Annotated in this window: 52 protein-coding genes, 2 pseudogenes and 1 CRISPR repeat array; of the genes and pseudogenes, 34 read left to right on the forward strand and 20 right to left on the reverse strand. The window is 69.0% G+C overall.

What is annotated here, in order from left to right; all coding sequences use genetic code 11:
* The first annotated feature begins 289 nt into the window (after positions 1-289).
* A CRISPR array of direct repeats spans positions 290-623; the repeat unit is 29 nt; unit sequence GGGCTCATCTCCGCGTGCGCGGGGCCGAC.
* Positions 624-868: 245 nt separating this feature from the next.
* The 3 genes and pseudogenes from HMPREF0321_RS17375 to HMPREF0321_RS06040 form a co-directional block, all read right to left on the reverse strand.
* A pseudogene (locus HMPREF0321_RS17375) lies at positions 869-2,212 on the reverse strand (RNA-guided endonuclease InsQ/TnpB family protein); the annotation flags it as partial.
* A gap of 564 nt (positions 2,213-2,776) precedes the next feature.
* Positions 2,777-3,583 carry a hypothetical protein gene (locus HMPREF0321_RS06035; protein ID WP_006945138.1) on the reverse strand — a complete coding sequence of 269 codons (807 nt, stop codon included), beginning with the start codon at positions 3,581-3,583 and terminating at the stop codon, positions 2,777-2,779.
* A gap of 11 nt (positions 3,584-3,594) precedes the next feature.
* Complete coding sequence (locus HMPREF0321_RS06040) at positions 3,595-3,909, reverse strand: hypothetical protein (protein WP_006945045.1); 315 nt, start codon at positions 3,907-3,909, stop codon at positions 3,595-3,597.
* Between the two features lie 174 nt (positions 3,910-4,083).
* On the opposite strand from HMPREF0321_RS06040, the gene HMPREF0321_RS06045 reads away from it, so the two are divergent.
* The 3 genes from HMPREF0321_RS06045 (at position 4,084) to HMPREF0321_RS06055 (ending at position 7,764) form a co-directional block, all read left to right on the forward strand.
* A complete protein-coding gene (locus HMPREF0321_RS06045; protein WP_040014582.1) occupies positions 4,084-4,434 on the forward strand; it encodes a hypothetical protein in 351 nt (116 codons plus the stop codon).
* Between the two features lie 175 nt (positions 4,435-4,609).
* A complete protein-coding gene (locus tag HMPREF0321_RS06050; protein ID WP_040014583.1) occupies positions 4,610-5,209 on the forward strand; it encodes a hypothetical protein in 600 nt (199 codons plus the stop codon).
* A 131-nt stretch (positions 5,210-5,340) separates the two neighbouring features.
* Positions 5,341-7,764, forward strand: coding sequence for an HAD-IC family P-type ATPase (locus HMPREF0321_RS06055; protein WP_006945097.1), 2,424 nt, complete (start codon positions 5,341-5,343; stop codon positions 7,762-7,764).
* 73 nt (positions 7,765-7,837) lie between these two features.
* On the opposite strand, the gene HMPREF0321_RS06060 is transcribed toward HMPREF0321_RS06055, so the two are convergent.
* Positions 7,838-8,497 carry a hypothetical protein gene (locus tag HMPREF0321_RS06060; protein WP_006945081.1) on the reverse strand — a complete coding sequence of 220 codons (660 nt, stop codon included), beginning with the start codon at positions 8,495-8,497 and terminating at the stop codon, positions 7,838-7,840.
* Here HMPREF0321_RS06060 and HMPREF0321_RS06065 point away from each other — a divergent pair.
* Both HMPREF0321_RS06065 and HMPREF0321_RS06070 read left to right on the forward strand, forming a co-directional pair.
* A complete protein-coding gene (locus HMPREF0321_RS06065; RefSeq protein ID WP_006945048.1) occupies positions 8,496-8,981 on the forward strand; it encodes a hypothetical protein in 486 nt (161 codons plus the stop codon). The genes HMPREF0321_RS06060 and HMPREF0321_RS06065 overlap by 2 nt on opposite strands.
* A 100-nt stretch (positions 8,982-9,081) precedes the next feature.
* A complete protein-coding gene (locus HMPREF0321_RS06070) occupies positions 9,082-10,371 on the forward strand; it encodes a hypothetical protein (RefSeq protein WP_006945171.1) in 1,290 nt (429 codons plus the stop codon).
* A gap of 123 nt (positions 10,372-10,494) precedes the next feature.
* Here the strand turns inward: HMPREF0321_RS06070 and HMPREF0321_RS06075 are convergent, their stop codons facing one another.
* Positions 10,495-11,136 carry a hypothetical protein gene (locus tag HMPREF0321_RS06075; protein ID WP_006945172.1) on the reverse strand — a complete coding sequence of 214 codons (642 nt, stop codon included), beginning with the start codon at positions 11,134-11,136 and terminating at the stop codon, positions 10,495-10,497.
* Positions 11,137-11,377: 241 nt separating this feature from the next.
* Between HMPREF0321_RS06075 and HMPREF0321_RS06080 the strand changes: the two genes are divergently transcribed.
* The 6 genes from HMPREF0321_RS06080 to HMPREF0321_RS06100 all read left to right on the forward strand — a co-directional run bounded on the left by HMPREF0321_RS06080 (position 11,378) and on the right by HMPREF0321_RS06100 (position 18,229).
* Positions 11,378-12,778, forward strand: a complete 1,401-nt coding sequence (locus HMPREF0321_RS06080; protein ID WP_006945191.1) for an LssY C-terminal domain-containing protein — start codon at positions 11,378-11,380, stop codon at positions 12,776-12,778.
* Between the two features lie 419 nt (positions 12,779-13,197).
* Complete coding sequence (locus HMPREF0321_RS06085; RefSeq protein ID WP_040014584.1) at positions 13,198-13,779, forward strand: PadR family transcriptional regulator; 582 nt, start codon at positions 13,198-13,200, stop codon at positions 13,777-13,779.
* Complete coding sequence (locus HMPREF0321_RS06090) at positions 13,761-15,407, forward strand: DHA2 family efflux MFS transporter permease subunit (protein WP_006945093.1); 1,647 nt, start codon at positions 13,761-13,763, stop codon at positions 15,405-15,407. The genes HMPREF0321_RS06085 and HMPREF0321_RS06090 overlap by 19 nt, the downstream gene beginning before the upstream one ends.
* A 203-nt stretch (positions 15,408-15,610) precedes the next feature.
* Positions 15,611-16,042: a universal stress protein gene (locus HMPREF0321_RS06095; protein WP_006945137.1), complete on the forward strand. Its 432-nt coding sequence runs from the start codon at positions 15,611-15,613 to the stop codon at positions 16,040-16,042.
* 124 nt (positions 16,043-16,166) lie between these two features.
* On the forward strand, positions 16,167-16,337 hold the full coding sequence (locus HMPREF0321_RS16420) for a hypothetical protein (protein WP_006945135.1): 171 nt from the start codon (positions 16,167-16,169) through the stop codon (positions 16,335-16,337).
* A gap of 206 nt (positions 16,338-16,543) precedes the next feature.
* The gene (locus tag HMPREF0321_RS06100) at positions 16,544-18,229 is read left to right on the forward strand and encodes an alpha/beta-hydrolase family protein (protein ID WP_006945014.1); all 1,686 of its coding nucleotides are present in this window, start codon (positions 16,544-16,546) and stop codon (positions 18,227-18,229) included.
* 76 nt (positions 18,230-18,305) lie between these two features.
* Here HMPREF0321_RS06100 and HMPREF0321_RS06105 read toward each other — a convergent pair whose 3' ends face one another.
* Together HMPREF0321_RS06105 and HMPREF0321_RS06110 are read right to left on the reverse strand one after the other, a co-directional pair.
* A complete protein-coding gene (locus HMPREF0321_RS06105) occupies positions 18,306-19,103 on the reverse strand; it encodes a hypothetical protein (RefSeq protein ID WP_006945005.1) in 798 nt (265 codons plus the stop codon).
* 144 nt (positions 19,104-19,247) lie between these two features.
* Entirely contained in the window at positions 19,248-20,024 is a 777-nt protein-coding gene (locus HMPREF0321_RS06110; RefSeq protein WP_006945132.1) for a GTPase domain-containing protein, read from the reverse strand.
* Positions 20,025-20,212: 188 nt separating this feature from the next.
* On the opposite strand from HMPREF0321_RS06110, the gene HMPREF0321_RS06115 reads away from it, so the two are divergent.
* The 4 genes from HMPREF0321_RS06115 (at position 20,213) to HMPREF0321_RS06130 (ending at position 23,122) form a co-directional block, all read left to right on the forward strand.
* Positions 20,213-20,404, forward strand: coding sequence for a hypothetical protein (locus tag HMPREF0321_RS06115; RefSeq protein WP_040014585.1), 192 nt, complete (start codon positions 20,213-20,215; stop codon positions 20,402-20,404).
* A gap of 200 nt (positions 20,405-20,604) precedes the next feature.
* On the forward strand, positions 20,605-20,949 hold the full coding sequence (locus HMPREF0321_RS06120) for a DUF3072 domain-containing protein (protein ID WP_253184123.1): 345 nt from the start codon (positions 20,605-20,607) through the stop codon (positions 20,947-20,949).
* 205 nt (positions 20,950-21,154) lie between these two features.
* Positions 21,155-22,546, forward strand: coding sequence for a deoxyribodipyrimidine photo-lyase (locus tag HMPREF0321_RS06125; protein ID WP_006945161.1), 1,392 nt, complete (start codon positions 21,155-21,157; stop codon positions 22,544-22,546).
* A 21-nt stretch (positions 22,547-22,567) separates the two neighbouring features.
* The gene (locus HMPREF0321_RS06130) at positions 22,568-23,122 is read left to right on the forward strand and encodes a hypothetical protein (RefSeq protein ID WP_006945179.1); all 555 of its coding nucleotides are present in this window, start codon (positions 22,568-22,570) and stop codon (positions 23,120-23,122) included.
* 113 nt (positions 23,123-23,235) lie between these two features.
* Here HMPREF0321_RS06130 and HMPREF0321_RS06135 read toward each other — a convergent pair whose 3' ends face one another.
* The 4 genes from HMPREF0321_RS06135 to HMPREF0321_RS06150 all read right to left on the reverse strand — a co-directional run bounded on the left by HMPREF0321_RS06135 (position 23,236) and on the right by HMPREF0321_RS06150 (position 29,625).
* Complete coding sequence (locus HMPREF0321_RS06135) at positions 23,236-26,205, reverse strand: DUF4132 domain-containing protein (protein ID WP_006945031.1); 2,970 nt, start codon at positions 26,203-26,205, stop codon at positions 23,236-23,238.
* Positions 26,206-26,275: 70 nt separating this feature from the next.
* Positions 26,276-26,911 carry an FMN-binding negative transcriptional regulator gene (locus tag HMPREF0321_RS06140; protein ID WP_006945077.1) on the reverse strand — a complete coding sequence of 212 codons (636 nt, stop codon included), beginning with the start codon at positions 26,909-26,911 and terminating at the stop codon, positions 26,276-26,278.
* 187 nt (positions 26,912-27,098) lie between these two features.
* Entirely contained in the window at positions 27,099-28,586 is a 1,488-nt protein-coding gene (locus HMPREF0321_RS06145) for an MFS transporter (RefSeq protein WP_050786498.1), read from the reverse strand.
* Positions 28,587-28,941: 355 nt separating this feature from the next.
* Positions 28,942-29,625 carry a B12-binding domain-containing protein gene (locus tag HMPREF0321_RS06150; RefSeq protein ID WP_006945184.1) on the reverse strand — a complete coding sequence of 228 codons (684 nt, stop codon included), beginning with the start codon at positions 29,623-29,625 and terminating at the stop codon, positions 28,942-28,944.
* Positions 29,626-29,773: 148 nt separating this feature from the next.
* On the opposite strand from HMPREF0321_RS06150, the gene HMPREF0321_RS06155 reads away from it, so the two are divergent.
* A complete protein-coding gene (locus HMPREF0321_RS06155) occupies positions 29,774-30,580 on the forward strand; it encodes an alpha/beta fold hydrolase (protein ID WP_006945105.1) in 807 nt (268 codons plus the stop codon).
* 65 nt (positions 30,581-30,645) lie between these two features.
* Here the strand turns inward: HMPREF0321_RS06155 and HMPREF0321_RS06160 are convergent, their stop codons facing one another.
* On the reverse strand, positions 30,646-31,503 hold the full coding sequence (locus HMPREF0321_RS06160) for an FkbM family methyltransferase (RefSeq protein ID WP_040014586.1): 858 nt from the start codon (positions 31,501-31,503) through the stop codon (positions 30,646-30,648).
* Positions 31,504-31,672: 169 nt separating this feature from the next.
* On the opposite strand from HMPREF0321_RS06160, the gene HMPREF0321_RS06165 reads away from it, so the two are divergent.
* Positions 31,673-32,275: a DUF1648 domain-containing protein gene (locus HMPREF0321_RS06165; protein WP_051806327.1), complete on the forward strand. Its 603-nt coding sequence runs from the start codon at positions 31,673-31,675 to the stop codon at positions 32,273-32,275.
* Positions 32,276-32,398: 123 nt separating this feature from the next.
* Here HMPREF0321_RS06165 and HMPREF0321_RS06170 read toward each other — a convergent pair whose 3' ends face one another.
* Complete coding sequence (locus tag HMPREF0321_RS06170) at positions 32,399-32,848, reverse strand: GNAT family N-acetyltransferase (RefSeq protein ID WP_006945047.1); 450 nt, start codon at positions 32,846-32,848, stop codon at positions 32,399-32,401.
* A gap of 308 nt (positions 32,849-33,156) precedes the next feature.
* A complete protein-coding gene (locus HMPREF0321_RS16425; RefSeq protein WP_006945050.1) occupies positions 33,157-34,170 on the reverse strand; it encodes a DUF2797 domain-containing protein in 1,014 nt (337 codons plus the stop codon).
* 280 nt (positions 34,171-34,450) lie between these two features.
* On the opposite strand from HMPREF0321_RS16425, the gene HMPREF0321_RS06180 reads away from it, so the two are divergent.
* Positions 34,451-35,032, forward strand: a complete 582-nt coding sequence (locus tag HMPREF0321_RS06180) for a hypothetical protein (protein WP_217490519.1) — start codon at positions 34,451-34,453, stop codon at positions 35,030-35,032.
* 118 nt (positions 35,033-35,150) lie between these two features.
* Positions 35,151-35,843, forward strand: a complete 693-nt coding sequence (locus HMPREF0321_RS06185) for a Pr6Pr family membrane protein (protein ID WP_006945106.1) — start codon at positions 35,151-35,153, stop codon at positions 35,841-35,843.
* A gap of 89 nt (positions 35,844-35,932) precedes the next feature.
* Here HMPREF0321_RS06185 and HMPREF0321_RS06190 read toward each other — a convergent pair whose 3' ends face one another.
* Complete coding sequence (locus tag HMPREF0321_RS06190) at positions 35,933-37,327, reverse strand: cytosine permease (protein WP_006945036.1); 1,395 nt, start codon at positions 37,325-37,327, stop codon at positions 35,933-35,935.
* Between the two features lie 147 nt (positions 37,328-37,474).
* Between HMPREF0321_RS06190 and HMPREF0321_RS06195 the strand changes: the two genes are divergently transcribed.
* Positions 37,475-38,491, forward strand: coding sequence for a CaiB/BaiF CoA-transferase family protein (locus HMPREF0321_RS06195; RefSeq protein WP_006945026.1), 1,017 nt, complete (start codon positions 37,475-37,477; stop codon positions 38,489-38,491).
* A 79-nt stretch (positions 38,492-38,570) separates the two neighbouring features.
* Here the strand turns inward: HMPREF0321_RS06195 and HMPREF0321_RS06200 are convergent, their stop codons facing one another.
* Positions 38,571-39,215, reverse strand: a complete 645-nt coding sequence (locus HMPREF0321_RS06200; protein ID WP_006945044.1) for a hypothetical protein — start codon at positions 39,213-39,215, stop codon at positions 38,571-38,573.
* A gap of 117 nt (positions 39,216-39,332) precedes the next feature.
* Here HMPREF0321_RS06200 and HMPREF0321_RS06205 point away from each other — a divergent pair, with 117 nt between their 5' ends.
* Together HMPREF0321_RS06205 and HMPREF0321_RS06210 are read left to right on the forward strand one after the other, a co-directional pair.
* On the forward strand, positions 39,333-40,415 hold the full coding sequence (locus tag HMPREF0321_RS06205; RefSeq protein WP_175282464.1) for an FAD-dependent monooxygenase: 1,083 nt from the start codon (positions 39,333-39,335) through the stop codon (positions 40,413-40,415).
* A 140-nt stretch (positions 40,416-40,555) separates the two neighbouring features.
* On the forward strand, positions 40,556-41,434 hold the full coding sequence (locus HMPREF0321_RS06210) for an NAD-dependent epimerase/dehydratase family protein (protein WP_006945162.1): 879 nt from the start codon (positions 40,556-40,558) through the stop codon (positions 41,432-41,434).
* Positions 41,435-41,532: 98 nt separating this feature from the next.
* Here the strand turns inward: HMPREF0321_RS06210 and HMPREF0321_RS06215 are convergent, their stop codons facing one another.
* From HMPREF0321_RS06215 to HMPREF0321_RS17005, 3 genes are all read right to left on the reverse strand, one after another.
* On the reverse strand, positions 41,533-41,859 hold the full coding sequence (locus HMPREF0321_RS06215) for a hypothetical protein (protein ID WP_040014587.1): 327 nt from the start codon (positions 41,857-41,859) through the stop codon (positions 41,533-41,535).
* A 264-nt stretch (positions 41,860-42,123) separates the two neighbouring features.
* Entirely contained in the window at positions 42,124-42,438 is a 315-nt protein-coding gene (locus HMPREF0321_RS17000; RefSeq protein WP_006945046.1) for a hypothetical protein, read from the reverse strand.
* Positions 42,435-42,611 (reverse strand): hypothetical protein, encoded by a 177-nt coding sequence (locus tag HMPREF0321_RS17005; RefSeq protein WP_006945134.1) that lies wholly within the window; start codon positions 42,609-42,611, stop codon positions 42,435-42,437. Before HMPREF0321_RS17005 ends, HMPREF0321_RS17000 begins: the two co-directional genes overlap by 4 nt.
* Positions 42,612-43,025: 414 nt before the next feature.
* Between HMPREF0321_RS17005 and HMPREF0321_RS06225 the strand changes: the two genes are divergently transcribed.
* From HMPREF0321_RS06225 to HMPREF0321_RS06240, 4 genes are all read left to right on the forward strand, one after another.
* Positions 43,026-43,205, forward strand: a complete 180-nt coding sequence (locus tag HMPREF0321_RS06225) for a hypothetical protein (protein WP_040014588.1) — start codon at positions 43,026-43,028, stop codon at positions 43,203-43,205.
* Position 43,206: 1 nt separating this feature from the next.
* Positions 43,207-43,776: a type 1 glutamine amidotransferase domain-containing protein gene (locus HMPREF0321_RS06230; protein ID WP_006945107.1), complete on the forward strand. Its 570-nt coding sequence runs from the start codon at positions 43,207-43,209 to the stop codon at positions 43,774-43,776.
* On the forward strand, positions 43,773-44,075 hold the full coding sequence (locus HMPREF0321_RS06235; RefSeq protein ID WP_006945020.1) for a putative quinol monooxygenase: 303 nt from the start codon (positions 43,773-43,775) through the stop codon (positions 44,073-44,075). The genes HMPREF0321_RS06230 and HMPREF0321_RS06235 overlap by 4 nt, the downstream gene beginning before the upstream one ends.
* Before the next feature lie 141 nt (positions 44,076-44,216).
* On the forward strand, positions 44,217-45,347 hold the full coding sequence (locus HMPREF0321_RS06240) for an FAD-binding oxidoreductase (RefSeq protein WP_006945073.1): 1,131 nt from the start codon (positions 44,217-44,219) through the stop codon (positions 45,345-45,347).
* Between the two features lie 165 nt (positions 45,348-45,512).
* Here HMPREF0321_RS06240 and HMPREF0321_RS06245 read toward each other — a convergent pair.
* Positions 45,513-45,737, reverse strand: a pseudogene (locus HMPREF0321_RS06245) (ethanolamine utilization protein); the annotation flags it as partial.
* Between the two features lie 120 nt (positions 45,738-45,857).
* On the opposite strand from HMPREF0321_RS06245, the gene HMPREF0321_RS06250 reads away from it, so the two are divergent.
* The 8 genes from HMPREF0321_RS06250 to HMPREF0321_RS06285 all read left to right on the forward strand — a co-directional run bounded on the left by HMPREF0321_RS06250 (position 45,858) and on the right by HMPREF0321_RS06285 (position 54,889).
* Entirely contained in the window at positions 45,858-46,415 is a 558-nt protein-coding gene (locus tag HMPREF0321_RS06250; protein WP_040014591.1) for a hypothetical protein, read from the forward strand.
* 337 nt (positions 46,416-46,752) lie between these two features.
* The gene (locus tag HMPREF0321_RS06255; RefSeq protein WP_006945040.1) at positions 46,753-47,439 is read left to right on the forward strand and encodes a copper chaperone PCu(A)C; all 687 of its coding nucleotides are present in this window, start codon (positions 46,753-46,755) and stop codon (positions 47,437-47,439) included.
* Positions 47,440-47,465: 26 nt separating this feature from the next.
* Positions 47,466-48,053: a copper resistance CopC family protein gene (locus HMPREF0321_RS14805; RefSeq protein WP_006945096.1), complete on the forward strand. Its 588-nt coding sequence runs from the start codon at positions 47,466-47,468 to the stop codon at positions 48,051-48,053.
* 407 nt (positions 48,054-48,460) lie between these two features.
* Complete coding sequence (locus HMPREF0321_RS06265; protein WP_050786501.1) at positions 48,461-49,522, forward strand: Dyp-type peroxidase; 1,062 nt, start codon at positions 48,461-48,463, stop codon at positions 49,520-49,522.
* A 219-nt stretch (positions 49,523-49,741) separates the two neighbouring features.
* Entirely contained in the window at positions 49,742-51,487 is a 1,746-nt protein-coding gene (locus HMPREF0321_RS06270; RefSeq protein ID WP_040014610.1) for a pyruvate dehydrogenase, read from the forward strand.
* A 259-nt stretch (positions 51,488-51,746) separates the two neighbouring features.
* Positions 51,747-53,069, forward strand: a complete 1,323-nt coding sequence (locus tag HMPREF0321_RS06275) for a hypothetical protein (protein WP_006945057.1) — start codon at positions 51,747-51,749, stop codon at positions 53,067-53,069.
* A gap of 116 nt (positions 53,070-53,185) precedes the next feature.
* The gene (locus HMPREF0321_RS06280; protein WP_006945158.1) at positions 53,186-53,707 is read left to right on the forward strand and encodes a 2'-5' RNA ligase family protein; all 522 of its coding nucleotides are present in this window, start codon (positions 53,186-53,188) and stop codon (positions 53,705-53,707) included.
* Between the two features lie 189 nt (positions 53,708-53,896).
* Positions 53,897-54,889, forward strand: a complete 993-nt coding sequence (locus HMPREF0321_RS06285; RefSeq protein WP_006945018.1) for a hypothetical protein — start codon at positions 53,897-53,899, stop codon at positions 54,887-54,889.
* Positions 54,890-55,062 lie beyond the last annotated feature (173 nt).

The following is a 55,062-nucleotide window of genomic DNA, read 5'->3' on the forward strand; positions in this document are numbered from 1 at the left end:
TTGCGATCGGCAGCGCGGCAGTCAGTGCCACAGCGGGAACCGACACGGCATTGGCCTGCTGCTTATAGAACCCGCAAGTTGCATGTCTCGCCCCGCCGATAGCTGATCGGCAGGGGTCGTCTCTGCACACCGAGCAGCAGGGTGCTCAGATGCGACCCCCAGCGTCTCTCAGAGGTGTGCAAAACCCTTGGCCAAACTCAGGGCGCCAAAACCGTCTCCAGATGATGCGTTTTGCACTCCGCGTGCGTGGAGCCAACTGATGATGACGTGAACGTGTGGCAGCGAGCCGGGGCTTATCTCCGAGTGCACGGGGCCGACACGCCGCATGGCGCGTCACCTCAACCGAGTTCGGGCTCGTCTCTGCGTGTATGGGGCCGATCTGCGGAGGGTGAACCCGTGGCCACACGAACCGGGCTCATCTCCGCGTGCGCGGGGCCGACTTGACGATGAGGATGCCGAACTCGGTGCCGGCGGGCTCATCTCCCCGTGCGCGGGGCCGACGATCACCCCAGCCACAGCGGGCGGTGACCCCGGGGCTCATCTCCGCGTGCGTGGGGCCGACATCTTGAGTAGCGCGCCGCGGTTCGGTTTGTTGGGCTCATCTCCGCGTGCGCGGGGCCGACCCTTGCGGGGTGCTGTGTTTCCGCGCTTTGCAGTTGGTGGGGGAAGCATTTGCCCTCACTTTCGCTTCCCCGTCGGGGGGAGATGACCGGACGCGATTACACGGCCGGGGTGGCCCACCTCGCGGTGGGTCTTCCCGCTTCGCAGAACGTCGCGCGACAGATGTCTCACCGCGCCCTCCACGGGCGTTTTGCGACTCCTCCATGCCGGGGGCGTCGTGGGATGCGAGAGCGGTGCGAAGGACGTTCTTCGCCGCGTTGACGTCACGGTCAAGCACCGTGGCGCAGTTCTCGCAGTGGTACACGCGTTCCGACCGGGGCAGATTGGCTTTCTCCGCCCCGCACGTCGAACACGTCCTGCTCGTGGGAACGAAGCACCCTGAGGGCAGGAGCTGCGATCGGTACCACGAAGTCTTGTAGGTGAGTTGTCGCCGCATCTCGGCGAAGCTCGCGTCGAGGATGGAACGGTTGAGGCCCGCTTTCGCGGCGACGTTGCGGCCAGGCTTGTCGATGCTGCCTCGTGCGCTGCGCGTCATGACGGCGACGTTGAGGTCGTCGACAGCGACGACGGCGTGCGAGGTCGCGAGCTGCTTCGTGATGGCGTGCAGTGTGCTCGCGCGGTGCTGGGCGACAGCGGCGTGCTCTCGCGCGAGACGGGCTCGAGCCTTGACGCGGCCCGTCGTGGGTGTGACGCGTTGGCCACGCTTGGGGGTGTCGATGAGGTCGCCGTTGGGTAGGCGCCACTTGCTGCGCGACAAGGCGCGCTGGGCGCGGGTCAGCCGCTTCTGCGCCGCGCGCAGGTGGCGCGGGTTGTCGATGATGGTGGCGTCGCTGAAAGCCATCAGGTGGTGCACACCCACGTCGACCCCGACCGCGCCTGCGGCTTGCTGGCGCGGGGTGGGGTGGTCGGGGATGTCGAGTGTTTCCAGCGCGAGGATGCTCACTGACCAGCCGTTGCCCGCGCGGGAGATCGTGGCTGACTGGATGCGTGCCACGCCGCGACGGATGCGTCGGGCGAGGTGGCGGATGTTGCCCTTGAGCCGGATGGAGCCGGTGACGGAGATCTTCTTCGGCAGCGTCAGTCGGCGGTAGCCGTCCGGGCGGATGCTGGGACGCTTCACGTCGTGGGCCAGGGTGAAGCTATCGCGGCAGCGCCCCTTGGACTTGAAGCGGGGGTATCCGACACGCCGCCCGGCGCGTCGACCTGTCAGGGAGTCGAGCCAGTTCTGCCACGCCGTGTCAGCTTGGCGCATCCCCGAGACCCAGCTGCGGCGGTTGACCTCGGTGCGCCAGGCGTAATCCGGGTCGCGGTCGAACGCCTTCTCGTTGGTTTGGGATGTGGGGATGCGGTAGTAGCGCGAGGCGTCCTTCTTCGCGGCGGCGAGGGCCTGATCTGCGTCGAGGTGGCCGTAGCGGGTGTAGGTCAGATCGGCGACGCACGCGCTCCACATGCGGTGGGCGTGCACCTTGGCGCCGAGGGCCCAGTTGAAAGCGGCGCGGGAGGCGCCCGCATGAGAGGCCAGTGCTGCGGTCTGTGCGTCGGTCGGGTCCAGGGGGACGCGGTATGCGCGCAAGATTTCACGAGTGGTCATGGGGTGCCTCCTTCCTTGGTGAGAACCTAGTCGTGCACACCGACAACCCCGGAATTCCGGGGAATCTATGGGGTTGGGGGGTGTGGAGCTTCGTCGCGTTGTTGCGGGCTCGGGGTGGGACCCGTGCGCGGCCGTATGCGCGCGGGGATAACCCACTCGTTACGCACCCGCGTCTCGACGCCGCGCTCTGCCCACACGACGCGGCAGTGCCACAGCGAACCTTCGACACGCTGCTCGATGAGCAGGGCTTGCACCCACTCGCCGTCGACATACAACTCGACGTGCCCATCACGCGGTGCGACCCCACGAGGAAGCTCCCACGGGCGTTCGTCGGGGTCTTCGGGGATGCCGGCGCGTACCCCGATCGGTGCGACGTGCCCGTCCTTGCGATTCATCCCGCCAGCCATCGTGGCACGTGGCGCCGACAACGGCTTATCAGGCAGGTCGCGACGTCCTGCGCAGGCGGGAAGCCGCTCACCAAGGGGGTGTGAGCGAGGGTGTCACTCCGGGCGCCCACGGAGCGGGGGTGGTGAGTCCATTGGACTCACCACCCCCGTCGTCCTGCTAGCTCATCTGAGGACCCTGGTGAGAGAGTCCGGAAGGAGAGTCGCCGTAGTCGCTGTGGCGCTGATGGCGCGCTGCCAGCGCATCACGCACTCTCGGGCTACCCTCGGCGTTGATCTGCTGCTGGGTGCGAGGCGGGGACGGCGAAGCTGAGTCGGTCTCCCACTCATCCCACGCCTGCTCCCACAGCGCCGATTCATCCTCATCCTGATGGCCCCTGGTCGCCGCCGCGGTCTCGGTGGCCTGAGCCTGCGGGGCGACCGGTGTGGTGACCTCTTCTTGCGGTTCTCCCTGCTCTTCGTCCGAGTCCTGGCCGCGCATCACTCGCTCGAGTTCGGCGACCTTGTGACGCACGGCCTGCAGTTCGGCTTCACGGGCGAAGGGCTGCCCAAGGTTCGCCTCGGCCGTCACCTTGTCGCGCTGTGCTGCGTCGAGTCGCTGCTCCGCCCTCGTCAGTGCTCCTTCCATGCCGGCGAGAGCGTTTTCCATCTTGGTGACGACGCCGTGCGACCCGGGTAGTCCCATGAGCGCGAACGCGTCGTCACGCACGAAGACGTCGTCGGGGGCTGCCTGCATCTGGAGGTTCGCCTTCGTGACACCCAGGCTGGAGTCGACGACCACGTCGAACCGGTGCCCGCCCAGCGTCACCAGGGCCTCGAGCGTGACAGGTTCTCGCGTGACGCGGGCGCGTGACGCGGCTGCGCCGAGGTGCTCACGGATGGCGTTGGCAGCTTCGACGCGCTCGGTGAAGACCTGGCCCGCGACGGTGGCGCGGAACGCGTCACCCTTCGTCTCGGTGCGGTCCACGATCGCGTCATTCAGCGCCGGGATGCGTCGCGAGTAGCTACTGATCGCGGTGTTCGCCGCGTCAACCGCCTGCCGGGTCTGGGTCTGTGATCGCCGGTGCCCGCGGTCGGCAGGCTTTCCAGGACCGACAGGTCTTGGTCGGCCTGGGCTTTCTCCAGGATGAGGGGGTTGTCCGAGGCGATCGCCTTGACCTCGCTCATGTTGAACGACTGGCTCGTCTCGATGTCCTCAGCGGTACGCGTCGCGGAGCCCTTGATGCACGTCCGCTTCGACTCCAGCTCCCGCAGGTCCGTGACCTTCGCACCCGGCAAGAAGTTCAGCGCCACGACTCTCCGCCATGATCGTTCTCGAGAGGCCCACCCCGAGCGCCTGCCGCCGACCTCACGACGCGGGTGTTGGCTCTCGAAACCGCTCTCGAACGGATCGTCTCAGAACGTGCCGACAACGATGGGGTTTGAGAGAGAGGTCGACCTGCTTGCAGTGCGGCGAAACTCGCGCTGATGTATGCCGAGCAGTTCTCAGCCGCCGCAAGCCTGTCCGGATACTTCAGCCCGCACGAGGACGAGATGACGGGTTCGTTGTTCGGTGGGCAGGAGAAGCTGCACCAGGAGAACGACCTGACGTGGCGGATCCAGCACCTGCCGATTCCCCACAGCGCGATCTTCGCGACGATGGGCCAGGCCGAGGGTGGTGACGAGGGCATCGAGAACACCCGCGCGTTCATGGCGGCTGCGCGGGCACCCCTCACGACGAAGTTCGAGGTCGTCGACGGCGGTGGCCACAACTTCGGCACGTACCAGCGCGTCATGCCCGATGCGTTCGCGTGGCTCAGTACCTACACGGGGCGCTGACCGGCAGACGACGTGGCCCGTCGCCAGTGTCCACGAAATCAGCCCCCGTTCGACGAGGCAGGCGGCCCAGCGGCGAGATTCGGGCAAAGCAAGAACTTGAAAGCGCAATGACCTCTAGGATCGGCGGTGACGTGCCGACGGCCGTCACCCCTCCCACCTCGAAGGAAACGCCCAGATGAACCGTGCCCTCGCCCTGGCCGGCGCGACGACGCTCGCCGCCGCCACCGCCTTCACCGCCACGCCCGCCCTGGCCGCGGCGACCGTCACGACGCGCGTCGCGAACCTTGCCGTGACACCGACGACGGTCACGAAGGGCTCGAGCATCACGCTCAAGGGCCAGGCGCAGAAGCTGGCGAAGACCTGGACGGCGACTCCGGGTGCGTCTGTCGTCGTGTTCTTCGACGCTGACGGTTCTGCCCCGAACACCGCGCAGCGCACGCTGAAGGCCGATGCGCGCGGCAACTTCGCGACGTCGATGGCCCCGCAGGCGAGCGGATACTGGAGTGTTCAGCTCAAGGCGACGTCGACGAACAAGGCCTCGACATCGACGCGTGTCTACGTCAAGGTCACGGCCCCCGCGCCATCGCGCGGCAGCGCCATCGTCATGCCGAAGGGCAGCGTCAACTGCCCCAGTTGGGCGCCGATCAAGGGCAATGCGTCGAGCCACATCTTCCACAGGCCCGGCCAGCGCTTCTACGCCAAGACGCAACCCGAGATGTGCTTCTCGACGCCGGCTGCCGCGATCAAGGCGGGGTATCGCGCGTCGAAGATCTGATCGCAGCCCATGATGGCGGGTACTCACAGGTAGGCGCGCAGCTGCCCGCCTACCTGTGAGTGACCCGCCACCCTGAGTCTCGGCCCGGCCCTCGCGCCACGCGGGGGAGGCCGTCACGAGACAATGGGTCGATGGGAGAGCGGGAACAGCACGAGGCGGGCCTGAGCACGGCCGAGGTGGAGGAACTGACGCGTCGTGGGGAGGTCAACCACGCCCCTGACGACGGCATGCGCTCGACGTGGCAGATCGTTCGAGCGAACCTGTTCACACGCATCAACGCGATCTTCGCGATCCTCGTGGCCCTCGTCGTCGCGACGGGCTCGCTGCGCAACGCGCTGTTCGGGCTCGCCATCGTCATCAACAGCATCGTCGGCATCGCGCAGGAGCTGCGCGCCCGTCACACGCTGAAGCAGCTCAGCATCGTCAACACGGCCGAGGTGACGGTACGGCGCGACGGCGAGGCGAAGAAGATCCCGACGACGGACATCGTCACCGGCGACATCGTCGAGCTGTCGTCCGGTTCGCAGATCGCCGTCGACGGTGTCGTCGTGCGCGCCGACCACCTCGACGTCGACGAGTCACTGCTGACGGGCGAATCAGACCCGATCGACAAGCGCAGCGACGACGACCTGCGCTCCGGCAGCTTCGTCGTCGCGGGCTCGGGGCTGATGCGCGCCACCGCCGTCGGCGGAGATTCGTACGCCGCCAAGCTCACGGCCGACGCCGGCGAATTCACGCTCGTGCGCTCCGAACTGCGCAGCGGCATCGACAGCATCCTCAAGGTCATCACCTACCTGCTCATCCCCGCCGGCCTCATCACGATCGTCAACCAGCTGCTGCTCGCGCGCGACGACTGGAAGCAGGCCGTCCTCGGCATGGTGGCCGCACTGACCCCGATGGTGCCCGAGGGCCTCGTGCTGCTGACGTCCGTCGCGTTCGCCGTCGGCGTCATCCGCCTCGGGCGCCGTCAGTGCCTCGTCAACGAGCTGCCAGCGATCGAGGGCCTCGCGCGCGTCGATGTCGTCTGCGCCGACAAGACGGGCACCCTTACGGAGCCGGGCATGACGCTCGAACGCGTCGAACCGCTCGGTGACACCGACGAGGGCAGTGCGAAGGAGGCACTCGCCGCCCTCGCGCACGCCGACGAGCACCCGAACGCGACGATGCTCGCCGTCAAGGACGCGTTCGGCGATGCGCCGGGTTGGGGCGTCGAGGCGCGGGCGCCGTTCAGTTCCGCGACGAAGTGGTCGGGCGTCTCGTTCGCCGGGCACGGCAACTGGGTCATGGGCGCCGCCGACATCCTGCTCGACCCCGACAGCGCCGACGGTGAGCGCGCAACGGAGGTCGGCGCGAGCGGCGCTCGCGTGCTGCTGCTCGCCGAGGCGGAGACGCGCGTCGACGCCGACGGCGCGCCCGGCGAGCTGACGCCGCGCGCCCTCGTCGTGCTCGCGCAGAAGGTGCGCCCCGACGCCGCGAAGACGCTCGAGTACTTCCACGACCAGGGCGTCGAGGTGAAGGTCATCTCCGGCGACAACGCGCGCAGCGTCGGCGCCGTCGCCGAATCCCTCGGCCTCGGCGAGGCCGACCAGGCGCTCGACGCACGCAAGTTGCCCACGGACACAGCCGAACTCGCCGACGCGCTCGACAAGGGCGTCGTGTTCGGGCGCGTCAAGCCCGACGGCAAGCGCGCGATGGTGCGGGCGCTGCACAGCCGCGACCACATCGTCGCGATGACCGGTGACGGCGTCAACGACGTCCTCGCCCTCAAGGACGCGGACGTCGGCGTCGCCATGGGCTCCGGCAGCGACGCGACACGCGCCGTCGCCCAGATCGTCCTGCTCGACAACAAGTTCGCGACGCTGCCGCACGTCGTCGCCGAGGGCCGCCGCGTCATCGGCAACATCGAACGCGTCGCTCACCTGTTCCTCACGAAGACGATCTACGCGGTGACGCTCGCCCTCGTCATCGGCCTGCTCGGGCTCGGGGCGCACCTGTTCCACACGCCCTCGCTCGCGTACCCGTTCGAGCCGATCCACCTGACGATCGCCGCCTGGTTCACGATCGGCGTTCCTTCGTTCGTGCTGTCACTGCTGCCCAACAGCGAACGAGCGCGCAGCGGATTCGTGCCGCGCGTCATGCGGTTCGCGATTCCGTCGGGGCTCGTCATCGCCGCCGTCACGCTCGCGTGCTACCTGCTCGTGCGCCACGGCCAGGGCGGCGGTGCGGACGCCGTCACCGACGCAGGGTTCGGCGCCGGGCACACCCAGATCGCGACGGCGACGCTCACGACGCTCATCGCGTGCAGCTGGTGGGTGCTCGTCATCGTCGCGCGTCCGCTCGACCGCCTGCGTCTCGCGCTCGTGACGGCGTGCTTCCTCGCCTACGTCCCGATGTTCCTGCTGCCGTTCACCCGTCGCTGGTTCTCGCTCGACCCGACGAACCTGTCGAGGATGGCGATCGCGGCTGCCTGCGCGCTCGCTGGCGTCGCCGCGCTCGAGGGTGTGCACCGCGTGGTGGCGCGACGTCAGGGCCAAGCGCCCGCGGTGCACGGCTGAACGTGATGACCTTGCCCGAGATCGCGTCGTTCCCGACGCGATCTCGGGCAAGGTCACCGCGAGCCGTACGACATCACGCGCCGAGATCGTCCAGCCGAGCGATCCAGGGGTGGTTCGGTTCGGTAAGCGTCAGGGCATCCCGCAGCCATTCTCGTGTCGAACGCTCGAGCAGTGGCGCCGTGACGGTGAAGTCGCGCTCGTCCTTGTCGCGTAACCCGCGCGATTTCAAGAGCAGTTGCAGTTCCGGCCGGAGGTACCGCACGCCGTCTCGCTCCCACAGGGCTCGCGTCATCGGGAGGCGAAGGCGGGAATCGCGTTTGTAGACCCACTCTTGCTCGCTCCCCGGGCTGAGCAGGATGTCGTACTCCCAGGCGCTCGCGGCATCCGGCCTCGCCCAGATCTGCCCGCACCCGCGCGGGAGGACGTCGTCAGGCGCGCCATCCGCGTCGACGTCGGGAAGCAGTGGGGTCAATGAACCCGCCGCGGCGGCCCAGGCGTGCAGGCGTCCTGCGAGATGACGTCGAAGCAGGGGCAGGTCATTACGCAGTACGGACGGATCGATGTCGTCGTGTTCGCGTGATGCACCCGTGAAGGCCTCGATGGCCCAGCCCCCGGCGATCCACCACAAGCCGGGGTAGCTCGCGAAGAAGTGCTTGACGTCACTCGGGGTCAGCGGCGCCCACCGGCCGTAGAGAGCCAGGAAATCCTCGTCGGTGAGGTGATTCACGGTCATGCCAGCGAGACTAGGCGGAACACCGCGGCGGCGTGGAAAGCTGACGAGTATCGATTCCGTAGCCACGCCGTCGCGCTCGGACGCCCACTGGCTGCTGCCCATCAACCCCGCAGCGCACGCCGAGCACCAGCCCGACGACTGGCGCACCCGCTCGGACGCCACGGCGGTGTGGGCTGCCATCGGGCGCTCGCAGCCACTCGAACGCTGGTGCCTGCGCAGTGGCTACCGCACGATGCGGGCGGGCGACGTCATCTGGGCCTATCTCGCCGTGCGCCAAGAGGTGTGCGCTTTCGGTCGCGTGCGCGCGGTCGTCGAGGCTGACGGCGCCTGGTTCGTCGACGTCACCTGGGACGAGCACGCGACCCGGGCGCTGAACCGCAGCCCCGTCGCGCGAGGCCGTTTCGGCCAGGTGCCGATGTCGACCTGCCGCGCGCGGGCGACGGCCGTCGAGGTGCTCTGCTGTGCGATGGAGGACCTGCTCTGACGCACCGTCCGGCGCGTCGACTTGGGCGCTCGTCAGGGGTCCCGCGTACTGTGGAACGGCAGACAAGAACACCGGGGGCAAACGGGAGGAACACGTGAGCATGGCCGCTGACGGCAACGGAACGACGAACGATGGACGAGGCGACGACGGCACCGCGAAGGCGCTGTCGAAGGCTGCGGTGGCGCGCCGCACCGTGCTGAGCGGCGCGGGCGTGTGGGCGCTCGCCGCATGCAGCACGTCGTCGAAGTCGGACGGCTCCGGCAAGGGCGTCAAGGCCGGCAGCTCGGCCAAGGCGTCGGCGTCGTCGGCGAGCCCGCAGGGCAAGACGATCGGCGACGGGTCGATGAGCGACACCGGCCCGCAGCCGGGGCTCTACAAGCCCAAGAAGCTCAAGAAGGGCGACGTGCCGCCGCAATTCGTCGTCGTGTCGTGGGACGGTGCGGCCGAGCTCGTCGACAACCCGTTGCTGTCGCGCTTCCGCAAGGTTTCACGTGAAACCGGCGCGCACATGACGCTGTTCCTCTCCGGCATCTACTTCCTGCCCGAGAGCAAGAAGACGCTCTACCACGCGCCGCACCACAAGCCTGGTGCGACCGACATCAACTTCCTGCCCGATGACTGCGTCCACGCGACGATCAAGGGCATCGGTGAGTCGTGGACTGAGGGCCACGAGATCGGTACCCACTTCAACGGCCACTTCTGCGGCCCGACGGGTGGCTCGACGTGGTCGCCGAGCGACTGGGGCAGCGAGATCGAGCAGGCCCGCTCGTTCGTCGCGAACTGGCGCACCAACACCGGGTTCCACGACCTTCCGCCGCTGCCCTTCGACTACGACAAGGAACTCATCGGCGGACGAACGCCCTGCCTCGAGGGCGGCGACAACCTGCGCACCGAGGCCGCGAAGCTCGGGTGGCGCTACGACACGAGCAAGAGCACGCTGCAGATGTGGCCGAAGAAGGACAAGGGGCTGTGGGACATGAGCCTGCAGTCCATCCCGCTGGCCGGCACGCGCTTCCAGGTGCTTTCGATGGACTACAACATCATGTTCAACCAGTCGAAGGTGACGAAGGGTAACCCCGCCATGCACGCGAGGTGGCGCAAGCAGGCCGTCGACTCCTACATGGCCGGGTTCAATCGTTCGTACGAGGGCAACCGCGCTCCGCTCGTCATCGGCAACCACTTCGAGGGCTGGAACGGCGGCATCTACATGGACGCCGTCGAGGAGGTCATGCGCAAGGTCGCCGCGCACAAGGACGCGAAGATGGTGTCCTTCCGTGAGCTGTGCGACTGGATGGACGCGCAGGACCCGAAGGTCGTCAAGAAGCTGCAGGCCCTCGCTCCCGGCGAGACGCCGCCCGGTGGCTGGGACGAGTACCTCGAACTCACCTGAGCCACTGCCCGGCGCCCCGGCTGGGTACACGCAGAACGGCCCGAACCTCTCGGGAGGTTCGGGCCGTTCCGATGCCGGGTGTCGTCGAGGGCCGCCATCAAGACTGGCCGCTCGCCGGATCCGTCATCGGGTGCGACGGCGAACGACGAGCGTGCCGCCCGCTGCAGCGAGAAGCGCGCCGCCCGCGAACGCCGCGGTGGTGTTCGTCGAGCTGCCCTCGTGCGTCATGTCGGTCTGCACCTTCGGGCCCACAGTGGTCGAGCCCGTCGTCGTGCCGCCGGGGGTTCCCGGCTTGGACGGCGTGGGCACGGGCTGCGCCGACGCGCCGATCTTCACGTCGACGGTCTTCGTGACGTGGGAATTGTTGGCGTCACCGCAGTACCAGAAGTCGAGCTTCACCTTGTATGTGCCGGGCTTGGTGTAGCGGTACTGGTAAGGAGACGAGAAGTTGAGTGGCGAGACGCCCTTCGAGGTGCACTGCAGGACGCCGGAATCACCGCCGGTACGGCCTTTGCCGTCACCGAAGTCGACACTCATGGACATGGGGCCAGGGGTACGAGTCGTCGTGTGATCCGGCCCGTTGGCATGGTGCTGCGTGCCCTTGAGGTTGAAGTTGAATGCGACGGTGGTGCCGTCGGTCGTGTAGGTGATGCTGGGAGTCGCCGACACGCCGGGCCCGGCCGTGGGGGCTGCGTAGGCGGGGGCGCTGAACAGGGCGGCTCCGGCGAACGTCGTCAAGCATGTGGTGCGGACAAAACGGTTCATGGCATTTTCCTGTTCTCGAGTCGGTGCGTGTTGGGCACACCTCCTTTTTCAGTATTGCCGTGTGTGACGTGGAACACGAGAGCTCGAGCCGAGAACTTCGACAGCCGACGGTGGGCGCATCGGCGTTCGGTCGTCGACTGCGACGGCCACCGCCACGCCGCCGGCCGGGATGCGGGGCGAACGCGGGGGACAATGGGGTGCGGACCCTCGTCCGGAGGGGGTCGTGAGGGGTGGGAGGACCATGAAACGCGACGGACGCTCGAGCGAGACACGCGCGAGCACCGACCCCTCGTGCGCCCTGGCCCCGGTCCGCGAATCCGGCGCGGGTGAGGCCGCTGAGCCGGTCGTCATGATGGGCGGGCTCGGTCGGCATCTCGGGCTGGCATGGCTGGAGAACGTCTTCTTCTTCGCCGTCATGATCTGCTCGTTCGTCTTCGCCGTGCTGCTGCTACGCGAGGCGACGTGGTCGTGGTCGCTGCTCCTGTTGCTCGTCGGGTTCTGGGCCGTCATGGCCTACCTGGCGCTGCCACGGTTGCACCGCGTCCTCACGACGATCTACGTGCCCGACTACTTCATCGGCTGCAGCCGTACGACGGACGGGCGCCTCGGCGATCCCCTCAACCTCGCATTCATCGGCGACGAACAGCAGATCCACGAGACGATGACGCGCGCCGGGTGGGTCAAGGCCGACCCGGTGACGCTCGGGTCGAGCGTCCGCATCGTCGTGTCGTCGCTGCTGCGCCGCAGCTACGCCGAGGCGCCCGTCAGCCCGCTCGTGCTGTTTCGGCGCACGCAGGAGTTCGCCTACCAGCAGGAGGTGGACGGCAACCCGTCGCAACGTCACCACGTTCGGTTCTGGCCGACGCCCGACGAGTGGTTGCTGCCCGGCGGCCGGCGGGTCGATTGGCTCGCGTCGGGCACGTTCGACTCCGGCGTCGGCCTGTCGTTCTTCACGCTGCAGGTCACGCACCGTATCGCCCGCGACATCGACACCGAACGCGACCACGTGCTGCGCACGGTGACGGACGCCGATCCGGCCGTCAGCGTCGAGATGCTCCACGACTTCACGAGCGGCTACCACAGCCGCAACGGCGGCGGCGACGCAGTGATGACGGACGGCGACCTGCCCGTCGTCGACCTCACCGCCGTTGCCGTCGCCCCGGGCGCGACGGTGTACGGCGCCAGCGAGGACGGGCAGGTGCTCGGCACGGTGGGGCGTCGCCCGCCATCGATCGTCGCGGCCTGCGTGCTCGCGGTGGCCTCTGCCCTCGTGTCGATGGCGGCGCTCGTCTGGGGCGGCGACGGTGTTCTGGGGCCGAACGGCCGGGACGTCCTCGGCGACGTTCCGGCCGAGTTGCCGACGAACGTCGCCCTGTGGATCGGGGTATTGACGTATGTGCCGATCCTGTGGCTCGCGTACCGCACGTTCTTCGGCGGGGTGTGGGCGCGACTCATCATGATCGCTCTCGTCACCCTGTCGCAGGCGAGCCAGATGTGGCAGTACCTGCAGGGCACGCGGGCGACGTTCGGCGCGTTGCTGTCCCTCTCCGTCGACCTGCTCGTCGTCTATGCGCTGACGAGCCTGTCGGCGCGCGATTGGGTCGAGCAGGGCCTCGTCGAGGGTGAGGGCGCCGCGGCCTGACGGTGTGGTGTTTCACGTGAAACGCGCTCGTGCTCTGCTCGTGGCTGACAGACTCGCTCGCCCGGTCAGTCAGCGAGGGTCTGCTCGATGCCCTCACGGTACGACCCGCGACCTCAGGGGCCGATGGCAACCTCTACACGGGTCAGAACCCGCAGTCGACCGGCGCCCTCGCCGAGCGGATCCTCGCCGACCTCTCCTGACGTCTACGGCTGCCCCGGCGCGACGGGCGTCGCGCCGGGGCAGCCGTGCGCTTCGCTCAGGGGTGAATGTGACCAAGAACCGCCGATGTGGCCATGAGCCGCAAAGGTGGACGAAATTCGCAGAGGTGGACGTAGATCGCCGTTGCGTACGGGGCGGGTGAGCAAGGTCACGGGAACGAGGGTTTCGTCTTTGAATAGTCCATGTGGAATAGTCATCGCGTGACCACAACAGACCCCCTGGAAGTGGCGCCGCTGGCGGTCGCCGTCCTCAGTCTTCTCGCGGAGCGCGACATGCATCCGTACGAGATGATCCAGACCCTCCGCGCGCGCCGGGAGGATCAGTGGGTGAAGCTGCGGCCCGCGTCGCTCTACCACAAGGTCGACGGGCTCGTGGCGCGCGGCCTCGCGGAGGTCGTGGGCACCGAGCAGGACGGCAACCGCCCGCCCCGCACGACGTACCGCCTCACGGACGCGGGGCGCGAGCTCCTCGTCGCGTGGATCAGCTCCGCCATCACCGTCGTCGAGAACCCCTACTTCTCGTTCTCCCTCGCCCTCGGCGAGCTCGAGGCTCTCGGCCCGGAACGCGCGGCGCGCCTGCTCACCGAGCGCGTCACCGTCCTGGACGAGCACATCGCCCAGATGCGCGACAGCCTCGAGCAGGGGCGCAACCAGGGCGCGAAACGCATCTGGATGCTCGCCCACGAACACCGCCTCGCCACTTTGACGACCGAGCGCGACTACATCGCCTCCGTCGTCCATGACATCGAATCGAAGGAACTCACATGGCCGACCAGCCACTGACCGACGACGCGTCCGCGACGTCGGGCGCGCCTGCGGCTCCCGCCGCAGGCGCCGCCCACTCTGACGCGGGCGCGTCCGCCGCCACGGGCGCCCCGCCGCAGCAGTCCGCGTCGGGGCGCCGAACTGCGGCAGATGCGGGCGCGAAGACGCCGGGCGCCGCGCCCGACATCAACCCGTGGGCTGCGCTGAGCGCCCTGCTCATCGGGTTCTTCATGATCCTCGTCGACTCGACGATCGTCTCCGTGGCGACCGAGACGATGGTCGACAAGCTCGACACGAGCCTCAACAACGTCCTGTGGGTGACGAGCGGGTACCTGCTCGCCTACGCGGTGCCGCTGCTCATCACCGGACGCCTCGGTGACCGTTTCGGCCCGAAGAACCTCTACCTCATCGGCCTGGCCGTGTTCACGTTGTCGTCGGCCGCGTGCGGCTTCGCCCCGAATGTCGGCGTCCTCATCGCCGCGCGCGTCGTCCAGGGTCTCGGTGCGGCGATCATGACGCCGCAGACGATGGCCATCATCACGCGCATCTTCCCCGCGGACGGTCGTGGCAAGGCCATGGGCGTGTGGGGTTCGACGGCGGGTGTCGCGACGCTCGTCGGCCCGATCCTCGGTGGTGTCCTCGTCGACCATGCCGGGTGGGAGTGGATCTTCTTCGTCAACGTGCCCGTCGGCCTCATCGGTCTCGCGATGGCGTGGAAGCTCGTGCCGTCGCTGCCGAGTCACGCGCACAAGTTCGACCTCGTCGGGGTCGCGCTGTCGGCCGTCGCGCTCTTCTGCGTCGTGTTCGGCATCCAAGAAGGCGCGCAGTACGACTGGGGCACGATCACGGGCATCATCTCTGTGCCGCTGCTCATCATCCTCGGCCTCGTCTTCTTCGTCCTGTTCATCCTGTGGGAGCGGCGATACAGGGGTGAGCAGCTCGTGCCGCTGCACCTGTTCGCGAACCGCAACTTCTCCCTTGCCAACATCGCTATCACGTCCGTCGGGTTCGCGATCACGGCCATGTCGTTCCCGATCATGATCTACGCGCAGGCCGTGCTCGGTTACTCGCCGACGAAGGCCGCGCTGCTGCTCGCGCCCATGGCCGTCATCTCCGGTCTGCTCGCCCCTGTCGTCGGTGGTCTCGTCGACCGCAAGCACCCCGCGATCCTCGCGGGCTTCGGGCTCGTCTGCTTCTCCGTCGCCCTGTTCTGGTACGGCCGGATGCTCGGCGCCGACACGTCGATCTGGTGGCTGCTCGCCATCGCCTGCCTGCTCGGTGTGGCCAACGGGTTCATGTGGGCGCCGCTCTCGGTGACGGCGACGCGCACCCTCGAACCGCGCTTCGCCGGCGCAGGTTCGGGCATCTACAACACGACACGTCAGATCGGCGCCGTCATCGGTTCCGCCGCCGTCGCCTCCCTCATGGATTCGCGCCTTCGCCACCACCTTGGTGAGCAGGCTGCGGGTGGCGCGCATCAGGCGGGCGGCGGTCACATGCCGACGCAGGTCGCCGAGCAGTTCGCCCGCGCCATGGGCGAGACGCTGTACCTGCCGGCCGCGGTGCTCATCGTCGGCATCATCGCCGCGGTGATGTTCACCAACCCGCACCGCAGGACGGGCCGCCACGCGGCCGACGCTCACTGAGCGCCCGAAGCCGAGGGCTCCGGACGAACATTGCCCGCGAACGCGTCAATGATGACGCGTTCGCGGGCAATGTTCGTCCGGGTTCGATGGGGTGGTCGCTCGATCCGTGCCAAAGGTCCCTGGCCCCGGGGCGCGTCGCGGCCCTAGCGTGAAGGTGAGACCCGGCGTCGGGCTCATCGCAACATTCACGAGAGGTGCCTCGGATGGCTGACAACACGACCAAGCCCATCGTCGTCGGAGTCGACGGATCGCCGTCGTCGCTGAGCGCCCTCGAATGGGCCGCGCAGCACGCCGAGCTGACGAAGCAGCCGCTCGAGGCCCTCGCGACGTGGCAGTGGCCCACCAACTACGGCTACGCCGTGGCGTTCGAAGCCAACTTCGACCCGGCGCAGGAGAGCACGCAGATGCTCGACGAGATCGTCGCGAAGGTGCAGGCCGACCACCCGAGCATCGAGGTGCGACCGCACGTCATCGAGGGCGACACGCGCAATGTGCTCGTCAAGCGCTCCAAGGAGGCGGCGCTGCTCGTGCTCGGCAGCCGCGGCCACGGCGAGCTGACGGGCATGCTTCTCGGCTCCGTCAGCGGCTACTGCGTCACGCACGCCGACTGCCCCGTCCTCGTCACGCGCCACTGACGCGGCGCGGCCCGGCGCGTGACCGGGCCGGCGACCTGACGCGTCGCGGATGCGTCGTCCCATCGGCGGGCTGCACCCCGGCGGACGGTGGCGCGCGGCGCCGTCACGGGAGTAGGTTCGTGCCATGAGTGACACGAGCAGCGAGAACTACACCCCCGAGGTCGACCAGCAGGATGGCGGCCCCGGCGCCCAGACCGGCGGCGACGGCGGCGAGAACAATGATGTCGCGAGCGGCGGTCGCAGCGACGAGGGCAGCACCGACGAAGGCCAGCACGCCGACGCCGACGAGAGCTGACGGCGGCCGCCGCTGAGCGCGGTGGTTTGCCGCGAGCGTCGGCAGGCACGACACGACGCACGCGCACGCCCCACCTGAACACGACGCACGCGCCCCGGCGCGTCGAACCTGCGTGGCCGCGAGCCCGGCACGGTGACGACGCGACCGGGGCGCATGCGTCGTGCCCGCTCTGAGACCATGGGGCAGACCCCGATCCGAGGAGCCTCATGCCGTCCACCGCAGCCCCCGCGCCGCCGCGCGTCAGGTTGCTCCTCGCACGCTTCTCGCACACGGGTCTCGTGTTCGCCGCGCTGTTCTACATCATCGCGAACACGCCGTCACTGCTGCCGCGCCCCTGGTGGATGCAGGGTCTTGTCGCGGCGCTGAGCGGGGTGTGCGGGTACGTTCTCGGCCTCGCGCTGGGGCGTCTCGCCCACGCGACGGCGCGCTGGTTGGGCCTGCATGTCACGATGAACCCGCGTCGACGCGTGCTGCTCGGCCGCATCGGCATCGCGTTCGCGGCCCTGATCGTCATCAGCTTCCCGCAGGCGACGATCGACTGGCAGCGGGAGGTCAGCCGCCAGGTCGACGTCGACGGGCCGGGGTGGTGGTATCCGACCGGTTCGACGCTCGTCGCGGTCGTCGTGTTCGTCTTGTTCATCCTCGTCTGGCGCGGCCTCGCCGGGCTCACCCGCTTCTTCCTCACGAAGGTCTCCTCACGCATCGTGCGGGAGGCAGCGGCCCGTCTCGTCGCATCGGTCATCACGGTCGCGACGGTCGTCGTGGCGATCGACGTCGTCGTCGAACCCGCAGTCCTCGCCGTCGTCGGGGGCAACGCAGACCGCGTCAACAAGCAGATGCCGCGCGGTGAGCACGCACCGACGTCGTCGTTGCGCAGTGGTGGCCCCGGCTCGCCACTGACGTGGAACAGCCTCGGCCAGGACGGCGCGAAATTCGTCGCCGCGGGGCCGGACGCGAAGCAGATCGCCGACGTGACGAAGACGCCAGCCAAGGAGCCGGTGCGGGTGTTCGTCGGCGCGAATCAGTCGTTGGAGAAGAGCGCCGACCTCGCGGTGGCCGAGCTCGACCGCACCGACGCCTGGAAGCGCAAGGCGATGCTCGTCATCACGCCGACGAGCACCGGCTACGTCAACCTGTGGGGCGCCGCGTCCTTCGAGTACCTGCTCGGCGGCGACACCGCTGCGGTCGGAATGGCGTACTCGAACCTGCCGTCGGCATTCGGCCTGCTCACCGCGCCACGCGACCCCGGCAAGGCGTCGCAGATCCTCCTCGAGAAGGTGCGGCGCCGCGTCGACGCGATGCCCGCGGCCCAGCGCCCGAAGGTGTACTTCACCGGCGAATCGCTCGGCGCCTACGGCGCGGACGACTCGTTCGACTCGCCGCAGCAGATGTTGGAGCGCACCGACGGCGGCGTCCTCAGCGGTACGCCCGCGTTCTCGCCGAACCGGCAACGCCTGACGCGTGAGCGCGCGCCCGGTTCGACGACGATCGACCCCGTCGTCAACGGCGGACGCCACATCCGTTTCGCCGGTGAGCCGTCGCAGCTGGGCGCCGACGAGTACGACCGCCCTCTGGGCGCGTGGCAGAAACCGCGCGTCGTCTACCTGCAGCACCCGTCCGACCCCGTCGTGTGGTGGTCGCCGCGCCTGATGTTCAACTCACCCGAGTGGCTGCGTGAGACGCGCGACAACACGCCGATGGCGCAGATGAGCTGGGCTCCGTTCGTCACCTTCTGGCAGGTCAGCGCCGACATGCTCGTCTCCAACGAGGTGCCCGGCGGCTACGGTCACCGCTACTTCGGCGCCGAGATGGTGCCGGCCTGGGCGAAGGTGCTCGACGTCGACCCCGGCTCGCGCGAGGATGCCATCATCGACGCCGTGGGGCGCCGCTGAGCGCGCTCGCCGTCAGCGATCATCGCCCGGAAATCGTCATCCTCGACGCGTTTGCGGGCAATGATCTGGCGGGCCGTCAGTTCTGACGCGTCGGATCGAGCTTGCCCGTCATCGTCACCCCACCGGTGCTGACGGTGAAGCTCGCGACCGCGTTCGTGCACGTCATGCCGCTGACGTTGCTCGTGCACGTCGTTCCTGCGGAGGTGAAGCTGCTGCCGTAGTCGAGCACGGCCGTGCCGTCCTTCGTCGTCACCGGTGCGTTCGGCACGCTCGACGTCCAGCGCGCAGCCTCGCCGTCGGTGTCGAAACCGGGGTCACCGGTGAGGAAACCGACGCCCTTCGGCGTCAGCATGACGTAGTTCGCGCCGCCGTGCTTCGCCGACACCTCGGGGGTGAGGTGGCAGCCGACGACGCCCTTCGTCATGTCGCACCAGTTGCGGCCCGTGGGCGTCGTGAACTGCGACCATCCTGTCGCGGCGTAGGCGTATGCCGTCGCGGTGCCGCTCGTCGACGGCGCGCTGCTCGCCGAGGCGGTCGGCCCTGCCGAGTCCTGACTGCCGGACGGCGCCGCGCCCGAGCCTGTTGCGCTCGCCTGCGGCGCTGCGGGGTCGCTCGCCGACGCACCGTCGCTCGTGCTCGGCGACGTGGACGAGGCGCTCGCGGCCGTGCTGGAGGGCGTGCTCGGGGACGTCGACGACGACGCGGAAGAGCTGCGCTCGGAGGGCGTCTGGCTCGGTGCGGCCTGCTGCGTCGTCGACGACGCGGACGGCTGCGCCACCGTGGCGTTCTGCGACGCGCCGTCCTGGCCATTTCCGCACGCGGCGAGCGCGAGCGTCAGCAGGCCCGCGGCGGTGAGAGCTGGGACGGTGCGCATGAGTTCCCCTTGTCGTCGAACGGTACCGACACGTCACGCCGTGCCGCACCTCCACTGTGGCAGAGATGGCGGCCGTGGTGAAGGCGCCATGCCGACCGAGACGACCCGGCTGAAACCCGTGCCCGGCAGCCCGATTCGCTCACGTCACAGGTGGCCGCTGAGCGCCGCCATGCGGGATTCGAGCTTGCCGACAAGGGCGTCGAGCTCCTTGGAGTTCTCGGCGCTGACGGGCAGGACGTCGATCGAGATCGTCGCTCCACCGGCGAGGGAGCGCAGTTCGTCGAGCTTCGCGGCGAACGGCGAACTGCTGCCGGGTGAGTAGTAGTCGACGGCCGCGTCGATGTCGTTCGGGTAGAGGTCGGCCTTCGTCACGGCGATGACGACCCACATCGGCTTGGCTCGGCGCACCGCCATCGCGGCGATGCGGTGCGCGGTGATCGTCCAGTCCTCCAGCTCCGCGGCGAGCTGCTCGTCGCGCGTGCGTGAGGGCGCGGCGCCGCTCGTGCCGCCGGCGCGTCGCGGCGTCGCGTGGCCGTAGGAGACGACGTGGACGATGCCGTCGACCGGCTCCTCGTAGAACACCTCGTCGAGGGCTGCGAGGCGCGTCGCGGCGTTGTCGCCGGGCACGACGCGGAAGCGGAAACCCTTGAGCCGCGGCGACTTCGACGTCCGACGCTCCATCGTCGCCGAGCCGGCCTCGGTGACGGCGTCGGGGCTCGTGCGGCGCGCGAGACGGTCGACGAGGCGCGTCTTGCCGACGCCCGTCATGCCCGTGACGGCGACCGTCGGGTAGCGGCGATGCACGAGGGAGGAGATCTTCTCGGGTGCCGCGGTGAGGGCGGTGAGGGCCGTTCCGGCCAGGCTGGCGCCGGCAGCGGCGAGGCCGGCGTTGTGGCGGGCACCGGTGTTCTTCGAGGGCACGGTTCACCTTTCGGCAGAGGCTCGTTCGGCGCCGGGGCGCCGAGCACTTTGCCCTCTAGTCAACCCGAAACGGCGTCGAAACGCCTCTCCGAGGGTTTCTTCGACGCCTTCGCGATGCTGCGCGCTCGCCGCGTCCGACCATCCGCGTGGGTGGTGAACCAGCGGCCTGCGCGTCCTAGAGTGAAGACATGACTCGCGAAGACATCCACGAAGCAGCCAAGAACGACGACGCGGACGGCCAGAAGCCCGGCGGCGCCGGGGAGGTCTCCGAAGGCGGCAGCGGTTTCGGCACCGACAGTGAGGCGAACGTCGTCAACGGCGCCGACGCTGTGCCCGACAAGACGACCGGCGGCACCAGCCCCCGTACGCCCAACCAGTGAGCTGAGTGCCTCCGACCAGGTGCCGGCCGGCCCTGCCCCCGAGGGCACGGCCCGCTCTGTCCCTGGAGGTCTCGCCGGCGATCCGGCGACGGCATGACGCGTCTGACGGTGCGCCCGATCTGTTGTGCGCCTCCGTCGCGCCGGCGAAATCACGCCCGAGGGTGTAGCGGTTGTCGGTGCCTCGGTCTAGCCTCACGAGCATGACTGACATGAATACGAATCAGCCCGACGAAACCCTCGGGGCGCCCGCTCCGGGTGCCCCGAACGGTCAGGCTCAGCAGGCTCAGCAGGGCCAGGACATGCTCGGCGCGACGGAGCCGACGCAGGGTGGCCCGAACGATGCCTCCCCGCAGCGGGACCCCGACGAGTGGGCCACCGGCGACGAGCCGATGACCGAGGCGCAGAAGTCGTACCTCGACACGCTCGCCAAGGAGGCGGGCGAGACGCTGCCCGCCACGCTGACGAAGGCCGAGGCGAGCAAGCACATCGACCGCCTCCAGGGTTCGAACAACCGCGTCAACCAGCAGGGCACGCAGGGCAACTGAGGCAACTGCCAGACGCCACCGGTCGGCCTGGCGCGACATGTTTCACGTGGAACATATGGCGCCAGGTCGGGCGGAGGTGTGCTGCGACGAGCGGGCGGCGCACTGCGCGGTGACCACGGGTCATGCCCCCACCGGGGCTCGAGCGCGCACCGAATGACGTGTCGATGATGCCCAGCGCGAATCGGCAGACCCCACAATGGCTTCCATGACTTCTCTCGTCTGGTTCCGTGACGACCTGCGTACGTTCGACCATCCGGCGCTGCGTGCGGCGGTCGATCACGCCGTCACCTCCCAGGGCTCGCAGGAGTCGGATGACGGCGCGTCGTCCGAGCCCGCGGGCGTCGTCGCGCTCTTCGTCCTCGACGAGGAATCGGACGGCCTCCGCCCGCTCGGCGGTGCGGTGAAGTGGTGGCTGCATCACTCGCTCGTCGCCTTGCGCGCGAAGCTCGAGGCGCTCGGCATCCCGCTCGTCCTGCGACGCGGCGCCGCGCATGACGTCGTCCTCGATGTGGTCGAGACGTTCGACGTCGACTTCGTCGGCTGGAATCGCCGATACGGCGGGCCGGAGCGCGTCGTCGACGCCGGGATCAAGGCGGCGTTCGCCGAGCGAGACGTCGAGGTGCACTCGTATGCGGCGAACCTGCTGTTCGAGCCGTGGACCATCACAACGGGTGGGGGCACCCCGTACCGCGTGTTCACGCCGTTCTGGAAGGCGTGCCTGAGCGAGCCCCAGCCGCGTGAGCCGCTCGACGCGCCGTCAGCGCTCACCCCGCCGTCCGCACTCGTCGAGCAGGCCGGCCAGGCGAGTGACGACCTCGACACCTGGGCGTTGCTGCCGACGAAACCCGACTGGTCGACCGGCATCGCCAAGGCCTGGACGCCGGGCGAGGACGCCGCGCACGAGCTGCTCGCCGACTTCCTCGACGACGCCGTCGTCCACTACGCCACCCAACGCGACGAACCGTCGAAGCCGGCGACGTCGCGCCTCTCGCCGCATCTGCGCTTCGGGGAGATCAGCCCGCAGACGATCTGGCATGCGGCGCGGCGCAGCGGCAAGGATGTCGAGACGTTCCTGTCGGAGGTCGGTTGGCGCGAGTTCGCGTGGCACACGCTCTACGACAACCCTGACCTTCACGAGGTGAACCTCAATCGGAAGTTCGACGCGTTCCCGTGGCCGCCGCTCGACGAGGACGCGCTGCTCGCATGGGAGAAGGGCGAGACGGGCGTCCCGCTCGTCGACGCGGGCATGCGCGAGCTGTGGGAGACGGGCACGATGCACAATCGCGTGCGCATGGTCGTCGCGTCGTTCCTGACGAAGAACCTGCTCATCGACTGGCGCATCGGCGAGGAGTGGTTCTGGGACACGCTCGTCGACGCCGACGCCGCGAGCAACCCGTTCAACTGGCAGTGGGTCGCCGGGTGCGGCGCCGACGCCGCACCGTACTTCCGCGTCTTCAACCCCGAGACGCAGCGCAAGAAGTTCGACCCCGACGAGCGTTACGTCCGCCGCTGGGGCGCTGACGACGGCCGCGAACCCATCGTCGACCTCGCCGAGACGCGCAAGGCCGCGCTCGCGGCGTACGAGCACACGAAGTGATCGGCGTGGCAGGCTGAGCCCATGCTGAGCGACGACCAGATCGAGGCGATGACGTTCGAGCAGCGTCGCGATCTCATGCGACGTCTGGAGAAGACGCCGACGTTGTCGCCGCGCTTCGTCAGACGCCTCGATACGGTGCGTCGGGTGCGCCTCGCCCTCATGGCCGTCTGCACGATCGGGTTGGTGCCGTGGATCATCTACCTCGCGTTCGCGCTGCCGCCCGTGTACGACGCGCACAACTGGCGGTTCGCGTGGGTGGGGTTCGACGTCATCCTGCTCGCCTTCATGGCGGCGACCGCGTGGTGCGCGTGGCGTCGGCGCCAGCTCGTCATCCTCTGCTCGTTCACGACGGGCATGCTGCTCGTCTGTGACGCGTGGTTCGACGTGACGACCGTGGCGCCGGAGGATCGCATCTGGTCGATCCTCTCGGCGGCCTTCATCGAGCTCCCGCTCGCCTTCATCCTTGTCTACGGGTCGCTGCGACTGCTGCGGGCCATCGGCGAGGCTCGCCTGCTCATCCAGCCCGGGCAGCGCCTGCGAAACATCACGATCCGGCTGCCTCGCGACGACGCGTGAGCGCCGGCGGGTTCGTCGCGTTTCAGGCCTCGGCGATGCGTGAGGAGGCGTCGTCGTCGCTCATCGCGTCGGCGGCCTCCTGAGCGCGCGACCTTGCCGCTCAGTGGCGGAACTCAGCTCCGTTCCTCATCAGGCGCAGTCGCAAGAGTCGCGTCCAACATCGCCAACACCTCACTCGTGACCGACGCCGGCACGTGCTTCCACGGGACGAGGCGCTCGCCGAAGGCTTCCGGTTCGTCGAGTTCTCTCGGATCCAGGAGGCCGCGCACCGGCACCACGTTGAGGATGCGAATCGGTGGATGCTCGTGGGGCGCCGACGTCGGGATGCCGCCGTGGGTGATCAGGATCGTCAGATCAGCGCTCTCCGCTCGAAGCCCGTACTGGAAGGCGAGGCCGGCATCGACGGACGGCCCACGCTCGAAACCGTGCCGAGCGAGCAAGCCGACGAGCGAGGTCGCGGCGATCTCACGGGTCGGCACGCCCGGCAGCTGCACGTTCTCCGCCCCCTCCTCGGTGAGCGTGAAGATCGGTCGCTCACACTGCTGGAAGGGGGCCGCGCCACCTGCCGTCAGCATCGTCAGGATCCAGGCGTCGCGTTGCTGTGGGGTCAGTTCGACGGCATGGACGACGCCCACCTCGGCGTCCTGCGGCACCTCGACACGACCGCCGTCGACATCCATCGTCTCGCCGCCGACGAAGCGGAACGTCGCCGTCACGATGCCGAACTCGTAACGCGCCCAGACGATCTGCGCCGCGACGGGCCCGAGCACGGGATGGCCGACGATGTGGTCGACGACGTCCCGCATGAGCCAGCGGTAACCCGACATCATCGCCGACTCGTACCGCTTCGCCTGCGTCGCGACGGCCTTCGTCAGTTCCTTCTTGAAGAGCGAGAAATCGGCCTTGACCGCCCGTACCTGCTCTGCGTCCTCACCGGCGCGCGCGGGCGGGAGAGCGGTGCGTGGCGCGCCGACGGGGGCATCGTCGGCGTCGATCTCGGTGACGGTGACCTTCGCCGAGGCATCGAGTGACGCCGCGAAGCGACGCTCGCCGTACGAGAACACCCGCGGGCCGGCGTCCAGCCCGAACGTGGGTGTGACCCGGTCGGCGAGCTGGCAACGGTCGAGGCCGCGAGCGGCCGCAGCCTCGTCCATGCGCGTCTTCGCGTGCGCGCGCAGAGCCGGCTTGCCGCGGCCTGTCGTCACGGCGAGAAGATGCGACAGGGCAGCGTCGGATCCGTTCGCGCCGAGCGCGTCGATGCCCTGTTTCGCGCGAGCGGCCTTCGTCGTTCCCCATCGTTCGACGAGGGGAGCGAGCACCGCGACGTGGCGCAGATCGCCGAGCCGCGCGCCTTCGGTGAGCATCCAGCTCGACTTCGCCGGTCCGCCCGACGACAGCCACGCGCCGAGGAGGGCCGTGGCGAACGCATCGGCGCTCGCCGTGTCGAGCACCTCGAGCGCGCCGGCGAGGGAGGCGCGCTCCGGCGCGTCGAGTCCCTGGGCCAGTGCGGCGAGAAGGCGAGCGGTCTCGTCTGTGCCGAGTGCGCCTTCCCCCACTCGAAGCCGCGGGAGCCGGGTGACGAGTTGCCGCAACGTCGGTGTGGCGCTCGCACCCACGGCATCGAGGGTTTCCGACAGCTGCGGGCACGCGACATCGGGCAGGGCTCGGTCGTCGGCGATGGCGTCGATGACGCGTGCCACCTGCGGTGCGGCATGCCGGCGCGCTCCGGTGAGAGCGGTGGGTGACAGTTCACGAAGAAACGGCGCCAACGCCTCGGCGCCCGCACGGTCGAGGTCGGCTGTCGCGGCGGATCCGAGGTGGCGCGTCAGCCAAGCACGCGCTGCCGGAGCGCCGTTGCGCGTCAGAGCATCGATGAAGAACGCTGCCGCCCCGGGGCCCGTCAGCATTGCGCCGGCGAGTTCGACGAGACCTTCGGCGAAGGGCGCTGAGCCGGCCTCGAGGGAGTCGAGGATGCACGTCAACCCCTCACGGCCCGTGGCGTGGATCCAGGCCGAGAGCGTGGTGGTTTTGGTGTCCTGCGCGAACTCGAGCCCCCATCGCCGGAACGCCGCCACCCGCTGCGGCACGGTCGGATACAGCAGGAGATGGCCGAGGTGGTCATGGACGCTCGGATTGCCGTGAGCGTGATCACGTGGGTTCCACGCGTCCAGTGCGGCGATCACCTCGGTGTCTCCTGGCCGCAGGATCGCGGCGTGGACGAAATCATCGCTCGGCGACGAGTCGTACGCGACCATCACCGGAGGCAGCGGCTCCGACGCTCGGGCCGCGATCGCCGATGCGAGCTCGTCCGACGCCAGCGGCATGAGGGCACGTGAGGCGAAAGCCCCCAGGGTGCTGGCGTTCTTCTGGTCGAGCACCCATTCGACACCGTTCAGCGCGGCCAACACCGGAGTGAGCACGTCCTCGAGGGCGGCGCTCGCTTCGCGGTTCGGCAACGGGTCGGAGAACAGCCACATCTGCCACGCCTCAGCGACGGCGACCGGGGGCACGTCGACGAACGGCGCTTCGTCGAACACCCAAGCCGCACTCTTGATGTTCCAGCTCTGCAGCCCGACACCGTGCGCGATCGATTCAAAGCGTGCTCGCTCGGCGTCGACGTCGGCGGCCTCGTTCGAGAAGGCTGCCACGGGGATGTTCTCGATGCGGTACCCATCGGTGAACGGCGACGTCCCGATGAGCCCGATGTCGTCACGGTCGGCCGCATCGAAGACCGTGGGGGCGCTCGACGTGTCGGGGGCGGCTGGAGCCGATGCCTCGACGGCCGGCGGCAACGGGCTGACCGGCGTGACGTCATCGCTCGGAACGCTCGCGGTCCGATCGCCGGCCGCCGGGTGGCCGCCAACGCCCGCACCGGCGTCGACCGGCTCGTACCCCTTGGCGATCTTGGCGTCGCGCTGCTTGACGGCGGCGGCCTCCGCCTCGGCGGGAGTCGCGAAGCGAGTCGTCTTCGACACGCCCTTCGTACCGTTGCGGCCGTAACGCACCGTGACGTCGCATCCGGTGGTCTCGACACTCCAGAACTTGTTCGACGAGCCCGCGGTCAGCGTCAGCGTCTGCTTCATGTATCTGTTCTAGTCGATGCGTTGGGTGACTCGCTGCAGCCCGTGCTCTCGGCCCGTCGCAGAAGTCGACTCAGCCCATCTCGTCGGCGAGTTCCTGCGCAGCGCGACCGTTCAGCTCGGCGGCGATGCCGTCGCGTGCCCCGAGGCGGTCGGCGTCACTGCGATGCGCCGAGATCTTGAAGCGAGCTTCCATGCGGTGCACGGGGATTCGGATGCCGACGATCTTCGTCAGCATGTCGTCGAGATAGTCACAGGGTGCCTGTCCCATGCGCCACGGCTCGTCGCGCTCGCCTTCCATCACCCCGGTGAGGCGAGCGACGACGCCGCGCACCCATCGGGCGTCGTCATGCACCTGCAGCTCGCCCCAGGCATGGGCGACGAGGTAGTTCCACGTGGGGACGACGCGATGGTGCTCGGCCTTGCTCGGGTACCAGGTCGGCGAGACGTAGTGCTCGACCGGCCCGAACGTCGCGAGGCTCAGCCCCTCGTGACGGCCCGCTTCCCACAGCGGGTTCGCGCGCGCGACGTGCCCGATGAGGGCCTTGCCCGACGGCGCGTCGTCATCGTCGACGAGCAGCAGCGGGACCATGTCGGCTTGCGGCGTCACGCCGTCGTGCGTGATGAGCGTCGCGAGCGGGTGTTTCGCCATGAACGCGGCGATCGTCTCGACGTCCGTGACGGCATCGTGCGGCGGATTGTAGGCCATGACACCCAGTCTCGCGCACCACGCCTGGCGGAGCCCGCCGCGTCCTCGACGAGCCGGGCCTTCGAGACGGTCGACGGGCGCGCAGGCGAAGCGCGGCGGTTTCTGACGCGCAGCCGGCCCCGCCCACGCGAAGCGGGCCGCCTCTCCACGTGGGAGGGGCGGCCCGCTCGGCGTCCGATGAGGCGGCTCAGCTCTTGGCGAGCACCTCGTCGGCCTCTTCGTACGGCGCGTCCTCGCGCACGCCCGCAGCCTTCAGCTGGTCGGCCTCGGCGTGCAGATCCTTGACGACGCCGTGCGCCTCGTGGTCGTGCTCCACCGAGGGGGCCGAGCCCCACAGCGGTCGGCCGTTCGACTCGGGCAGGAAGTGCACCGAGACGAGGCCGATGACGCCCGCGATGATGAGGATGTACGCGGGCCACATGAGGTTGCCGGTCGCGTCGACGAGAGCGCCCGTGTAGAGAGCCGTCGTGCCGCAGAACGCGGAGATGAAGATGTTGAACGCGATCGACAGCGCACCGGCGCGCACGGCCGTCGGGAACAGCGACGGCAGCGTCGACGGCATGGTGGCGCTGAAGCAGATGAGCGACAGACCCATGATGATGAGACCCGCGATGACGGAGCCCTCGGTGTTGCGCGTGATGAGCATGAGCGACGGGAACGCCAGCACGATCAGCATGACGGAGCCGATGCGCACGATCGTCTTGCGCCCGATGCGGTCGGAGGCCAGACCGATGAGCGGGATGATCGCGAGGCAGACCGCCATGACGATGATCTGCGAGACGTTGTTCATGTTGTCGCTGATGCCCTGGCCGCCCTTGTGGTCGGTGACCGTCGACAGGAAGCTCGGCATGTACGCCGTCAGCATGTAGTTCGTGACGTTCCACGCGATGACGAGGCCGCCGCAGACGAGCATGGCGGGCCACATCTTGAACGTGTCCTTGAGCGAGACCTTGTTGTCCTTCTCGCGCTGCTCCGACTCGGCCTCGAGGGCCTCGAACGCCGGGGTGTCGCCGAGCTTCGAACGCAGGTAGACGCCGATGAAGCCGAGCGGCAGGGCGAGGAAGAACGGCAGGCGCCAACCCCACGAGTGCAGCTGGTCGGTCGTGCACAGCGCCATGACGAGCGCCGACATGCCGGCACCGAGCAGGTAACCGGTGAACGTGCCGACCTCGAGGAGGCTGCCGAGGAAGCCGCGCTTCTTGTCGGGCGCGTACTCGGCGATGAACGTCATCGCGTTGCCGTACTCACCGCCGGTCGAGAAGCCCTGCAGGACGCGGCACAGGAACAGCAGGACGCAGGCCCAGATGCCAGCGTGCGCGTAGTCCGGGATGAGGCCGATGGCGACGGTCGCGCCGGCCATCATGATCATCGTCATCGCGAGGACCTTGTTGCGGCCGATGCGGTCGGACAGCGGGCCGAGGATGATGCCGCCGAGCGGGCGGAAGAGGAAGGCGACGGCCATGAGCGCGTACGTCATGAGCGTCGCGGCGGAGCCCTCGAGCGGCATGATGACGTCACCGATCGTGAGCGCCATGTAGCTGTAGACGCCGAAGTCGTACCACTCGGTGATGTTGCCGATCGCGGCGGCGCCGATGGCGCGCTTGATGACGTCGGGGTGCGTCACCGTCACCTCGTCGACAGACCATCGTCGACGAACACTGTCCGGTCCGAACATGTGGTTTGCCCCTTTCACACGTGGTTCGGTTGTCTGACGTTTCTTCGCGATGCTATGGGAGGTCTCGACCCGGCACCAAACAGCAATCTGGCTGCAAATCAAGCAGATTGACAAAAGATCGACTGTCGATTCGTCGCCGTCGCGGGTTGCGAAGGAGGGGTTTGGACGCCAGGTGCCCACGTCGTGAGACGACGTAACGGCCTGTGCGCGTAGGGCGTTGAGGGGATGGCGAGGCTGGGAGCCGCTTCGGCGCAACCCCTCAGGAAGCTGAGGGCCCGAGGGGCGCTGCGCCGCCGCTGGCCGGCGGATCGGCCGGGACGATGATGTGTCGACCCTCACACGCCATCGGGTGCGTTCAGGCCGAGCGAGGCACCTGCGCCGGGTCGACGAGAGGCGCAGCGAGCCGGCCCGTCACGACGTCGGCGGCCTCGCGCCAGTCGTCCCCGAGGGCGACGACGCCGGGCACGCCCGCGAGCGTCGCGCCGGGGCCGGCGACGTAGACGGGTGTCGAACGCGCCATGACCGTCAGCTCCGAACGGCGGGCCGCGAACGACGTCGCCTTCATCCCCGAGATGACGCACGCCCGCGCGCTGGTGGCGCGCACGGCGGCGCTCGTCGCGGCCCACGGGGTGTTGGCGCCGAGCACGAGCGGCGCCCAGCCACGTTCGACGAGCATCGACGAGAACAGGTGGTTGGGCAGGTCGTGCAGTTCGCCGGGCGGGCACGTCAGGACGACGCGGGGGCGCGCGTCGCGCTCTGACTCGGTGCGAACCGCCTCGCCTCTGAACTCCGAGACGACGGAGCGGACGATGTTCGACGCGTGGTGCTCGTGCATGACGCTGAGTTCGCCGGCCGACCACATGACGCCGACGTGGTGCAGCGCGGGCACGAGGACGTCGGCGACGAGGGCATCGACGCCGTGCTCGTCGCGAGCACGAGCGAACTCGGCGCGCAGCGCATCCTCGTCGAGGGTGAGGATGGCGTCGAAGATGCGCCGGCCTACCTCGGCCGTGAGGATGTCGTTCGTCTGCAGATCCATCGTCAGATCAACATATCCCGCGGACCTGTCGGGGCGAGGTGTCGTTCGTCCTGTGCGCTATGGTCTTTGGCTGCTGGCTGCTGGCTGCTGGCTGCTGGCTGCTGGCTGTTCGCTGTTTGCCGGAACCCCGGGCCTCTAGGCTCGTGGCATGAACTTCGTCGAACACGGCTCCGGTACCCCCATCGTGCTGCTTCACGGCTTCGACGCCGACCACCGGCTCGTGCTGCCGTTGGAGTCGGCCTTCACCGCGGGTGCGGCGCGCGAGGACGTCGCGACGACGGGCTGGCGTCGTCTCTATCCCGATCTGCCGGGCTTCGGCAGCACCCCGATCGGTGACGAAGCGAGCACCGACGACGTCGTCGAGCGTGTGCTTGCGTTCGTCGACGAGCAGATCGGTGACGCACCGTTCGCCATCCTCGGCGACTCGTTCGGCGGGATGATCGCCCGCGCTGTCGCGCATCGCCGTCGCGAGCAGGTGCTCGGGCTGGGCCTGCTCGTGGCGGTGTTCGTCGCGGACTCCGATGCCCGTAGGGCGCCGGAGCAGACGGTGCTGCGACGCGATGACGACGCCGTCGCCCAGGTCGGGGACAAGGCCGACGACTACACGGCCGTCGCCGTGGTGCAGAGCGACGACACAGCCCGTCACTTCCTCGAGTTCGCCGCGCCCGGAGCCGAACTGGCTGACAAGGACGCGATGAAGAAGCTGACGGAGAACTACGAGCTGGGCGAGCAGCCCGAGGACGAGGCGCCCTTCGAGAAACCGACGCTCATCATCACCGGCCGCCAAGACCACCTCGTCGGCTTCGGCGACGCGCTGCGCCACCTCGAGCACTACCCGCGCGCCACGTTCGCGACGCTCGACGGCGCCGGCCACAACGCCCACCACGAACGCCCCGACCTCGTCAGCGCCCTCGTCGCCGACTGGCTCACCCGAATGCGCGACCTGCCCGCCTGACGGGGTGTGACGGCGGGCTTGACGGGCGGCCGGACGGCGTCGTCCGGGTGGCGGCGCTCCGCGCGTCAGACCGGGTGGCTGCGGTAGGCAGCCTCGGCTGACGGGTCGAGCGCTCCGCGACGGATGAGTTCGCGCAGAGCGAGCAGCGCGACGCCGTGCTGGTCGTACACGTGATGCATGACGAGCGCGAGGTGCTTGAGTGCCTCGTCGTCGACGGTCTCGGCGTCGTCGAGGCGGGCGAGATCGCGCACATAGAGCATGTCGGCCTCGACGAGCTGACGTGCGTGCGCCTCGTCGGTCGGTGCGTCGCGATCGGCCCATTGCACCGGCGCGAGTGGCCAGGTCTTCGTCGCGACGAACGCGTGTGGCACGAATCCCTGCGCGCGCAGCTCGACGTCGACATCGGCGAACGTCGGCTGATCGACGTAGAGACGGTGGAAGTTCACCTCGAGCTGGATGCTCGTCGCCGTGCGCAGGCGCTCGCGGCCGTTTCGGAAGATCATCAGCTCGGCGCCCTGCACGTCGATCTTGAGGTGGTCGAGCAACTCGATCTCGGTGATGTCGTCGAGGCGGGTCGTGTCGACGTCGACGCGGTCGACGACCTCGGCGAGCCGCGGGAAGTCGGTGAGCAGGGCGAGTTGCGCGGCGTCCGGTTCGAACAGGCTCGTGAATCCCGATTCGGCGCACACGTGCAGGGTGTGACGCTCGCCGTCACCGATGGCCGCAGGCAGGTAGCGCTCGTGCGGCCCGGCGGCGCGCTCGAGACGCGCGAGGGCGTCGGGTTGTGGCTCGAATCCGGTGACGCGGCACAGACCGTCGCGCAGCATCGGCAGATAGGGCGGGGTGTCGACCAGGGGGTTCGCGCCGATGTCGACGACCTCGGTGAGGCGGCTCGGCTGCATTAGTTCCCGTAGAGCGGACATCGATGCTCCTTCGCGACGGCATGACGGGTCGTCGCAGTCTTTCAGGTGCGCGCGGATCCTTCGTCCGTGGGCAGGGGGAAGGGCGACCCGGCCATGCGCCGGACGGGTTGCGCCGGGGTCGATGCGCCCGTCTCCCCCGGAGGTGCCGGGCGTGGCATAGCGTGAGGTGGTGACGCAGACCTCCCGCTGGGACACCGGCTTTCCCGACCCCGAGCAACTGCGCGAGACGGCCCGTCAGGCGCGTCAGCTGCCGACCGAACCGATGAGCCGGGGCGTGCGCGCGATCGTCGGTGGGGCCGTGGCCGTCTGGCTCGTCACTGTTCTCGTCGTCTATTCGACCCTGCCCGAACGCGTCCCGACGCACTGGGACGGCTCGGAACCCGACGACTGGTCGAGCCGCGCCGGGGCGCTCGTCGCGTTCGTCGTCGGCCCGATCGCCATCGGCGCCGTGCTGCGCCTCGTGACGACGCTCGTCCTGCGCTGGCCGCAAGGCATCAACGCGCCGAACAAGGAGTACTGGCTGCAGACGCCGCAACGGCTGCGACACTTCGAACGGCTGGTCCGCGAGGATCTTATGCTCATCGGTGCTCTGACGACGCTGCTGTTCGCCGCGATCAGCGTGATGACGGGTGTCGCCGCGCATCGTGAAGGCGGGGAGCTGCCCGGGGTGTTCTTCGCCGTCATCATGATCGCGTTCATCGCAGGCATTCTTGGCCTCGTCGTGCGGATGCTGCTCGGCAGGCGCTATCAGCCGTCGGACGAGGCGGTGTGACCAGCTGCGATTCTTGTCCCCTTCTGCGATTCCTGTCCACATTCGTCACGTGACCGCTGGCGGCGAATGTGGACAGGAATCACAGTTGAGGACGGGCGGGGCTGCGTCGCGTCGACGGGTGCGTCAGGTTGATGAGTTGTCCGACGGCTGAGGACGCCGACGCTCAAGACGCATCCCGACGCTGCGGGGCGCAGTCTGGACGAAGCCGAGGCTCTCGTACAGTGGCCGGCCCGGTGCGTCGGCCATGAGCGTCACATAGGCACCGGACGGCGCGTCGTGTTCGATGCGCGCGAGCAACCGAGTGAGAATCGCCCGCCCGAGGCCCTGACGCTGATGCTCCGGCGAGGTGGCCATGTCGGCGACCATGAAGTACCACCCGCCGCCACCGATGACGCGGCCCATCGCGACGACGTCGCCGCTCGCGCGATGACGAACCGTCACCCATGCCCACGAGTTCGTCAGGGCCGGCGCGCCCTGCTCGGCGGTGCGGGGTGTGAGGCCGCTGATTCGTCGCAGCTCGAGGTAGGTCTCGAGATCCGGTGCGGAATCGAGCAGTTCGTAGTCGGTGTTCACGGGGCCTCCTGGTGGTGGGACGGAGTGGGAGAGAGGGCGGCGATAGGAGGTCGGCGACAGCGCGGGGAAGCGTGAGCCACGGTGCATGAGGTCCGATCGCGATGCACGATCTCGTCGGCTCAGATGCATCTGCGTGCAAGTGCACCCGGGTGCACTTGCACGCACGTGCATATGGGCGCATGGGGACTGCCTCGTGGTGACGGCGATGTTGCTCATGGCAGGAGAACAGAGCCTGGGCGAGGTGCGCGACGCGCCCTGAGACGTACGTGAGCCCTGCGACCGCGCATCTGTCAGCCCCCGGCACCCCGTCAGAACAGACTGTGCTGCGCGACGGATTCCGGCGAGCGAGCGGCGTCGTCGAACGTGACGCGGCGCCCGCCCAGTGCGTCGAGGTCGACGAGCATGAGCGAATCGGCCGCGCCTTCCGCCGCATCCCCGGCCACGCCTTCGGCTTCGGCCGCGCCTTCGGCTTCGGCTTCGGCTTCGGACGCAGCGTTGACCTGAACCAGCGCGACCGATCCGACGAGGCTGACGGGCGTCAGGCAGTGGGATCCGTCGGTGACGGGGTGGGCGTAGACGGGGTGGATGCCACGGCCGGCGTCGAAGAACGCCGCGTGCAGCGCCGGGGGTTGCCACGCCTCGTGGGGCATCGAGCGCGCGCAGAGGCCGCGCGTTCGCAGGTGCGCCTCGACGGCGGCGACGCAGTCGGCGTGCGCGACATCGAGCGCCGTTTCGGGCAACGCCCGGGTGAGAGCGGCGGCCTTGCTCGTCTTGTGACGCGCCTGGGGCACACCGACGTGCTCGGTGACGGCGTCCTCGAGAACTCGAACGGCGAGCCCGTCGTCCGTGCGTGCGACGTACGTGGCCCGCACCGCGCCTTGCTCGTCGAGACGAACTCGCTTGCGCGCATCGGACGCCGTACCGACCTTGTGCGCGCCGTCCGCGAACGTCGCGATGTAGAGCCAGTGAGGTTGCGCCAGGTAGCGACCGAGCGCTTCCGGTACATGGCCACCGCGATGCGCGTGGTGCATGAAGCGCGACTCGTCGCGGCTCGCACACCGCTCGCACTGACGGCCCGTGGTGGCGAGACGCGCGCCGGCGCAGGGCTCATGACGGCCACCGCTCGACCCCGTGGCGATGAACACGCCGGTGCAGAATCGCCCCGTCGGGTCGACGTGGAACGCGAGACGTTCACCGACCAGGTTCAGCGTTCGTCGCTCGGTCTCGAGGGGGATCGAGATGACGAGTTGCGGCTCCCCACCCGTCCAGGAGACGGAGTGCACGAGGAACGGCGTGTCGCGAGGAATGCTGGGGCGAGGCATGGCTCCATCCGATCATGACGGGGTAGATGGCAGCACTCGGGCTCGGACCGTCCGTACGCCGCGCGGCGCCCGTTGCAGGCCGCCCTTCGGGTCGCGTCACTTGGACCCCGCCAGTCGGACACAGTGCGTTGGACGCCGCATGCGCACGTCTGAGTGGCCACTGGCCGCGGCGGCACCTGTTGGCCCTCCGCCGCTCTGCGGCGCAGCTACCGGCGTGCCAGTGCCGCCGTCGCACCCGGACGTCAGCGCCACCGCCGTTGAACCTTCTACGATCATGGCCATGACTGACGCCACGCCATCGTCTGCGCAGCCCGCCCAGGCCGTCCTGCGCGAAGCCGTCCACGAACGCATCGCCGAGTTGTTCACCCGCGACAGCGCCGTGTTCGGCCGCGACCTCGCGCCGTATCGCGGGCACGCGCAGCGCGTCGCCGCGCTCGTCATGGGGCAGGTCGACATGCGCCCCGACTGGGTCGTGCCGGTCGCCGTCGCCTCGTACTACCACGACGCGGCGATCTGGTTCGAGCACACGTGGGACTACCTGCCCGGCTCGGAAAGCCTTGCGGCGCAGGAGCTCTCGCGAACCGGCCACGAGGGTGACGCCGCGCTCGTCACCGCGATGATCGACGAGCACCACCGCGTCCGGCCGGCGCGCAACCCGCACCCCCTCGTCGAGGCGATGCGACGTGCCGACGCGACGGACGTCTACCGTCTGCCGCTTCCACCGCACGTCAGCCGTGACGACTACCGCGCCATGCTGGAGCGGTTTCCCGACAACGGCATGCACCTCATGCTCGGGCGCGGGTTCGTCATGGGGCTGAAGGAGCGCAAGCGTCTCAACCCGATGCCGATGGTCAAGCTCTGAGCTGTTCACGCTGGTCTAATCCCCGACGGGCGCAACCTGCTTCGCCGAGCCCCGGGGCCTGACGGCGGTCGCCCGGGCCCCGCGCATCTCGATCGCGGACCTGTGGCACCCTGATCCGATGACGCTTCGACCCGGCGCCCGTGCGGCGTTCGCCTTCAACGCTGCGCTCGCCTGGATCGGGTTCGTCCTCGTCTGCGTGCTGTCGGCGACCGATCAGTACGCGCACGTGACGCCCGCTCCGCACGAGTACGGCGTGCATCCCGGCGGTTTCGCAGGAGCGATCTCGCGGTTGTTCGACACGCTCAGCTACTTCACGGTCTGGTCGAACGTCATCGTCGCGATCAGTTGCACCCTCGTCGCGGTGGCGCCCCACGCCGACACGCGGTGGCGGCGCGTCGTCCGCCTCGACGCGCTCATCATGATCACCGTGACGGCCATCGTCTACGCGCTGCTGCTCGCGCCGGGGTCGCACCCGACCGGTTGGGATCTCGTGACGAACCCGTGGCAGCACATCGCCGTGCCGCTCGTCACCGTCATCGTGTGGCTCGTCTGGGGCCCGCGCGGCCGCATCGATCGGCGCACCGTCGCGTCGTGCTTCGCCATCCCCGGCGTGTGGATCGTCCACATGCTCGTGCGCGGCGCCGTCGTCGACGCCTACCCGTACCCATTCGTCAACGTCGACGCGCACGGGTACGGTTCGGTGGCCGTGACGCTCGTCGTCATCCTGCTGTTCGGCCTCGTGCTGGCGCTCGCGTTCTGGGGCATCGACCGTCTGCTGACACGTCGCGCGTCCATCCGCTCTCGGCCTTGAGGTCCGAAACGCCGCACTGCAGGGTTTCGGCCCTCAATGTCCGAAACGCTCACGCGGCGCGGACGCGAGCAGCGCCCATGCGGCGGCGTTCAACGGGACCCGCCCTGGACCTTCGTGTTCGCCTCAGCGCCACGCCGCGTCACCCCGTCGACGACAGCCGTCAGCACGACCGCGGTGAGGAACGACGTCAGGCTCGCGCTCATCCAGCTCGGTGCCGTGAAGTGCAGGGTGCCCGCGATGTCGTGCCACATCCGTGACCACCAGCCGAGTTCGCCCGGGGAGATGAGCTGGTACATCGCGAACCCGGCGAGCCACGGCAAGAGCATCAGTGGGCGACCCGGGGCGTCGACCGACGTGTTCCAGCGCCGACGCCCGCCGAACGCGTAGTAGTCGACGAGGAACACCCCGAGCAGGGGCGCGAAAACCGAGCCGATGAGTGAGAGGAACGTCGCGAAACCGTAGATGTCGATGCTCCACGCGAGCACCATCGAGATGATGCCGAGCGCCGTCGAGATGAGGCGACGATCGACGCGCGGCAGCATGTTCTGCGCCGACACGGTCGGCGAGTACACGTCGACGAAGCACGCGTCGATCTCGCGCAGCGTCAGCACCCAGAAACACAGTGTGCCGCCGGTGATGCCGAGGAAGATCGAGAACACCTTGTCACCGTCACCACCGGCGATGACGAGCGCCACCATGCCGATGCAGTACACCGCGATCTGCGTGACGCTGTACCCGACGTAGCTGCCGATGACGGCGGCGCGGTGCGACGTCGAGTGGCGCGCGTAGTCGCCCGCGACGGGCACCCACGACACGCACAGCCCGATGATCGCGTCGACGGCGATCATCCAGCCGTCCCAGCCGTGGCCGTGGTAGGCGGGCAGGTCACGCGTCGCCAATTGCGTTGCGAGATAGACGAGCACGACGATCACCGCCACCGTCACGTACTTGCGCAGCACCTTGACCCAGTGCAGCGGGTAGATCGCCAGCGTGATCGTCACGAGCCCGATGACGCCGATGACGGGCCAGCTCGGCACGTCCCAGAGCGTCTTGACGGCGAACGCCGTCGTCACCATCTCGAACGTTCCCCAGCCGACGAGCTGCACCATGTTGAGCACGCTCGGCACGTACGACAGACGCCCACCGAACAGGCCGCGCAGCATCACCATCGCCGGCTGCCCCTGCTGCGACGACGCGAGCGCCATCGCCGAGACGCCGGCTGTGCCGACGAGCGTCCCGACGACGAGTGCGCTGAGCGCCGCGCCGACGCCCATGCCCGGCGCGCCCAACGGCTGCAGGACGACGAGCGCGCCCGCGAACGCGAGCAGGCTCATGCCGAGGTTCGCCCACATGCCGAGCTGGTCGAGCAGGCCGAGGTTGCGCGGCGCGTGACCCTCGTCGAGGGTGCGGGGGACGTCGTGGGTGTCGCGCAGGTCGGGGGCGTCCTGCGCGGGGGAGGGCGACGTGGGGGAAGCGGTGCTCACAGGCTGAGTGTCTCCTCGAATCGTGGGACGGGAACATTCCGACCCGATGGAACCTTAGAGGCCGATCGCATCGAATGGTCGCCGAACTACGCGTGCGCCTCCTGCGGCGCGCGATGATGGCGTCACCCGCGAAGGTCAGGAGAAGCCATGAAACCCCTCGAGGCAGTGACGGTCGTCGAGCTCGCAAGCCTTGCGCCCGCACCGTTCGGCTGCATGATGCTCGCCGACCTCGGCGCTCACGTGACACGTGTCGAACGTCCAGGTTCGGGTGCGCTCGACGTTCCGACGGCGGCGCTCGACCGGGGCAAGACGACGATCGTGGCCGACCTCAAGACACCTGACGGACTCGCCGCCGTCCGCGAACTCGCGTCAGCGGCAGACGTTTTCGTCGAGGCCTACCGTCCCGGAGTCGCCGAGCGCCTCGGCGTTGGCCCCGACGACCTGCTCGCTCTCAACCCGCGACTCGTCTACGTGCGCATGACGGGGTGGGGTCAGCACGGCCCGCTCGCGCAGACGGCGGGGCACGACATCAACTACCTCGCGTTGTCGGGGATGCTGTACCCGCTCGCGCGACCCGGTGAGCGTCCGAATCCGCCGACGAACGTGCTCGCCGACTTCGCCGGTGGTGGCATGCTGCTTGCCAATGGCGTCCTCGCGGCCCTCGTCGCACGGGCCACGACGGGTCGGGGGCAGGTGCTCGACGTCGCGATGGTCGACGGCGCGTCGCTGTACTCGACGTTCCTGCGCGGCCTGCACGCCGTGGGGTTGTGGAGCGGCGAACCCGGCACGAACCTGCTCGACGGCGGCGCACCGTTCTACGACACGTACACGTGTGCGGACGGCCGGCACGTCGCCGTCGGAGCGCTCGAACCACAATTCTTCGCGGCCCTCGTCGACGGGCTCGGCCTCGACGCCACGACGATGCCCGCGCAGACCGACGTCACGGGATGGTCGCGCTGGCGTGAGGTGCTGACGGCGACGTTCGCGACGAAGACGCGTGACGAGTGGGCGCAGCTCTTCGACGGCACCGACGCGTGCGTCACGCCCGTCCTCACACCCTGGGAAGCACCGCATCACCCGCATGCCGTGGGGCGCGAGGCGTTCGTCGACGTCGACGGCGTGACGATGCCCGCTCCCGCGCCGCGGTTCGGTGGAAGCGACTGAGGGTGCCGGCATCCGAAGACACAGGACCCCGCCGCACCAGGTACGCCGGTGCAGCGGGGTCTCGCGTGGACGGGGGAGGTCAGCCTTCGTTCTGCTTCGACTCGTCCGTCGTCTCGTCGATCTTGATGCCCTGCTGCTGCGAGCCGGACATGATCTGTGACAGCGCCGTGTTGGCGGCCATGATCGAGGCGAAGTTGCCCGAGGTGAGGTCGCCCTTCATGTTCTTGACGTTCTCGACGGCGGTGCCGAGCGGCTGCGCGATCGTCTTGCACAGCGTCGGGTTGGCCTGGGCGTTCTTGACGGCGTTGTTGAGCAGCTTGAGGTCGAGTGCGGCGGTCGCGCCACCCTTGATCAGGGCCTTCGTGCGGCCGTCGGCGCCCTTCTGGAACGTGCCGGCCTTGTAGGGCTTCCACAGGTAGCGGTGGAATGTGCCGGCCGTCAGGCCGATGTCCGTCGCGAAGCGCGTCTTGGCGAACTTGCGCGTGTTCTCGGTCGGGCAGTCGATCGGCTTGGCGTTCGACGAGGACGACGATGCCTCACCCGAGCCGCTGGCGCTTGAGTTGGAGCTGGCGTCGCCGGAGGCGGAGGACGTCGCGCTCGCGGCTGCGCCGGAGGCGGCGCTCGTCGCGGAGGAGGCGGAGTTGGACGAGTCCGAGCCGCACGCCGTGAGAGCGGTGAGCGACAGGGCCGCGACGGTGGCGGTGGTGGTGGTGGTGAAACGCATCGGTGTTCCTTTCGGCGGGGATGTCACAGAGGCAGACGCATGGAGAATCTATGGGTTGCGTCCAGGTGGGTGTGATCCCCGTCCCCCGACATGTGCCGGGGTCCTACGCTGGGAGACATGGTGGTTCGTCGCGTGGCCGTCGTCGGCGGTGGAGTCGCAGGACTGACGTTGGCCGCGGCGCTCGACCCGGCGCGTTTCGACGTCACCGTCCATGAGGCGCAACCCGATCGTCGGACGGGCGCGGCCCTCGGGTTGTGGCCTGACGCTCTGCGCGCGCTTGCAGAGCTGGGGGTGCAGCTCGGCGGCGGTCACGGTGTGAGCGGCGCTGCGCCCGGTAGGGCCCGCGGAGTCGGTGTGTCATCTGGAGTTGGAGTGGTTCGCAGGTGCGAGCGAGTCGACCTGCACACGATGACGGGGCGACGGCTGTTGCGTGCCCCCGCGCCACCCGTCGCGCAGGTTCGGCGTGAGCATCTCATGGTGGCGTTGCGGGCGGTGGCGCCCGCGCCCGTCGCGCATCGCGTCGACGATCCTCGCGAACTGGACGCCGACGTCGTCGTCGGTGCTGACGGCGTGCGCTCGCGGGTGAGGGGCACCGTCGACCCTTGGCGTGCCGAACGACGTGCGACGCCCTGGGTGACGTTGCGCGGTATCGCGCCCGCGCTCGAGGGTCTGGACGGAACGAACCCGTTTGCACGCGAGTTCTGGGGTGCGGGAAGGCTTTTCGGCGACGCTCCGGTGAGCGGTGGCAGGTATTGGTTCACCGCGCACGCGATGGCGTCGGCGCAGGGCGACACGCCCGATCACAGGGTCGGCGTGATGCGTGGGGCGTATGCGCCGGAGCAGCTCGACGTCATGGCGGTCGTCGACGAGGCGAGACGACGTTTCGCGGGTGCGGCACCCACCGTCCGGGTAGCGCTGGCAGCAGCCGACGACACGGCCCTCGCGGCGCGGTTGTGGGTCGCCCCGCCGATGCGTCGCTATGTGCAGGGCCGCTTCGTCGTCATCGGTGACGCGGCGCACGGGTCGCTGCCGAACCTCGCGCGTGGCGCGAGCGACGCCATCATCGACGCAGTGACGCTCGCCCGGGTGATGAACGCCGACGGCGGCCTGGGCCGCTGGCAGCTTCGGCGATGGCCGGTGACGCAGGCCGCGCGGCTGGGCGCGTCGGCCGTCATGGCCGTCGCGACGGGCTGGGGGTAGCCCCTGCCCTCCTGCGCCCAAATGCACCGGGTGCACTTGGGCGCAGGAGGTGTTTGAGTTGGGCCACCCCATCCGCGTCCCGATGCACCCGGGTGCACTTGCACGCAGATCGTCGGGGCCGAGACGGGCAGGATGGGGGCATGGCTACTTCTCTCTTGTTCGGCGCCGGCGATCTGGGCACGCAGATCGGGTTCGACCTGGCGCGCGCGGGCGATGACGTCGTCGCGCTGCGGCGTCACGCTGATCGCGTGTCCGAGCCGCTGACGGGCGTCTCCTGCGACCTCGGCGCGGGCGTCGACGTGGTGCGCGCGGCGCTCGAACCGTTGACGAAGCGCGGCGGCTGGGCGCGTGGGCCGCAACGCGTCGTCGTCTGCCTCACGCCCGACGCGCGCGACGAGGAGGCCTATCGGGCGACGTTCGTCGAGGCCACGGGTACTGCTCTCGCGGCGATCGCCGCGCTGGGTTGGGCGCCCGAGCGGGCCCTGTTCGTGTCGTCGACGGCGGTCTGCGCGTCCGGCGGTCTCGTCGACGAGAACACGCCGCCCGCTCCGCAGACGCCGACGGCCCGTGTGCTCGCCGAGGCCGAACAGCTTTTTCTCGCGGCGTTTCCCGCGTCGACGCGGGGCATCGTCGTGCGCCCGAGCGGCATCTACGGGCCGGGTCGCGAATGGTTCGTCAACCGGGTGAGCGAGGGCGACGTCGGCGATCCGTCACGGACGACGCATCGCGTGCATCGTGACGATCTGGCGCGCGCGGTCACGCACCTGCTGACGATGACGGCGGAGCCCGACGCGCTGTATCTCGTCACCGATGACGCGCCCGCGTCGGCGGGTGAGGTTGCCACGTACCTGGCCGAACGCCTGGATGCCAACGCCGACCCGTCGTGGCGCGGGGAGTGGAGTGCGAGCCGTCGACTCGACAACTCGCGACTGCGGCGCACGGGGTTCGCGTTCGACTTCCCGACGTATCGCGAGGGCTACGCCGCCGTGCTGGACGGCGACGGCGTGCGTCATTCGTGACGCGCGCGACGCGTCATACCTGAGTCATCGGCGCAGGGCGTCATCCTGACGCGGTCGGCGGCGACGCGAGAGAAACGGTGCGGCTGTGAGCGACGCCGTCAGCGGCGTGTGGCGCCGATGATCGGCGAGTGGCTCCGGGGGGTTGCGGCGCTCCGTCGGCGCACAAGAGCCATGACGTGCCCGGCGCCGAGGAAGGTGATGCCGATGACGCTGAGCACGACGAGCGCGTAGGAGATGAACCGGTTGCACACGCCGATCTGAGTCGGCGCGCCCCAGGCGTACCAGTGCCCGGTTTCGGCGTAGATGTACGTCTTGTACGCGAGAGCCCACAGGACGAAGGGGGCGCTGAAGAGGGCGCCCGCCGCGATGATGGACGCACCCACGTGACGCAACCACCGATCGACGCCTGGTGTGAATGACGCCATGCTGACCACCTCCTGTGTCGTAGCTCACGTAAAGGTAGTGCGCCTTTCGGATGAACAGCTTCACCCTTTGGGTCATTTTTTCCCTTGGGGCTGTTAGGTGGGGGCGGACAGGGGGCTGTTTTTCGGCATGACGCGGCGTGCCGCCTCGGTTCGAAGAGCTGCCGGGGAAAGTTGGCGGGCGACGGCCGCAGACGACGATGGCGGGCGGTGGGGGTTGCGCCCTTCGTCAGGTATGCGCCGCCGGGCCGGTGGGCGGAAGAGGGGTCAGCGTGCCACGTCGAACACCGCGAGGTTGATGCCGTTGGCGAACTGCTGGCTCTCCACGAGCGTCAGGCGCGTCTTGATGCCGTCATCGACGGGGCCGTCGGTGACGTCGCTGAAGCGCGAACCGTCGCCGTGGGCGCCGTCGCGCAGCTTGCGCACGTCGTCGAGCGTTGTCAGCAGGTGCGAGTGTGCCCACCCGGAGGCGGTGACGGCGTCCTGCGTCAGTGACGTCGACACGACGAACTTGGGGAGTGCGTTGTAGGTCGCGAATTCGTCCATCGACGGCCAGACGGGCGCGAACTCCTCGAAGCTCACGTGCCGAGAAGGAGCGCTGCGGCGTCCTGTTGTTCGCGGCCCTTGATCTCGTAGGCGGCGGGGTCGAACTCGACGTCCTCGAACGTCCAGCCCGCGTGCTCGTGGTTGCCCCCGCCGGGGGCTTCGACGACGCCGTCGAGGCTGATGAACTCGGTGATGACGATCGGGCGCATGACGGGCCTTTCGGCCGAGGTCGGCGGTCGTGCTCAAGCATGGCACCCGGGCTGCGCGCACTCATGAGCTGAGAGTCGACATACATGACGAGAGGGTGGCGCAGCCGGCAGGGAATCCTCTCGGATGCGCACTTTGGGACATGCGGCTTCTCGGAATGGCCTACCGACACGTTTCGAGCGCCGAGGGCGGCGGCCGTGCACCGGCCGACCGTCGTCCCGATCGTCTACGGCGGAGCCGCCTCGTGATTGCCGAAAAAGTCGGCGCATCGTTCCGCTACCCACGACGCACTACTCGAGGCGAGCCCCTTGACACGTGCGTCCGGGGGGCGTTCGCTGTCTATGGGGCCGGCGTCGGAGAGGCCTTGCCAGAAAGACATCGAGCGACACAGTCGGATCGGAATAGACACGAAAGCAGTGGTGTACGAGGGGCCGACCTCCTTCGCGGCCGGCAAGGCAACCCCTTCTTGGATCGTCTCTCACGAAATCTCGCTGGACCGAGCCGCCGATGCCTACAAGAACTTCGACGCCAGGTCCAAGGGTTGGACCAAGGCTCTCATCAAGGCCGGCATGTCAAACGGAGCGAAGGAAAACTGAGATGGCAGCAGATCTTCAGGGCAAGAGGGTCGCGATCCTCGCCGCCGACGGAGTAGAACGCGTTGAGCTCGAACAACCCCGCGAAGCACTGGATCGGGCCGGCGCTCAGACGGAGGTCCTCTCGATCCACGACGGCGAGATCAAGGCCCGTAAGAACGACCTGGATGAAGCGGGCACGTTCACCGTCGACAGGTTGGTCACCGACGCCTCGGCGGGCGATTACGACGCCCTGCTGCTTCCCGGCGGCACGGTGAACCCCGACCAGCTCCGGGTCGACAAGGACGCCGTTTCCTTCATCCGCGACTTCGTCGAGAGTGGCAAGCCCGTGGCGGCGATCTGTCACGGGCCCTGGACGTTGATCGAGGCTGGCGTGGTCGGAGGTCGCACCTTGACGTCCTTCCCGAGCATCCGCACGGATCTGCGCAACGCCGGTGCGGAGGTCATTGACCAGGATGTCGTGGTCGACGGGAACCTGATCACCAGCCGATCACCCGAAGACCTGCCTGCGTTCTGCGATACGATCGTGGCGAAATTTGCGAGCAATTCGACCCAGGAAGAGGTGACGTCATGAGCGTGACGAAGGGTCTGCTTGTCAGGCTGGAGGCCCTGCCCGGCAAGGAAGACGAGGTCCAGGAATTTCTCGGCATCGGGCGAGGGCTCGTCGAGGAGGAACCGGCCACCATCGCGTGGTTCGCGATCCGTCTCGGCCCGTCCTCATTCGGGATCTTCGACGTGTTCCCGGATGACGCCGGCCGCGACGCGCACCTGTCCGGTGCAGTCGCTGCCGCTCTCGGCGAGCAGACCGGCAAGCTGTTCAGCGAGCCGACGATCGAGAAATTGGACGTCCTGGGCTCCAAACTCCCCGCCTGACACCACAGACCGGGAGTACTGGCCCAGAGAGGAGGGGTCGCTGCGCACGGTGACTTCGGGCTTACGCAGCCCGCTGACGTTGTGACAGCGACCCCTTCTCTTGCGGCCTATCGCTAATCACCAACAGACCGGGGAACCGCGATGACAGGAACTGACGACGGCGTTGCCACGACGCGTTCACCCGAGGTAGCGGTGATCGGGGGCGGGATCGTCGGTCTGTCGACGGCGTACGCGCTGCGGGAGCAGGGCGTGTCGGTGCGCTTGTACGAGGCTGGTGTGCCCGGGACGGGTCAATCCGCAGGCGAGTCGCGGATCTTCCGGCATGCCCACGACGACCCGCGACTCGTCGCCTTCGCGCGCGAAAGCCGCGGCATATGGGATGAGTGGGCCGAACACTTCGACGTCGAGCTGGTCTCATCAGACGGTGTCCTGGCGATCGGAGACAGCGCCCTGGCGCGGCTGCGGGTGCTCGACCAGGTCGGCGGCGTGGAAGCGCGCGAGATCGACGCGGCCGAGGTCGCCCAGCGGATGCCGCTGCTCGCTGGGTACTCGGGGCCAGCGGTGCTCGACGAGTCGGGCGGCGCGATCCGCACCCGAGCCGCGATCAAGGCACTCACGGGTGCCCTCGCCGATGCGGTCACCACCGGTGAGGTCATCTCCATCGATCCCCGCGCCGACGGGACGGTCGAGGTGCGCAGCGTCACCGACCGGGCTGTCTACTCCAAGGTGGTCGTGTGCGCCGGCCGCGAAACCGCCCGTCTGGCACGCAGCGTCGGCCTGTCGCTGCCGGTTCGCCTTGCCGCACACGTCAGGTTGACCTTCGACGTGAAAGCCGCCGCCCCGGCACGAGTCGCGTGCCTGCAGGACAGCAGCGGCGTCTTCGGTGAAGTCGGCGTCTACGCGACGCCGCTACCGGGCAACAGAAACTATTCGGTTGGGCTCAGCGACACCGTCGGCGTCCGCGACGATGGAACTTTCATCGACCCGGCGGCGATTCGATCGCTGGATGAACGCGCACGCGAATACGTGACACGGGCGCTGCCCGGTCTCCACCCAGAGCCGCGCGACTTCCTTCACTGCTGGGTGACCGACCTCCCGTGGAGTGAGGACGGCGTGGCCGTGTGGGAGGCAGACTCTGTCCTGTTTGTGGCTGGTCACAATTTGTTCAAGCAGGCACCTGCGCTGGGTCGCGCTCTTGCCCAGGCTGCGACCGGCGGCGGTGTCCGCGCCGAGCTCACGCCCGAAGCGCGCCTCGGCGAGGCCCAGAGCTAGGGCGTGTCCCCCAATCGCGGGGGACCCGCGATTCTGGCCGGCAAACTGTTCAGCGAACCCACGATCGAGAAGGTGGATGTCCCGGCCTCTAAGCTCCCCGCCTGAGACTACGACCTCGTCGAGGGTGTCGCTGTGCGATGTTCAGATCGCGCAGCGACACACTCGTCACATTGAGGTCACGTTGGTGGCTGCCTGCAGTGCGGCGGCAAGGTAGCCCGCGGAAGCACCGACGCCCTTGTCCGCGAAGTAGGCGGGCGTACCACCTGCAACCACGGTCCCGCCGGCGTCGCCCGCGCCGGGTCCAAGATCGATCACGTGATCGGCCACCGCGACGACGCGCATGTCCAGCTCTGCGGCGACGAGCGTGTTGCGCGCATCGAGCAGCGGTTCGTCCTGGCTTGTAGGAGCACCGGTTTCGCGGCTCGCATGCACGCTCGCCGAGGACGCGGTGTACCCGGCCTCACAGCGTGGCTGGGCGGGCGCGCTGGGTGCTGCTCGTAGACTGATTGGGTGGAGCTCGGGCAGAAACAGCAGGTGCGCTGGGTGCGCAGCCTGCTCGTCGCTGCCCTGACGGCGTGCTCGGCGGGCGCCGCGCACGTCGCCGGAGGCGGGCATCGCGCGCCGGTGCTGCTCCTCATCTGCCTGACGGTGATCGGTACGCCGATCATGCACGCGGTGAGCACGCGACGCTGGAGTTTCGCGCAGCTCGTCGGCGTCATGGCCGTCGCGCAGCTCGCGCTGCACGCGGCGATGTCGACGCTCATGCCCGCCTCGATGACGATGCCGCACCACGCGAGCGCCGCCGACGTCAGCGCCGACGGCACGAGCGCGACGATGGCCGCGAGCCACATCGGCATGACATGGCTGTTCGCCGCGCTCCTCGCGTACGGCGAGAAGGCGCTCGCCTGGACGATCCGCGTCCTCGTGCCGCCGATTCAGCTCGCGCCGGTCGGTGAATTTCCGACGGCCTGCACGGTGTTCGACGACATTCGTGCACCCCGCCTGGTGACGCTGCACGCCCCGCGGGCCAGCCGCGCCCCACCGGTGAGTTTCGTTCTCTCGCACTGATCCTCGGATCTTTTCCCTCTCTCACGGGCCTGGCCATCAGGGCTGTCGACATGCGCCTCACGGCTGTCGACCGAGCGTCCGCATCGTGCCGGTGCGGTGCGCCCTGGTGTCAGGGGGCCTGACGAGCGCACGACGGCATGAGCAGCCCGTGGCCGCGCGCCACGTCGGCGTCACCCCCGTCGCGCATCGAGCGGCCCGGGCGCCCCGCGCGTCCTGCGTTTTCCGGCAGCCGTGAAATCGCCGCAGCGTTCGTCGCATCCATCGGCGACGCCACCGATTCCCCTGGCCGTGAGGGCCGCCGCGACGCCACGTCGCACCCAGAACGAAAGTCCTCACCATGAACCTCACCATCACGTCCGCCACCCGCCGCCTGACGGCCGTCGCCCTTCTGACGCTCGCCGCGCCGGCAGCGCTCACCGCCTGCTCGTCGGACGATTCGGGCACCTCGGGCGACTCCAGGAGCGCCGCATCGTCGGCACCGGCCACGTCGACGTCAGCCCCGTCGAGCGCCGACGCCACGATGGCGTCGCACATCACGCCGTCAGACACCTGGGCGAAGGCCGCCGATTCGGGCATTAGCGCCGCGTTCGGCACGCTGAAGAACACCGGGACGAAGCCCATCGTCATCACCGGCGCGCGCGGCGACGCTGGGCCGGTGCAGTTGCACGTCACGCAGAAGACCGCGACGGGCATGGAGATGAAGGAGACGAAGTCCTTCACCGTGCCCGCCGGCGGCTCGCTCGAACTCAAGCCGGGCAGCAGCCACCTCATGTTCATGAATCTCTCGCACGCGCTCAAGGCGGGCGAGACGCAGAAGCTCACCGTGACGTTCGAGGACGGTTCGCACACCGACGTCCGCTTCCCCGTACGCGCCTATGACGGTGCGAAGGAGAAGTACGCGGGCTCCGGCCACGCGCAGCACTCGTCGGAGGCGACCCACTCCGGCGACGCCCACTCGAGCGGCATGGGTTCGCACTCGGCCGGCTCGACCATGCCCGGCATGTCGACCACACCCTCCCACTGACCCTGACGGCCCGAAAGGCTCCCACGATGAAGAAGACCTACGCCGCCCTCGCGCTCGCCACGACGATCGCGTTCGCGCCCGCCGCATCCGCCCACGACGAACTGACCGGCACGATGCCGAAGAACGGCGCGACGGTGACGAGCGCGCCGTCATCGCTCGAGCTGACGTTCGCCGAGAAGCCGCTCGCCGTCGGCAACCAGATCTCCGTCAAGGCACCGGACGGGTCGACGTCGAAGGCCACGCCGAAGGTCGACGGCAGCACCGTCAGCGCCCCGTTCGCCGGCCACGGTGACGGCGCATACACCGTGACGTGGCGCGTCGTCTCCAGCGACGGCCACCCCATCAGCGGGTCGTACACGTTCACGCTGAAGGGCGGCACGGCAAGCACTGGGGCGCCGTCGACGGCAGCGTCGTCCTCGGACGGCGCCGCGTCGTCGTCACCGCGCGCGACGGCCACGACGACGTTCGACTCGCCCGCTCCGTCACCCGCGGCGGAGGCGCACCAGGACGCTGACGGCAGCGCCGCGTGGAGCGTCATCGCCGCGGTGGCGGGTGTCGTCGTGGTGGTCGGCATCGGAGTCGCGCTCATGGCGCGGCGCCGTCGCGGCCAGTGAGCCTTCGCTGTCAGCGTCGTGACGATGCGCGGGGTGCCTCGACGGAGGTGCCCCGCGCGGGCCGCGGTCAGGACGAGGAGGGTTCAGGTGATGGTCCGTCACGCGTGGATCCGCAGTGCCCAGCCGGCCCAGGGGCGGCGACGGCCGGGGTGGCGCGCGAAGGTGGACGAAAATCGCAGAGGGGGACAGAAATCGCCGATGGGGGCGGGGCCTCGCGTCGGGGAGTGATCGCCGGGTCGTTCGCGAGCCTCGGTGCCGTTGCGCTCGCGGCGTGCGATCGCGCGGGGTCGGGAGCGTCTGCGTCAGGGGCTGGGCCAGGTTCTGGGGCGGTAGCTTCGGGATCCTCGAGTGCCTCGGCCCCTCAGGGCGCGCGTGCCAGCGCGTCGGCGCATCCGGCGCGCTGGCACGTGCCGAGCGGTGCGCCGCGTCAGTCGGGTGTGACGACGCAGCCCGGCACGCACGCGCACTGGATCGGCCTCGACCTCGCGCGCGATGCGATGAAGGACGACCTGCGTCGTGCGCTCGTCGTCGTCGACGACACCGCGTCGCGCTTCGTCGCGGGGTCGACGCCGCTGCCCGACGTCGCGCATGAACTCGCGTTCGATGCCGGCGGCGTCGCGATCGCCGTCGGCCTCGGGCCGCGCGTGTTCACGCTGCGCGGCATGAGGGCGAAGGCTCCGTCGTGGCTCGCGCCGATCCCGACGATGCCGATCGATCGGTTCGAGAAGCCTTGGGATCAGACGGATCTCGTCATCCAGATCGACGCGGCCAACCCCGTCGGGGTGAGTCACGCGGCGACGCAACTCGTCAGTGCGCTCAAGGGCATCGCGACGCCGCGCTGGCAGCAGCGCGGTTTCCACGCCGGCGCGCGCCCGGGCGATGCAGGTGTCACGCGCAATCTGTTCGGCCAGCTCGACGGGCAGGAGCAGCCAAACGTCGACGGCAACGAGGCCGACCGCGTGTGGAACGCCGCCACCACCGACGCGCCGTGGATGGAGGGCGTCACCGGCATGGTGATCCGCCGTATCCGCATGGACGTCGACGTGTGGCAGACGCTCGATCGTGCCTCCCAGGAGAACGTGATCGGCAGGCGGCTGACGAACGGTGCCCCGCTGACGGGCGCGTCACCGCACGACCCGATCGACTTGGAGGAGACCGACGAGCTCGGCCTCAGCGTCATCAACCCGGCGGCGCACGTGCCGCGGGCGCGGCCGGCGAAGACGGGGGAGCGCATCCTGCGCCGCCCCTATAACTACGAGGACGCGCGCGCCGACGGCACGAGCGACCGCGGGTTGATCTTCGTCGCGTTCTGTGCCGACGTGGCCGCGCAGTTCGTGCCGATCCAGCGCCGCCTCGCCGAGGCCGACCTGCTCAACACCTGGACGACGCCCATAGGCTCCGGTGTGTACCTGCTGCCGAGCGCCCCGCGGCCCGGAAAATACCTGGGCCAGAACATCGTCGAGGCGTGACGCGCGGCGTGCACCTTGTCGGCAGGGTGCCTGCGAATGCCTCTTTCGTCACGTCGACGGGTGCCGCGAGGTGTCGAAAGCCGCGGAATGACGGGGTTGTCAGTGGCGGATGCCAGAGTTCACATCGCAAACTCGTTGACGGGATCTGCCGCGCGTACTTGACTGAATCAAAACGTGTTCACGAACGAGGCGGCAGGTGCCGCCGGAGGAGTCAGCTCGATGAAGCTCGCCGATCAGATCGTCTCCCAGCTCCAGGCCGCCGGTGTGCGCCGCATCTACGGCATTGTCGGAGACAGCCTCAACCCCATCGTCGACGCCGTGCGCCGCACCGGCGGCAGCGCGAAGGGCGGCATCGACTGGATCCACGTGCGCCACGAGGAGGTCGCCGCCTTCGCCGCCTCCGCCGACGCGCAGGTGACGGGCGAACTCGCCGTCTGCGCGGGCTCCTGCGGCCCGGGCAACCTGCACCTCATCAACGGCCTCTACGACGCGAACCGCTCCGGCGCGCCCGTGCTCGCGATCGCGAGCCACATCCCGAGCGCGCAGATCGGGCAGGACTACTTCCAGGAGACCCACCCTGACCGTCTCTTCACCGAGTGCAGCGTCTACTCCGAGCTCATCTCGACGCCCGTGCAGAGCCCCCGTGTCGTGCAGGCGGCGATCCAGCACGCCGTCACGCTCAAGGGTGTCTCCGTCATCACGCTGCCCGGTGACATCGCCGACGAGCCCGCCACCTCCGACGTGACGCCCGTCGCCGTGCCCGAGCCGGGCGTGCTCGTGCCGTCGGCCGGAGTCGTCGAGAAGCTTGCCGCCGAGATCAACGCGGCGGAGAAGGTCGCCATCTTCGCCGGCGCCGGTGCCGCCGGGGCACACGACGAGCTCATGCGGCTCGCGAGCAAGGCCAAGGCGCCCGTCGGGCACTCGCTGCGCGGCAAGGACTTCGTGCAGTACGACAACCCGTTCGACGTCGGCATGACGGGCCTGCTCGGCTACGGCGCCGCCGCCGAGGGCATCGAGGACGCCGACCTCATGATCATGGTCGGCACCGACTTCCCGTACGACCAGTTCCTGCCCGACACGCGCACCGTGCAGATCGATGCGCGCGCCGAAGTGCTCGGCCGCCGCACGGCCGTCGACCTGCCGATCCAGGGCGACGTCAAGGCGACTCTCGACGCCGTGCTGCCGCTCGTCGAGGAGAAGAAGAACTCGAAGTTCCTCGACAAGACGCTCAAGAAGCATGAGAAGCTCATGGACAAGGCGGTGGGCGCCTACACCCGCAAGGTGGAGAAGCACACCCCCATCCACCCCGAGTACGCCGCGTCGCTGCTCAACGAGGCCCTCGCAGACGACGCGATCGTCACCGCCGACACGGGCATGTGCAACGTGTGGTCCGCGCGCTACATCCAGCCGACAGGCCGCAGCCGCCTCATTGGCTCGATGCTGCACGGCTCGATGGCCAACGCGCTGCCACAGGCCATCGGCGCCCAGTTCGCGCACCCCGACCGCCAGGTCGTCGCGATGTGCGGTGACGGCGGCTTGTCGATGCTCATGGGCGACATGCTGACGGCACGCGCCTACGACCTACCGCTGACGCTCGCCGTGTTCAACAACTCGACGCTCGGCATGGTCAAGCTCGAGATGCTCGTCGACAAGCTGCCCGACTTCGGCGTCGACGTGCCCGAGGTCAACTACGCCGCCATCGCTCAGGCGATGGGGTGGCACGCCATCCGCGTCGAGAACCCGAAGGACCTCGAGAAGGCGTACGCCGAGGCGCTCTCGCACAAGGGCCCGAGCCTCGTCGACATCGTCACCGACCCGATGGCACTGTCGATCCCGCCGAAGATCACGAGCGACCAGGTGTTCGGGTTCGCGACGGCCATGTCGCGCATCGTGCTCAACGGCGGTGCGGGCGAGGCCGTCGCGATGGGCCGCTCCAACCTGCGCAACATCCCGCGTAGCTGGTGACGGCGCTCCTCGCCGCCGGCTGAGGCGGGCGGCGAGGCCGAGGACGAGAGCGGTCGCGTCCTGTTGTGGCGCGCCGCACGGCGTGAGTGCCAAGCGAAATCTGTCTGGGTTCTGCGATTTCCTCCGGGTGACACTACAGGTGTAGTGTCACTGGATGGGGCCTGGGCAAGTACGGTTGAACCAAGGCCCGGCAGCTCGCCGCGACGCGAGCGGCTGGCCCCCACCAAACCGCCCGCATCCCGTCCTTCGGAGGAAGCCCATGGCGCAGCGTCTCGACGAGTCTGCTCCTGCACAGACCACCGCTCGCGAGCAGATCCGTCAGTTCGCCCCCCGCCTCATCGTGCTCGCGCTCATGTGCGTGCTCGTGCAGGGCCTCATGGGGCTGTCGTACATGGGTGCCTTCGGCAAGCCGGAGGCGAAGAAGGCGCCGTTCATCGTCGTCAGCCACACCGAGGGCAACGCCGGCTACATTGCGAACAAGCTCAACGCCATCGCCGGTCAGCCCGTGCTCGCGACGATCAGCACCGACGAGAAGGCCGCCATCGAGCAGGTGAAGAAGGACAGGGCCGTCGGCGTCTACGTCTTCAACCCGAGCAAGACGGAGAAGAACCCGAAGGACACGCTCTACTACGCCTCGGCTCAAGGCGCCTCGCGCGCTCAGGTGGCGCAGACCGTCGCGACGAAGACGTCACAGAACGCGAAGCGCGGCCTCGTCACGCATGACGTCGTCAAGGCTGCGCCCGACGACGCCCGCGGAACCGCCGCGTTCTATCTCGTCCTCGCCTGGATGGTCGGCGCCTACCTGCTTCCCGCGTCGATGACGACCGTCGTCGGCAACCGCTCGCACACCGCCATCGGGGCGCGCATGCGTCTGCTGCTGTTCGCCGCGTACGCGGTGCTCTCGGGCATCGTCGGCACCCTGGTGGCGCAGCACATGCTCGACGCGCTGCCCGGCCCGTTCTGGAAGATGTCCGCCATGGGCATGGCGCTCGTCTTCGCCGTCAGCACGTTCACGTTCGGCCTGACGTCGGCATTCGGTTCGCTCGGCGTGGGCCTCGCGATCCTGCTGTTCGTCATCCTCGGCAACCCCTCCGCCGGCGGTGCGTTCGCCTACGACGTGCTGCCCGAGCCGTGGCGCTCGGTCGGCCCGTACCTGCCGAACGGCGCGGGCGTCGACGCCGTGCGCTCGATCGCCTACTTCGGCGGCGTCGACCTCACCCGCCCCCTGTGGGTCGTGGCGGTCTGGGGCGTCGTCGGCCTGTGGATCCTGTTCATGATCGGCAACAACACGTACCGCTTCGCCCCGGGCGGCGTCGACGCGAGTGACGACGACGGCGTCGGCGCCGTCGGCGAGTTCGTCGAGCATCAACTCGGCCACCACCCGCCGCACAGGCAGGAGGGCGGGCGGGGGCCCGGCTACGAGCGCGAGTCGCGGGAGCGGGCGTCTGAGACCGCCTCGAACGATGACGTCGACGGCCGCGGCGACGCCGGCGACCGCACCGCGGAGCTTCCCCTGCGGCGCGACCGCCGCGAGCGTCACGACACCGCCGACCATCCCGGCGACGGCGACGCGCCGGCCTGACCGTCGCCGATCACAGGCCTGACGCGGCCCTGAGCGTCGCATCGAAACCACCTCTGGGGCTCAACCGGGCACCTAAGGGTGGTTTCTTCATCCTCTGGCCTCGGTAGCGTCGCGTCATGGCCGATTGTGCGCTCGAGTTGAGCTTCGACGAGCGCAGCGCCACCGCCGTCGAGGATCAGTGGCGGGCGCTGCGATTCCTCGGCCTGCCGTCGCAACTCGACCACCGTGGCATGACGAACGCGCCGCACCTGTCGCTCGTCGTCGCATCTGCGATTCCCGACGACGTGGTCGCCCGCGCCCGCGAGTTCTTCGCCGCCGCGTTGCCGATCCGTCTCGACGTGCGCGGCCTCATCGCGTTCGGCGCGGGCTCACGGGTGACGCTCGCGCACCTCGCCGAGCCGCCCCGTGCCGTCGTCGATGAGGTGACGGCGCTGCGTCAGGCGTCACCGCGCGTCCGCCACCCGGTGTGGACGCCGCACGTGACGCTCGGTCGGCGCATCCCGCGCGATCGACTCGGGGAGGCCATGGCCGCCGTCGACGCCCGCGGTGGTGAGCCGGCGCCTGACGTCCTCGTTGCCGACCGTCTGCGGTGGTGGGATCCCGCGACCGCGACGATCGACGTCCTCGCCCAAGCCTGACGGTGCACCCGGCCCCACGGAGCCCCCGCGGCACCCCTCAGAGCCGCCGGCATCGCCCGGAAACGCGTCATCCTCGACGCGTTTCCGGGCGATGATCCGCTGCTTTCGCTCCGCGGCCGACGGCTGCTCGTCTCACGGGTCGGCGCGCGAATCGAGGGTTCATGAGGTGCGGGCCTAGCCTCGATCGTCATGAGCGCCCATGCCGAACGCACCTTCGCCGACCTCGTCACCGACGAACGTGAACTGCTGCTGTTCGCCATGACGCCGCCGCGCGCGACGACGAGTGCCGAACGTGCGCAGGAGATCGCCGACGCGACCCTCACGCGTCTCGACGGCCTCGACGTTGACGCGCTCATCCTCTACGACCTCGACGACGAGTCGGATCGCACCGACGACGACCGACCGTTCCCCTACCTCGAGACGATGGACCCGGCCGACTTCCTCGCCGGCCCGCTCGCCGGGTGGGGTGGTAACGCGATCGTCTACCGCTGCGTCGGCAAGTACGACGAGGCGCAGCTGCGCGACTTCCTCACCTCACGCCGTCAGGGTGACGCGACCGTCTTCGTCGGCGCCAGTTCGTCCGACAAGCCGGTGCGGACGAGCCTGCCGCGCGCCGTCGACCTCGCCGCCGAGCACGAGCACGTGACGCTCGGCGGGGTCGTCATCCCCGAACGCCACGCACGCACCAGCGCCGAGCACGAACGGCTGCTGCGCAAGCAGGATTCGGGTGCGGCGTTCTTCGTCAGCCAGGTCGTCTATGACACCGGTGAGGCGAAGAACACGATCAGCGACTACGCCTACGCCTGCGCCGAGCGGGGCATCCGACCGGCGCGCCTCATCTTCACGCTGTCGCTGTGCGGCTCGGAGAAGACCCTCGACTTCCTCGAATGGCTCGGCGTCGACGTGCCCCGCTGGGTCGGCAACGAACTGCGCCGCAGCCACGACACCCTCGAGGCGTCCTACGAGCACTGCCTCGCCGCCGCGCACGAACTCGCACGTTTCTGCCGCTACCTCGACGTGCCGTTCGGCTTCAACATCGAGAGCGTGTCGACGCGCCGCGTCGAGATCGACGCGACGGTGCAGCTCGCCCAAGATGTCGCCCGGGTGCTCGGACGCGGCGCCGGCGGCGAAGCCGAGGTGCCGCCGCAGGAACGTCAACCGGAATCGGCGTTCGGCGCCTGACGGGGCCTGGCCGGGCGGCTCGGCGATCTGATCGCGCGTGAGGGGGTTTCGGCTCTGGAACCGCACAACCAGCCGCGCCGGGGTGGGCTTTTCGGCCTGCGGGGCTTCCATTCGTGACGCGCGGCTCAGGATCCCGCACCTCGGTTACGCTCGCGTAACTTTTGGCACGTCAT

Origin of the sequence: Dermacoccus sp. Ellin185 (assembly GCF_000152185.1) — a bacterium.
GTDB lineage: Bacteria > Actinomycetota > Actinomycetes > Actinomycetales > Dermatophilaceae > Dermacoccus > Dermacoccus nishinomiyaensis.

What these genes read in the sequence shown, in the direction of transcription:
- HMPREF0321_RS06045 (WP_040014582.1), top strand. Translation starts at nt 4,084, where the DNA reads ATGTATGCCGAGCAGTTCTCAGCCGCCGCAAGCCTGTCCGGATACTTC.
- HMPREF0321_RS06050 (WP_040014583.1), top strand. Translation starts at nt 4,610, where the DNA reads ATGAACCGTGCCCTCGCCCTGGCCGGCGCGACGACGCTCGCCGCCGCC.
- HMPREF0321_RS06055 (WP_006945097.1), top strand. Translation starts at nt 5,341, where the DNA reads ATGGGAGAGCGGGAACAGCACGAGGCGGGCCTGAGCACGGCCGAGGTG.
- HMPREF0321_RS06065 (WP_006945048.1), top strand. Translation starts at nt 8,496, where the DNA reads ATGCCAGCGAGACTAGGCGGAACACCGCGGCGGCGTGGAAAGCTGACG.
- HMPREF0321_RS06060 (WP_006945081.1), bottom strand. Translation starts at nt 8,497, where the DNA reads ATGACCGTGAATCACCTCACCGACGAGGATTTCCTGGCTCTCTACGGC.
- HMPREF0321_RS06070 (WP_006945171.1), top strand. Translation starts at nt 9,082, where the DNA reads ATGGCCGCTGACGGCAACGGAACGACGAACGATGGACGAGGCGACGAC.
- HMPREF0321_RS06075 (WP_006945172.1), bottom strand. Translation starts at nt 11,136, where the DNA reads ATGAACCGTTTTGTCCGCACCACATGCTTGACGACGTTCGCCGGAGCC.
- HMPREF0321_RS06080 (WP_006945191.1), top strand. Translation starts at nt 11,378, where the DNA reads ATGAAACGCGACGGACGCTCGAGCGAGACACGCGCGAGCACCGACCCC.
- HMPREF0321_RS06090 (WP_006945093.1), top strand. Translation starts at nt 13,761, where the DNA reads ATGGCCGACCAGCCACTGACCGACGACGCGTCCGCGACGTCGGGCGCG.
- HMPREF0321_RS06095 (WP_006945137.1), top strand. Translation starts at nt 15,611, where the DNA reads ATGGCTGACAACACGACCAAGCCCATCGTCGTCGGAGTCGACGGATCG.
- HMPREF0321_RS16420 (WP_006945135.1), top strand. Translation starts at nt 16,167, where the DNA reads ATGAGTGACACGAGCAGCGAGAACTACACCCCCGAGGTCGACCAGCAG.
- HMPREF0321_RS06100 (WP_006945014.1), top strand. Translation starts at nt 16,544, where the DNA reads ATGCCGTCCACCGCAGCCCCCGCGCCGCCGCGCGTCAGGTTGCTCCTC.
- HMPREF0321_RS06105 (WP_006945005.1), bottom strand. Translation starts at nt 19,103, where the DNA reads ATGCGCACCGTCCCAGCTCTCACCGCCGCGGGCCTGCTGACGCTCGCG.
- HMPREF0321_RS06115 (WP_040014585.1), top strand. Translation starts at nt 20,213, where the DNA reads ATGACTCGCGAAGACATCCACGAAGCAGCCAAGAACGACGACGCGGAC.
- HMPREF0321_RS06120 (WP_253184123.1), top strand. Translation starts at nt 20,605, where the DNA reads ATGACTGACATGAATACGAATCAGCCCGACGAAACCCTCGGGGCGCCC.
- HMPREF0321_RS06125 (WP_006945161.1), top strand. Translation starts at nt 21,155, where the DNA reads ATGACTTCTCTCGTCTGGTTCCGTGACGACCTGCGTACGTTCGACCAT.
- HMPREF0321_RS06130 (WP_006945179.1), top strand. Translation starts at nt 22,568, where the DNA reads ATGCTGAGCGACGACCAGATCGAGGCGATGACGTTCGAGCAGCGTCGC.
- HMPREF0321_RS06135 (WP_006945031.1), bottom strand. Translation starts at nt 26,205, where the DNA reads ATGAAGCAGACGCTGACGCTGACCGCGGGCTCGTCGAACAAGTTCTGG.
- HMPREF0321_RS06140 (WP_006945077.1), bottom strand. Translation starts at nt 26,911, where the DNA reads ATGGCCTACAATCCGCCGCACGATGCCGTCACGGACGTCGAGACGATC.
- HMPREF0321_RS06145 (WP_050786498.1), bottom strand. Translation starts at nt 28,586, where the DNA reads ATGTTCGGACCGGACAGTGTTCGTCGACGATGGTCTGTCGACGAGGTG.
- HMPREF0321_RS06150 (WP_006945184.1), bottom strand. Translation starts at nt 29,625, where the DNA reads ATGGATCTGCAGACGAACGACATCCTCACGGCCGAGGTAGGCCGGCGC.
- HMPREF0321_RS06155 (WP_006945105.1), top strand. Translation starts at nt 29,774, where the DNA reads ATGAACTTCGTCGAACACGGCTCCGGTACCCCCATCGTGCTGCTTCAC.
- HMPREF0321_RS06160 (WP_040014586.1), bottom strand. Translation starts at nt 31,503, where the DNA reads ATGTCCGCTCTACGGGAACTAATGCAGCCGAGCCGCCTCACCGAGGTC.
- HMPREF0321_RS16425 (WP_006945050.1), bottom strand. Translation starts at nt 34,170, where the DNA reads ATGCCTCGCCCCAGCATTCCTCGCGACACGCCGTTCCTCGTGCACTCC.
- HMPREF0321_RS06180 (WP_217490519.1), top strand. Translation starts at nt 34,451, where the DNA reads ATGACTGACGCCACGCCATCGTCTGCGCAGCCCGCCCAGGCCGTCCTG.
- HMPREF0321_RS06185 (WP_006945106.1), top strand. Translation starts at nt 35,151, where the DNA reads ATGACGCTTCGACCCGGCGCCCGTGCGGCGTTCGCCTTCAACGCTGCG.
- HMPREF0321_RS06195 (WP_006945026.1), top strand. Translation starts at nt 37,475, where the DNA reads ATGAAACCCCTCGAGGCAGTGACGGTCGTCGAGCTCGCAAGCCTTGCG.
- HMPREF0321_RS06200 (WP_006945044.1), bottom strand. Translation starts at nt 39,215, where the DNA reads ATGCGTTTCACCACCACCACCACCGCCACCGTCGCGGCCCTGTCGCTC.
- HMPREF0321_RS06205 (WP_175282464.1), top strand. Translation starts at nt 39,333, where the DNA reads ATGGTGGTTCGTCGCGTGGCCGTCGTCGGCGGTGGAGTCGCAGGACTG.
- HMPREF0321_RS06210 (WP_006945162.1), top strand. Translation starts at nt 40,556, where the DNA reads ATGGCTACTTCTCTCTTGTTCGGCGCCGGCGATCTGGGCACGCAGATC.
- HMPREF0321_RS06215 (WP_040014587.1), bottom strand. Translation starts at nt 41,859, where the DNA reads ATGGCGTCATTCACACCAGGCGTCGATCGGTGGTTGCGTCACGTGGGT.
- HMPREF0321_RS17005 (WP_006945134.1), bottom strand. Translation starts at nt 42,611, where the DNA reads ATGCGCCCGATCGTCATCACCGAGTTCATCAGCCTCGACGGCGTCGTC.
- HMPREF0321_RS06230 (WP_006945107.1), top strand. Translation starts at nt 43,207, where the DNA reads ATGGCAGCAGATCTTCAGGGCAAGAGGGTCGCGATCCTCGCCGCCGAC.
- HMPREF0321_RS06235 (WP_006945020.1), top strand. Translation starts at nt 43,773, where the DNA reads ATGAGCGTGACGAAGGGTCTGCTTGTCAGGCTGGAGGCCCTGCCCGGC.
- HMPREF0321_RS06240 (WP_006945073.1), top strand. Translation starts at nt 44,217, where the DNA reads ATGACAGGAACTGACGACGGCGTTGCCACGACGCGTTCACCCGAGGTA.
- HMPREF0321_RS06255 (WP_006945040.1), top strand. Translation starts at nt 46,753, where the DNA reads ATGAACCTCACCATCACGTCCGCCACCCGCCGCCTGACGGCCGTCGCC.
- HMPREF0321_RS14805 (WP_006945096.1), top strand. Translation starts at nt 47,466, where the DNA reads ATGAAGAAGACCTACGCCGCCCTCGCGCTCGCCACGACGATCGCGTTC.
- HMPREF0321_RS06270 (WP_040014610.1), top strand. Translation starts at nt 49,742, where the DNA reads ATGAAGCTCGCCGATCAGATCGTCTCCCAGCTCCAGGCCGCCGGTGTG.
- HMPREF0321_RS06275 (WP_006945057.1), top strand. Translation starts at nt 51,747, where the DNA reads ATGGCGCAGCGTCTCGACGAGTCTGCTCCTGCACAGACCACCGCTCGC.
- HMPREF0321_RS06280 (WP_006945158.1), top strand. Translation starts at nt 53,186, where the DNA reads ATGGCCGATTGTGCGCTCGAGTTGAGCTTCGACGAGCGCAGCGCCACC.
- HMPREF0321_RS06285 (WP_006945018.1), top strand. Translation starts at nt 53,897, where the DNA reads ATGAGCGCCCATGCCGAACGCACCTTCGCCGACCTCGTCACCGACGAA.